Origin of the sequence: Neisseria sp. (genome assembly GCF_030527965.1) — a bacterium.
GTDB lineage: Bacteria > Pseudomonadota > Gammaproteobacteria > Burkholderiales > Neisseriaceae > Neisseria.
The window spans coordinates 57672-113304 of record NZ_JAUMZU010000006.1; the positions used below are offsets into that span (position 1 = coordinate 57672).

A 55633-nucleotide genomic window follows, 5' to 3' on the forward strand; every position below is an offset into this window, starting at 1 on the left:
AATACCAAAGCCACCGCGCCTGCCCGTCATGCGGCGGCGCGCGGTTGCGCAAAGAAGCGCGCTATGTGTATATCGGCAAACAGCCGTTGCACCAGATTTCCGCCATTCCGCTCAAACAAGCGCTTGAGTTTTTTGAAAAATTGGAATTAGACGGCAATAAAAAACAAATCGCCGAAAAAATCCTTAAAGAAATTACCGAGCGGCTGGGCTTTCTGATTAATGTCGGCTTGGATTATCTCAACCTCGCCCGCAGCGCCGAAACCTTATCGGGCGGCGAAGCGCAGCGCATCCGCCTCGCCAGCCAAATCGGCTCGGGGCTAACCGGCGTTATGTATGTGCTCGACGAGCCTTCCATCGGCCTTCACCAGCGCGACAACGACCGCTTGCTCGCCACGCTCAAACGCCTGCGCGATTTAGGCAACAGCGTGATTGTGGTCGAGCACGACGAAGATGCCATCCGCGAAGCCGATTTTGTCGTCGATATGGGGCCGGGCGCCGGCGAGCACGGCGGCAACGTGATTATTGCCGGCAGCCCGAAAACAGTGGCCGCCTGCAAAGAATCGGTTACCGGCCAATATCTGAGCGGCAGCAAAGCCATTGCCGTGCCGAAAGAGCGCACGCCCGTCGACCCCGAAAGAATGCTGGTGCTGAGCGGCGCACGCGGCAACAATCTGAAAAACGTTACCCTAAAACTGCCGCTCGGCCTGATTACCTGCATTACCGGCGTTTCAGGCAGCGGCAAATCCACCTTAATCAACGACACGCTGGCCAAAATCACCGCGCGCGAGCTGAACCGTGCCCATGAAGAGCCGGCACCCTACGACGATATTCAAGGCCTCGAACATCTCGACAAAGTCATCAACGTCGACCAATCGCCGATCGGCCGCACGCCGCGTTCCAACCCCGCCACCTATACCGGCCTGTTTACGCCCATCCGCGAACTGTTTGCCGGCGTGCCGCTTTCGCGTGAGCGCGGCTATAACGTCGGCCGTTTCTCGTTTAACGTTAAAGGCGGCCGCTGCGAAGCCTGCCAAGGCGACGGCGTGATTAAAGTGGAAATGCACTTCCTGCCCGATGTATACGTACCCTGCGAAGTCTGCCACGGCAAGCGCTACAACCGCGAAACCTTGGAAGTGCAATACAAAGGCAAAAACATTAGCCAAGTGTTGGATATGACCGTAGAAGAAGCGCGCGAATTCTTCGATGCCGTGCCGACCATCTCGCGCAAACTGCAAACCCTGATGGATGTCGGCCTCGGTTACATTCGCCTCGGCCAATCTGCTACCACCCTTTCCGGCGGCGAAGCCCAACGCGTCAAACTCGCCTTGGAGCTTTCCAAACGCGACACCGGCCGAACCCTCTATATCCTAGACGAACCCACCACCGGCTTGCATTTTGCCGACATTGCTCTGTTATTAGAGGTAATAGGCCGTCTGAAAGGCAAAGGCAACTCGATTGTGATTATCGAACATAATCTGGACGTCATTAAAACCGCCGATTGGATTGTTGATTTAGGGCCGGAAGGCGGCGATGGCGGCGGCAGAATTATTGCTGAAGGTTCGCCGGAGGAAGTGAGCATGGTAAAAGAGAGTCATACTGGAAGATATTTGAAGATTGGTTTATAGTTTTTCACTATATATAAATATACTGTATAAGTAATAGGATGATAATATGAAACAAATAAATTTGAGTGCACGCAATCTTTGGGGTAACGAAGCTGCTGATGATGAAAGACCTGAAATATTAAATTCATATTTTGTGAGGCAACATAAAGATGATTGGGATGATTTTTTTAATTTAGATGATGTTCGCTACTCAATAGCAAGAGCTCGCAAAGGAATGGGAAAATCTGCACTTCTTGCAGAGTGTGCTTACCGTAATAAAGATAATGATAAATATCTTGTAATAAATATAAAAGGTTCTGATTTAATTGCACATAAAAGGTTTCTAAATGATGAGAAAAAGAGTGTTATTGAATATGTTTTTGATTGGAAACAAAGAATTTGTGCTGTAATTAACTCTAATTTAGCCAATATTATTGGAATTGCAAAAAATGATGATGAAATGACTATTGTTGAGAATGCTGAGATGTATGGGTTTAAATCTAAATCACTTCTTAGTGCTTTATTTGATAGATTAAAGCTTAAAATAGCTGGAAATGAAGTTGGAAGAACAAGAACCGAGATTCATAATCATGAGGAAATCCTATCACGTGTAACTCTCCCTAAAAAAATATTATTGTTAATAGATGATATCGATGCAACTTTTAAAAATTCTCCTCAAGAATGCTTAAATTTATCTACATTTTTCTCAGCATGTAGGGAAATTGCAGCAAGCTTTGACGATATCATTATTCGAACTATAGTACGTACTGATGTATGGGCATGCATTCGCGCAACTGATGAATCTTTGGATAAGGTTGAGCAATATATATTTGACTTGAATTGGAGTAAAAATGAATTTAGATCATTCCTTGCAGAAAGAATTTTTTCATATTGCAAACGTGAGAAGTTTTCGATTGATATAAGTAACAAGGAAGACTTATTGCCATTAGTCTTTGCAAAAAAGTTTCCTTGGGGTAAAAGTAAGGCTGAGTCATATCGGGTTATCCACATTTATGCTGGAGGAAGACCTAGATGGGCTGCGCAATTATGTAAATTGGCAGGAAAGGAAACTGAGAAAACAAAAACTTCATCAGTAATAACATTTGGTTCAATTAAACAAGTATTGTTTGAATACGGTCAAGCACGATTAGCTGATATCCCAAGGGAACATGCACACCAATGCCCGAATATCCAAGATATTATAAATGCCTTCTCAAAACAAAGGATAAGATATACTACTCAAGAGCTACTTAATTTTATAGAAAATAAAATATTTTCACACATGCAGATCGATATTGATGGGCATAAAATAGATGAGCCACTGAAACTAGCTCGTTATCTCTTTAGAATAGGGTTTATTATGGGTGTTGACAAAAAACATGAAGAAAACCCAGAATATTATCAATATGAAGATAAGCCTAGCTTATTAACAAACGAAGCTAATTTGGATGATGGGATGACTTGGATGGTTCATTATGCTTATCAAGCTGTATTATCTCTTAAATAATTTTATTTAATGGGGCTAAATTTTATAATTGTTTTTGAAAATAAATGAATGCCTGTCTGAAAATTTGTCAGACAGGCATTGTTTATTTCAACGATACCTCAAACACCCCACGCAAAGCGTTGCTTAACAATATTTTCTCTGCACGCAAAAGGTCTGCTTTGGTCAGGCGGCTTTCAATAATTGGGAAGCCACCGAGATGGAGCTCGGGATGGTGGATAACTTGCCGGCGCATGATGCCGTCTAAGATGTCGAGATCGGTTGTCGGGGTGCGGTAGGCGCCGTCGAGCAGCAGGTAGACATTGCTGCGGCCGCCTTCCAGCAGCCAGCCGCTTTGGTTGAAAAATAGGCAGTCGAAGGCGCCGGCTGCGGCGGCATCCTGCCAGCCTCGGTCGAAAACGGCGCGCTGGCTGGTTTTGAAACGGCGCAGGAAGTCGGTATCAGGCAGGCGGGTTTCGGCGAGGGTAACGTATTGGGGTGCTGATAAATTGGTTAGCGGAGCGGCTTCGTGTTGTAAACTGCCATCGGGGTGCAGGCTGATTTTCAGGCGGTGGGGCTGCTTGGGCAGGGCGGCGATGGCGGCTTGGATGGTCTGCTGTATATGCGTTGCGTTATAGGGGATATTCAAGATGCGCGCGTTTTGGCTTAGGCGGCTGAGGTGATCGGCTAACAGCGGCGCTTGCCCGTTTTCGACGCGCAGGGTTTCGATCAGACCGAATTCGGGCGGTAGGCGGCTGACGAAACGGCTTTTCCATTGGCACTCGTCGTATTCGCTTTGGCTGTCGCTATCCCAAACAATGCCGGAGCCGACGCCGTAAACGGCATGGTAATGTTTTGCGCTTCGGTTTGAAGGGGTCAGTTGCAGCGTGCGGATCACCACATTCAGCGTGCCGTGAAAGCCGAGGCCGCTGGCGCAGGGTGCGAGATGGCCGATGCTGCCGGTATAGAGGCCGCGCGGTTCGGTTTCAAGCTGGTTAATCAGCTGCATGCTCATTCGTTTGGGCGCGCCTGTGATGGAGCCGCAGGGAAAGGTGGCGCGGAAAATATCGGCGGCGCTGGTTTGCGGGCAGGTTTGTGCGTGAACGGCGCTGGTCATTTGCCAGACGGTGCCGAAACGGGAAACCTTGAATGGTTCGGGCACGCGCACGCTGCCGGTGCGGGCGATTTTGCCTAAGTCGTTGCGCAGTAAATCAACAATCATGGTATTTTCTGCGCGGTTTTTGGGGTCGGCCTGCAAGGCGAGGGCGCGTTGTTCGTCTTGGCCGTCGTTTAAGACGGGAGCGGTGCCTTTCATGGGTTCGGTTTGGATTTCGCCGTTTTCAGCGATTTTTAAAAAGCATTCGGGCGAGAAGCAAAGCGTCCATATCGGTTGGCGCTGCGGGTCGGGCAGGCAGGAAAGGGCAGCGTAAGGCACGGGCTGGCGCAGCCTTTGATAGAGTTTGATCGGGTTGCCGTAGGCTTGGGCATGAAGGCGGGTGGTGTAGTTGATTTGGTAGGTGTCGCCGCGCTCGATGGCGGCTTTAATAAGTGAGATGGCTTGGGTGTAGGCTGTTTTGCTGGTATGGTTTTGCAGGTCGGCAAGCCCGGCCGGGGCTTCGTCGCTGTGTTCCGCCAGCCATTTTTGTACATCGGAAAGCGGGTGTTTTTCGGAAAACCAATGCAAGGCCAAGTGGCCGTTGGTGTGGGCCGGTAAATGTTGCAGCGGCAGGCCGAATTCGTAATCCGCAAAGAGAACGACATGCAGATTTTCCGACCAGCCTTTTTTCAGACAGGCATCTAATGAATCAAGTGCTTCGGGGCGAAGAAATTCGCTGCGGATATGGTTTTGAAATAAAACGGCGCGGTTGGCAAGCGCATCGTCAAGCAAGGCGAAATAGGGCATATCTAATCATAATGAAAGATACTCGGGCGGGGCCCGAGTATGATGGCATTTCGATAAAAAAGCGCAAATTGGGGTTTGCGCTTTTTCAGACAGGCATTATTGTTTGCCGTCTTCGCTATCCAAGAAGCTTTTCAGGCGGTCGCTGCGGGTTGGGTGGCGCAGCTTACGCAAGGCTTTGGCTTCGATTTGGCGAATGCGTTCGCGAGTTACGTCGAACTGTTTGCCAACTTCTTCCAGCGTGTGGTCGGTGTTCATGTCGATACCGAAACGCATGCGCAGCACTTTGGCTTCGCGCGGGGTCAGGCTTTCGAGCACGTCTTTGGTCACTTCGCGCAGGCCGGAATACATGGCGGCATCGGCGGGGGCAACATTGTTGATGTCTTCGATGAAATCGCCCAAGTGCGAATCGTCGTCGTCGCCGATGGGGGTTTCCATGGAAATCGGCTCTTTGGCGATTTTCATGATTTTGCGGATTTTGTCTTCCGGCATTTCCATCAATTCGGCCAGTTTGGCGGAATCGGGTTCTTCGCCGTTATCTTGCAGGTATTGGCGCGAAATCCGGTTCATTTTGTTGATGGTTTCGATCATGTGCACCGGAATGCGGATGGTGCGCGCTTGGTCGGCAATCGAGCGGGTAATCGCTTGGCGTATCCACCATGTGGCGTAGGTGGAGAATTTGTAGCCGCGGCGATATTCGAATTTATCCACCGCTTTCATCAGGCCGATATTGCCTTCTTGAATCAAATCGAGGAATTGCAAGCCGCGGTTGGTGTATTTTTTGGCAATCGAAATCACCAAGCGCAGGTTGGCTTGAATCATTTCCTGCTTGGCTGCGGCGGTTTCTTTTTCGCTGACAACCATGTTTTTGTTGATTTCTTTCAATTCGTCAATCGAAATGCGGGCTTGTTTTTCCAGAAAGGCCATTTCGGTTTGTTTTTCCAGAATGGCGTGTTGGAAACGGCCGAGGGCATCGCTCCATACGCGATTTTTGCCGATTTCGGAGGCCACCCATTCTAGATTGGTGGCATTGGGCAAGAAGGCGGAAATGAAATAGTCGCGATCCATGTGTACGCGATCTAGGCAGATGTCGCGGATTTCGCGCTCCAGTTTGCGAATTTTGTCGACGTTATTGCGCAGGTTGCTGCTGAGGTTTTCGATTTGACGGGTGGCGAAGCGCACTTCCAGCAATTTGTTGGCGATGGCGTCGCGGTGCTCCAGATATTTTTCATGCTTGCTGTTGTATTTGTCCAGCGCGGCAATCATTTTTTCGTAGCTCTCGTTGATGCCGCTGAAATGGTCGAGCACTTTCTGCTTGAGCTCTTCCAGATTGGTGTTTTCCAGCGTGCTGTTGTCTTCGTCTTCGTCGCCGTCTTCGTCGTCGCTGTCTTCGTCTTCTTCTTTTTCTTTCTCGTTATCGGTGGGTGCGGCGCTTTCCAAGTGGCCGAGGCCCAATTCGTTGAGCAGCACTTCGTTGGGGTCGATAATGGCTTCGACGGCTTCGTCGACCTTGATTTCGTCGTTGCGCACTTGTTCGATCAGAGCCAGAATTTCGGCAATCGAGCCGGGGCAGGCGGAGATGGCCTGAATCATGTTTTTCAGGGCATTTTCGATTTTTTTGGCGATGATGATTTCATCTTCGCGGGTCAGCAGGTCAACTTGGCCCATTTCGCGCATATACATACGCACGGGATCGGTGGTGCGCCCGAATTCGGAATCGGCGCTGGAAAGGGCGGCTTCGGCCTCTTCGACCGCATCGTCGTCGGTAATGCCGGTGCTGTTGTCGTTCATCAGCAGGGTATCGGCATCGGGGGCTTCTTCGGTTACTTGGATGCCCAAGCCTTGAATCATATTGACGATGTTGTCGATTTGTTCGGCGTCGGACATATCGTCGGGCAGCGCGTCGTTGATTTCCGCGTAGGTAATGTAGCCGCGGTCTTTGCCCATGATAATCAACTGGCGTAGGCGGGCGCGTTGCTCTTCCGGCGTTAGCGGGCGGTTGTTATCCCGCTCTTCATTTTCGGAATCTTGTATGTTGTGGTCTTGGTTGATCATTATCAGTGTCTCGAAATGTTCGGTCGGCATCCGCCGGTGAAGGGTGCGTTCTGCTTGGTTTGGTGGGCTGCAGCTGGGTTTAAGGCGGCGGATTTAATCGCTTAAATTTCTGCCTGCAATAGCTCCGGAGGCTTTCAGGCGATAAGATGCTCGTTTCCGCTTAATAATGGGGATGCGTTTGGCGATTGCAAGTGTTAGGCGGAAAAAATGCGTTATTATATAAAAAACTTGTTTTACCAACAAGATAAATGCTTGTCTGAAAAGCGCGATAATGTGCGGTTTGCCTGAAAATGGTTTTCAGACAGGCATTTTTTATATTTGGTGCCGTTTTTGGGTTAATAAGTTCAGTAAAAGTTTTTTTTCTGCTTCATTCAGGGCGCCTTGGCTGCTTTTGATTTTTAAGGCGTCGATTTGGGCGGAGCGAAATTCGTTTAGCAGCTTGACCATGCCTTCTTTGAATTCTTGCTCGCTTTCGCTGCTTTCCGTGTCGGGCTCGGTGGCTTGCTCGCTGTTGCGGAAAATATCGAATAAAACGGTTTCGTAAGGGTTGCCGCGCATGTGCTCGAGAATATGGGCGCTGTGGGTAATCTGGGGGTGGCGGCTGATGGTTTCGGCGACGTTCGCCAGGCAGGCCAAGTCGCCGCTAAGCGGTAGGTATTCGGGTAGTTCGATGTGTTTTACCCATGCCGGATTAGCAAGCAAGGCGCGGATTTGTTTGCGTGCCAGAGTAACCATCTGGGGTTGGCGGCCGGTTTCAGGCGGTAGTTTGTAGCTTTTCGGGCGGGCATCGCGTTTGGGGGCTTCTTGGCCGAGCAATTGAGCAAGGTTGGTCGGATCGATGCCGACCAAATCGCTCAGTTTTTGTTTTAGCAGATAGCCGAGCGCGGGCGCGGTGATTTGCGCCAACAGCGGGGCGCTGGCTTTGACAAGCTGGGATTTGCCTTCTTGGGTGCGCAAATCGATATTTTCGGTTAATGCGTTCCAGAAGTATTCGGAAAGGGGCTGGCTTTGGTGCAGAAGCGCATCTTCAAAGCGCGCTTTTCCAAAAGCGCGGATGTAGCTGTCGGGGTCGTGCTCTTCGGGCAGGAACAGAAAATGAAGGGCTTTGCCGTCTTTTAGTTGCGGCAATGCGTTCTCTAGCGCCCGCCAAGCGGCTTTACGGCCGGCGGCATCGCCGTCGAAACAGAAATAGATGTTGTCGGTTTGCCGCATCAGAATTTTGACATGTTCGGCGGTGGTGGCGGTGCCGAGAGCGGCCACGCCGTAACCGATGCCGAATTGTGCTAATGCGACTACGTCCATATAGCCTTCAACCACCAGAATGCGCCCGGCTTCTTTGATGGCGGCACGGCCTTCGTATAAGCCGTAGAGGTTTTTGCCTTTGTCAAACAGCGGGGTATCGGGCGAATTGAGGTATTTGGGTTTGGAATCGTCGAGCACACGGCCGCCGAAACCGATAATCTGCCCGCGGGTATCGCGGATGGGAAACATGATGCGTTGGCGGAAGCGGTCGTAATGCTTGCCTTCGTTTTCGATGACCATGCCGCTGTCGACCAGTGCGTTGCTGGGGTAGGGCTGGAAGATTTGCGCCAGCGGCTGCCAGCCTTCGGGCGCGTAGCCCAGCCCGTAATGCTGGATGATTTCGGCGTTGAGGCCGCGTTGTTGCAGATAGTTTTGCGCAGCGGGAGATTGGTTGAGTCGGCTTTGGTAGAAGCTGGCGGCGGCTTGGGTGGTTTCTTCCAGCGTTTGTTGTTTTTTCTTGCGTTCGGCCCGCTGCTCGGGGTTGTCGCTATGGCCTTTGACGCGCGGTACGGTCATGCCGACGCGGTCGGCCAGATATTGCACAGCTTCGGTAAAGCTCAAGCCTTGGTATTCCATGATGAAACCGATGGCCGAACCATGCGCGCCGCAGCCGAAGCAGTGGTAAAACTGTTTGCTCGGGCTTACGGAAAACGACGGTGATTTTTCTTTGTGAAACGGGCAGCAGGCCATGTAGTTTGCGCCGCCTTTTTTGAGCGGAACATGTTCGTCGATGATGTCTACGATGTCGGTTTTGGCCAGCAGCTCGTCGATAAAGTCGGATGGAATCATGGTTGGCATCGGGTTTTCAGGCAGGCATTAGGGCGGTTGCCGCACGCTAATGCCTGTCTGAAAAATAAGGCGGGTTGGTTAGCTTAGTCGTGCTTTGAGGATTTTATTCACGTCGCCCATATCGGCTTTGCCGGCCAACGCGGTTTTCAACACGCCCATGACTTTGCCCATATCGGCCATGCCGGCGGCGCCGGTTTGTTTAATGGCTTCGGCTACGGCATTTTCGATTTCTTCGGCCGACATCATGGCGGGCAGATAACGGTGCAAGATGTCGATTTCGGCATTTTCTTTGTCGGCCAAGTCGTTGCGGCCTGCGTCGGCGTAAATCTTGGCGCTGTCTTTGCGCTGTTTGACCATTTTGGTAATCAGGGCAATCACTTTGGCATCATCGGCTTCGGTGCGTTCGTCGACTTCGAATTGTTTGACGGCGGCGTTAATCAAGCGGATGGTTGACAAAGAAACTTGGTCTTTGGCGCGCATGGCGGTTTTCATATCTTCGGATAGGCGGGCTTTTAGGGTCATTTCGGGCTTTCCATGTTATGTTTCAGACAGGCATTCTAAATGCTAAAAACACCGGAAAACAAGCGTTCCGGTGTTTTTATTTAGGCCGAATCCTGAAGGATTAATACATTTTCGGCGGCAATTGCTGGCTGCGCAGACGTTTTTGCAAGCGTTTGGCCGCAGCGGCTTTTTTGCGTTTGCGCTCGGTGGTTGGTTTTTCATAAGCTTCGCGGGCGCGCAGCTCGGTCAACAAGCCGGTTTTTTCAACAGCGCGTTTGAAACGGCGCATGGCAACTTCGAAAGGTTCATTTTCTTTTACACGAATAGCAGGCATTGGATTTCCTAAAATTTTTGATTGAGTGCCGGTGCCGTTTTTTCGGAACCGGCGGCGTTTAATTTAATATGTATCGCGGTTTCGCAAGCTTGCGGGGGCGGGATACGCGCCGTGATGTAAACATCACCTCCTAACGATAACCTGCCGCTTTTGCCACAGGCTGAAAATCATAAACCTGCATAACAATGCAGGCTGAAAACTTTAAAATTATCTTTGATTGCTTAGGGATTGTCAAGTTTGTCGGCATATATGTTAGGAAGAAAGGGCTGGCGAAAATATCGGGGCGCGGCAAAACATTTTCAGACAGGCATTTATGGTAAAATGCCGCCCAATTTGAATAACCGTATTTTCAGGACGATTTTAGATGATTTCTACCAACGGCATTACCATGCAGTTTGGCGCCAAACCCTTGTTTGAAAACGTATCAGTCAAGTTCGGCGAGGGTAACCGCTACGGTTTGATCGGCGCAAACGGCTCGGGTAAATCTACTTTTATGAAGATTTTGGGCGGCGATTTGGAGCCGACGGCGGGCGAAGTGGCGATTGAAAACGGCGTACGTTTGGGTAAGCTGCGCCAAGACCAGTTTGCCTATGAAGACATGCGGGTGCTGGATGTGGTGATGATGGGGCATGCGGAGATGTGGTCGGCAATGACCGAGCGTGATGCGATTTACGCGAATCTTGAAGCCACGGAAGACGATTACATGCAGGCGGCCGAATTGGAAGCCAAGTTTGCCGAATACGACGGTTATACGGCAGAGGCGCGCGCCGCAGAGCTGCTCAGCGGCGTGGGCATCGAAGAATTTTTGCACAATGTCAAGATGGCGGAAGTTGCCCCGGGTTTCAAATTGCGCGTGTTGCTGGCGCAGGCTTTGTTTTCCAAGCCCGACGTATTGCTGCTCGACGAGCCAACCAACAACTTGGACATCAACACCATCCGCTGGCTCGAAGGGGTGTTGAACCAATATGATTCGACCATGATCATCATCTCGCACGACCGCCATTTTTTAAATGAAGTGTGTACCCATATGGCCGACGTGGATTACAACAGCATTACCATTTATCCCGGCAACTATGACGATTATATGCTGGCTTCGGCTCAGTCGCGCGAGCGTGCGTTGAAAGACAATGCGAAGGCCAAAGAAAAATTGCAGGAATTGCAGGAATTCGTGGCGCGCTTTAGTGCCAACAAATCCAAAGCTCGCCAAGCGACCAGCCGCTTGAAACAGGCGGATAAGATTAAGTCGGAAATGGTTGAGGTGAAGCCGTCTACCCGGCAGAATCCTTATATCCGCTTTGAAACGGATGAGAAAGCCAAGCTGCACCGCCAAGCGGTGGAAGTGGAAGGTTTGGCCAAATCATTCGACAAAACCTTGTTTGAAAAGCTTTCTTATATTCTGGAAGCCGGCCAGCGCTTGGCCGTAATCGGGCCGAACGGCGCGGGTAAATCGACCTTGTTGAAACTATTGGCCGGTGCTTACAATCCTGAATATTCCGATGGTTTGACGCCTGATGCAGGCAGCATCAAATGGGCGGAAAAAGCCAGCGTCGGCTATTACCCGCAAGATCATGAAAACGATTTTGATGTGGAAATGGATTTAACCGAATGGATGCGCCAATGGGGTCAGGAAGGCGATGACGAACAAGTTATCCGCGGCACGCTCGGCCGTTTATTGTTTGGTAGCAATGACGTGGTCAAACAGGTTAAAGTGCTTTCCGGCGGCGAGAAAGGCCGCATGCTTTACGGCAAACTGCTGCTGCTGAAGCCCAATGTGCTGATTATGGACGAACCGACCAACCATATGGATATGGAAAGCATCGAATCGTTGAATATGGCGCTGGAAAAATACAAAGGCACCTTGATTTTCGTATCGCACGACCGCCAGTTTGTTTCTTCGCTGGCAACCCAGATTATCGAGTTGGACGGCAAAGGCGGCTACGAACATTATCTCGGCGATTACGAAAGCTATCTGGAGAAAAAAGGCTTGGCTTGATTTTCTGTGTTGCATCAATAACAAAGCCTGTCTGAATAGTTCAGACAGGCTTTTTGTTGGCAGGCATCATCGCCGAGAGAACTGTACTCGAAGCCCGTGGCTTGGTCTGCCGCTTGCGAAGATGTGTATTTTATTGGGCGGCAACCACCTTTGGTGCTCAGGCGGATACGCATTGTAATGCCTGTCTGAAAACTTTCAGACAGGCATTTTTAAGCTATAATGGCGTGCCCTGCAAAAAGGAAATTTGAATGCGAAAAATCTTGCTTGCCGCAGCGATACTGGCCGTATCGGCCTGTGGTTTTCATCTGAAAGGCACGCAGACTTATGATAAGTTGCCTTACATTGCCTGGCGTGTAGACGGCGGCGCTCTGCAACAGGTGCTGGAAAACGCGCTGCGCCGTGCCGACGGCGTGCCGGTTGATGCGCCGCAGGCTCAGGCAACGATTACGGTTACCGCCGTTGATACGCATAAAGACGTGCTAACCATTACCCGTGCCGCCAATATCAACGAATACATGCTGCTTTTGCATGTGGAGGCGCAGGCCAGCCGCAATGGCGAGCCCTTGGGCGCACCGATGGTGGTGGAAGTGCGGCGTACGATGGATTATGCCGATAGCGAAGTGCTGGGTAAGCAAGAGGAAGAAGCCACTATGTGGCAGGAAATGCGCCGTGATGCGGCCGAGCAGATTGTGCGTCGACTGGCATTTGTGGAAGCCGTCAAACCATGAGCGCTTTGCCGCTTGAGCAGCTGGCAGAACACCTTGCCGGCCGTCTCAGCCCGCTTTATGTGATTCACGGCGAGGAAGACTTGCTGCGGGTGGAGGCGCTGGATGCTTTACGCTCGGCGGCCAAGCAGCAAGGCTATCTGAACCGCGAAGTTTATACCGCCGATACGAATTTCGATTGGAACGAAATGCTGGCTTCGGCCAACAGCATGGGTTTGTTTGCCGATTTGAAATTGATGGAAATTCATATTCCCAACGGCAAGCCGGGCAAGAACGGTGGCGACGCACTGCAGGCACTGGCGGAGCGCCTGCCCGAAGATACGGTGGTGGTGGTAGCCATGCCGAAGCTGGAAAAGGCGCAATTGCAAACCAAATGGTTCGGCGCTTTATCGAAGCACGGCATGGTGCTGGAAGCCCAAGCCGTTGCCGTAAAGGCTTTACCGCAATGGATTAGCGGCCGTCTGCAGCGGCACGGTTTGCAAATCGAAGCCGATGCGCTGGCTTTGTTTGCCGAACGGGTGGAAGGCAATTTGTTGGCCGCCAAACAGGAAATCGACAAGCTGGCGCTGTTGTATCCCGAAGGTCATTTGGTTAACCTGCAAGATGCGCAAAATGCCGTGGCCAATGTGGCGCGTTTTGATGTGTTTCAGCTTTCCGGCGCATGGATGAGCGGCGATGCGGCGCGTGTGGTTAGATTGACGGCCGGTTTGGAAGAAGAAGGCGAGGAGCCGGTTTTGCTGCTGTGGGCGCTGGCCGAAGACATACGTACACTGATTCGACTGACTGCGGCTTTAAAACAGGGGCAGAGCGTTTCTGCCGTGCGCAACAGCTTGCGCCTGTGGGGCGACAAGCAAGTATTGGCGCCGAAAGCGGTAAAACGCATTTCTATCAGCCGCCTGATTGCCGCGCTGCAGGAATGTGCGCGTATCGATCGTATGATTAAAGGGGCGGAAGCGGGCGAGGCCTGGCCTGCTTTTAAGCAACTGGTAACGGATTTGGCTGTGTAGCCTTTCAGACAGGCATTTTTTGCTTGTACAAACCACTTGAAATCAATGAAGCATTGAAAAGAAAGAAAAATATGAATTATAAAATGTTTGTCAAACCTGCCATACGGATTGCGATTTTCGCGGCCGTTGTTGTCGGCCTTTTGATTTTGTTTGGCGTCAGATGGTGGGTGGCGCTGGCTGCCGTGCTGGCGGTGATTGCCGTTGTGGCATTGGTGGCGTTTATTGTTATCCGCCGCCAGCGTAAAAAATTTACCGATACGCTTAAAGCGTTCAATATCGATCCTGAATCGGGTCGGGTGAATCCTGCCGATTTGAAACGGATGTATAACAGTGGCGGGGAAGCGCAAAAACAGGCCGTGATGATTTATAGAATGGCCAACAATAATTGCCCCGAGGCTGATGCGCATAAGTTTTTTAAAAGCATGTCGATTTTCAATCGCGCCGAGCAGATGCAGGAAATGCAGAAAATGCAGGCGGCTCAGCGTAAAGGCAAGGGAAAAGGTAAAGGCAATATGTTCCGCTAAGCTGCAATATATTTGGGTTTAACCATGAAAAAAGCCTGTCTGAAAGTTTTCAGACAGGCTTTTTTGCGTTTGGTTGGTTCGTGAATTATTCCACCCGTTCGCCGTGGATATTCAAATCCAAACCTTCGCGTTCAACGTCGCGCTCTACGCGCAAGCCGCCGCACAGCAAGGAAACCACTTTCAGAATAACGAAGCTGACAACGCCGCTATACACAACGGTAATCACAGAATCTTTCAGCTGGATAAGCACTTGGCTGCCGACGTTGGCACTACCGCCGAACAAGGTGTTGTCGAATACGATACCGGTTAGAATCGCACCGATAAGGCCGCCGAAACCGTGAATACCGAAAGCGTCTAACGAATCGTCGTAACCCAGTTTGCGCTTGATGCTAACGGAAGCGATATAACAGCCGACGGCAGTCAAAATACCGATAACCAAAGCGCCTTGTGGATTAGTAAAGCCGGCTGCGGGCGTGATGCCGACAAGGCCGGAAACGGCACCTGAAGCCAAACCGAGAGCGGAAGGGCGATGACCGGCAATTTTTTCGCATAATAGCCATACCAGCGCACCTGCTGCTGCGGCAATCTGAGTAACGGCCATTGCCATACCGGCAGAGGCATCGGCGGCAACGGCGGAGCCGGCGTTAAAGCCGAACCAGCCAACCCACAGCATGGCCGCGCCTGTGAGGGTGAAGGCCATATTGTGCGGCGGCATCGGCTCTTTGCGGTAGCCTAAACGTTTGCCCAATACTACGGCGGTAACCAAACCGGCCACGCCTGCGTTGATGTGAACAACGGTGCCGCCCGCGTAATCGAAAACGCCGCCTTCGCTCATAAAGCCGCCGCCCCATACCCAATGCGCGGTCGGCACATAAACCAGCATAACCCACAAGCCGGAAAACAGCATCATGGCCGAATATTTCATCCGCTCAGCGAATGCGCCGGTAATAATGGCCGTGGAAATCACGGCAAATGTCATTTGGAAAAACATAAACACCGTTTCGGGAACGCTGGCCGCATTGGGCGCTACGGTAACCATTTCTTTAACTTTATCCAAGCCCACGCCTTGAAGGAAGATGCGGTCGAGGCCGCCGATAAAGGCGTTTCCCGGGGTGAAAGCCAGAGAATAGCCTGCGATAACCCACAATACGCTCACTAATGCGGCGGCGGAGAAACTGTGCATCATGGTGGAGAGCAGGTTTTTTTTGCGTACCATGCCGCCGTAAAACAGAGCCAGACCGGGAATGGTCATGAAAAGCACCAGCACGGCGGAGGTCATGACCCATGCGGTATCGCCGGAATTAAGAGCGGAAAAAGGCTGCCACCAGTTGACGCCGTCTGCGGCGAGTGCCGGCAGGGGCAGCAGGAAAGCCAAAGAGGGCAGGATTTGTGCGCGTTTCATTGGTAAGGTCTCCTGATTGGGAAAGGATTTGAGGTAAGGGGCTCTGCGCAATCGTGGTTTGAGCATGCGCGTTTATGCCTGTATGAAACGCAGTATACAGGCATTTGCTTTAATTTGTAAAATTGTCTACATTTAAAAGCAAAAAAATAAGCCGCATCGTGAAGCCGAACCGCTTATTTCGGGTGCGATATGCAGGCGCCACTTGAGATGATTAATATTGGATTACGGGTATTTATCAGATTCGACAAGCTAAAATCTTTAACTATCTAAAGCTTATCAATCGCAGAGCAGCGCGGTTTTTTAGATTTTGCTTTGTGAAAGTATTTGGAAATCGGCCAGTTGATGAAAATGCCTGTCTGAAAACGTTCAGACAGGCATTTTCTGTGTCGGCTTTATTCTTCCGGTTGGCTGGATGCCTCGTCGAGCTGCTTCAACCATGACAATTTTTCGCCGATTTTGATTTCCAAACCGCGTGCTACGGGTTGGTAAAAATCCGGCTCCTGCAGATTATCCGGCATGTAGGTTTCGCCGGCGGCGTAAGCATTCGGTTCGTCATGCGCATAACGGTATGCTTTGCCGTAGCCCATTTCTTGCATCAGCTTGGTCGGGGCGTTGCGCAAGTGTATCGGCACTTCGTGGCTGGGATTGTGTTTTACAAATTGCCGCATTTGGTTATAGGCCGAGTAACCCGCATTGGATTTCGCAGCCGCCGCCAGATAAAGTACGGCTTGGGCGAGGGCAAGCTCTCCTTCGGGTGAACCGAGGCGCTCGTAAGTTAATGCAGCGTCGTTGGCAATCTGCATGGCGCGCGGGTCGGCTAAGCCGATGTCTTCCCATGCCATGCGGATGATACGGCGAGCCAGATAATGGGGATCGGCTCCGCCATCAAGCATACGGCAAAACCAATACAAAGCGGCATTGGGATGCGAACCGCGTACGGATTTGTGTAAGGCGGAGATTTGGTTGTAAAAACTTTCGCCACCTTTGTCGAAACGGCGGATTTGCGCGCCCAAGCTGTCGGCCAGAAAGGCCGGGGTAAGGGTGGTTAAGCGTTGGGTTTGAGCGGCGCGCAGCAATTGCTCCAGCAGATTGAGCAGGCGGCGGGCATCGCCGTCGGCGGTTTGGATAAGCAGCTGTAGCGCTTCCGGTTCCCAATCGAATGCGGCATATTCGGGCAGCGTCATAACTTTTTCGGCCAGATTGCTTAAATCTTCTTCGCTTAATGATTGCAACACATAAACCTGCGCGCGGCTGAGCAGGGCGGGGTTGACTTCAAACGAAGGATTCTCGGTGGTGGCGCCGATAAAGGTGAGCAAACCGCTTTCCACATGAGGCAGAAAAGCGTCTTGCTGGGCTTTGTTGAAACGATGTACTTCGTCAACGAATAAAATCGTTGATTGCCCTTGCTGCAAGGCGATTTCAGCTTTTTCAATCGCTTCGCGGATGTCTTTCACGCCGGAAAAAACGGCGGATATGGGCAGAAACAAGGCATGGAAACTTTGCGCCAAAATCCGGGCTAGGGTTGTTTTGCCTACGCCGGGCGGCCCCCAGAGCAGCATGGAATGCGGCTTGCCACCTTCTACAGCGATGCGCAGCGGTTTCCCTGCACCGATTAAATGCTGCTGGCCGATGACCTCGTCCAAGCTTTTCGGGCGCAAACGCTCTGCCAACGGCGCTTCGGGCGGGCGGGAAAATAAATCGGACATGGCGGTTTTCCTTTTTCAGACAGGCATGGCGGCAAACGGGTTCAGTGCCGATTATATCGTTACGCGGTTATCCTGAATATGCCGCTATGCGGTACAATATGCCGAAACCGATAGGAAATGCCGATGATGACCGAACGTGAAAAGATGCTGTTGGGCCTACCTTGCAAAGCGGTAGACGAAGCGTTGAGTGCCGAGCAGTCACGAGCAAAAGACCTGCTTTATGAATACAACATCCTTACCCGGCCGAGCGATAAAGCTAAGCGCGATAGTTTGATGAGAGCATTGCTCGGCAAAGCGGGCGAGCGGCTGACCGTTACCCAGCCTTTTTATTGCGATTACGGCACTTATATCGAAGTGGGCGATAATTTTTATGCCAATTTTAATTGCACGCTGTTGGATGCGGGCGGCATTTTTATCGGTAATAACGTATTACTGGCGCCGAATGTCGGGCTTTACACCGTCGGCCATCCTTTGGATGCAGGCCTGCGTAATCAATATTACCAAAATGCCAAACCGATTGTCATCGGCAATAATGTATGGATTGGTGCGCAAAGTATTATTTTAGGCGGCGTAACCATAGGCGATAATACGGTGGTTGCCGCCGGCAGTTTGGTTAACCGAGATCTTCCGGCGGGTAAATTGGCGATGGGCTCTCCATGCCGCCCTGTTAGAGATATTACCGAAGCAGACCGCGAAGCCTATCTGGCTAAGTTGTCATCCTCAATCTGATTTACCATAAGGAATAAAAATGAAAAAAATCTTAGCCGTAACGTCCCTTACATGCTTGTTGGCCGCCTGTGCTGCAGACGGCAGCTTTTTAGGCGGAAGCTCGGATACGGGCGTAGGCGGCGTAAGCAACGCTTTAATCAGCAATCTGATAGACAACCAATGCCGAACCGAATTAAACAATCGCAATGAATGGCGCATCGTGGCGCTGGCCATGACGGCGGAGAAGCAGCGCGAGTGGGAAGATAAAATCTGCGGTTGCGTTACCGAAGAAGCGCCCAATCAATTAAGCGCCGCCGAATTGCTGCAATTGGGCACTCAATCCGGCCGCACGCAAGTGATTGCCAAAGTAACGGCCAAAACCGTAACGGCCTGCACCGAGCGGATGTTTACAAAGAAAAGATAACAGGCGGATTTGATAAACTGCCTCCAACCTTATTAAATAGAGAACCGAATAATGAGATATGTCAGCACACGCGGAGAAGCCGCAAACAAACAGTTTAGTGAAGTTTTACTGATGGGGCTCGCGCCCGACGGCGGCTTGATGCTGCCGGAGCATTATCCGCAAATCAGCCCTGAAACCTTGCAGCAATGGCGCGGCTTGAGTTATCCGGAGCTGGCGTTTGAAATCATGAGCCTGTTTGTAAACGATATTCCGGCACAAGATCTGAAGGGCATTATCAACCGCACCTATACTGCGGAAATTTTCGGCAATCCTGAAATCACACCCGTACGCACACTCAAAGACGGCATTAAAATCCAAGCGCTTTCCAACGGCCCGACACTGGCTTTTAAAGATATGGCGATGCAGTTTCTGGGCAATGCTTTCGAATATGTGCTGGCTAAAGAAGGCCAAACGCTCAATATCGTCGGCGCCACCAGCGGCGATACCGGCTCTGCCGCCGAATATGCTTTGCGTGGCAAACAGGGCGTGCATGTGTTTATGATGTCGCCGAAAGGAAAAATGAGCGCTTTCCAGCGCGCCCAGATGTTTAGCCTGCAAGATGAAAATATTCACAATATTGCCGTGGAAGGCATGTTTGACGATTGCCAGGATATTGTGAAAGCTTTGCAGAATGACGCCGAATTTAAAGCGAAATATCATATCGGCACCGTCAATTCCATCAACTGGGGCCGCGTGTTGGCGCAAATCGTTTATTATTTTGCCGGCTATTTCAAAGCGACCGAATCTAATCAAGAAAAAGTCAGCTTCTGTGTGCCTTCCGGTAATTTTGGCAATATTTGCGCCGGCCATATTGCCCGCCAGATGGGTTTGCCTATTCACCGGCTGATTGTGGCGACCAATGAAAATAATGTGTTGGATCAGTTTTTCCGCACAGGCGAATATCTGCCGCGCAGCGCCGAGCATACTTACGTTACCAGCAGCCCTTCCATGGATATTTCGAAGGCTTCCAATTTCGAGCGTTTTATCTTTGATTTGATGGATCGCGACGGTACGGCGGTGGAAGCCTTATGGGCGGAAGTGGGTAAAGGTAAAGGCTTTGACCTGCACTTTATGTTGGATAAAATCCATCAGCGTTACGGTTTTGTCTCCGGCCGCAGCCTGCATGCCGACCGTTTGGCCACGATTAAAAACGTGTATGAAACCGACGGAGAATTGCTCGATCCGCATACGGCCGACGGCGTGAAAGTTGCGCGCGAAATCCGCGAGCCGGGTGAAACCGTGGTTTGTTTGGAAACCGCGCTGGCGGCCAAGTTTGCGGAAACCATCAGAGAAGCGGTGGGCGGGGACGTGGCCATTCCGAGACCGGCCGCGCTGAATAATTTGGAATCATTGCCGCAGCGCGTAACCGTGGTGCCTAACAATGCCGTTGTGGTGAAAAACATCATCCGCGAAACTTTGGATTAAGCGCAAGAAAATCCGAGTCATCTTTCAAATGCCTGTCTGAATGTTTTCAGACAGGCATTTGTGATTCAAGCGCTCATACTTCTAAAGGATTATCCCGTTCCCTCTTTTCGGTAGCTTTGCCCCATCATTTTGCTGTTGTCGTTTACGCTTTCGGCGCATGTTTTTCTTGTGTGCCATCCACTAAGCTGTTGCCTGTAAAAACTTCAAAATAATTTACCACCACTATTCGAAATAGCTTGTTCAGCAGGATTGATGCCTGTCTGAAAAAGTTGGAACGCAGGGCAGGCCGAGCCGCTTTTCCTGCCCGTAACGAAGGAACACCATCATGAAAATCAGAGCGCAAGTCGGCATGGTGCTGAACTTGGATAAATGTATCGGCTGCCATACCTGCTCCGTTACCTGCAAAAACGTATGGACCAGCCGCGACGGCGTGGAATATGCGTGGTTTAACAATGTGGAAACCAAGCCGGGCATCGGTTTTCCGAAAAATTGGGAAGATCAGGAAAAATGGAACGGCGGCTGGGTGCGCAAGCCCAACGGCAAGTTGGTGCCCAAACAGGGCGGCAAACTGAAAATTTTGTCGAATATTTTCGCCAATCCCAACATGCCGCAGATCGACGACTATTACGAGCCGTTTACCTACGATTACGAGCATCTGCAAAACGCGCCGAAAATGCCCACGCCGCCTACCGCACGGCCTGTTTCCGTGTTGACCGGCAAAAAGATGGATAAGGTGAACTGGGGGCCGAACTGGGAAGACGATCTGGCGGGCGAGTTTGAAAAGCGCGCCAAAGACGTGCTTTTTGAAGGCATTCAGAAAGATATGCACGCCGCGTTCGAGCAAACATTCATGATGTATCTGCCGCGCTTGTGCGAGCACTGCCTGAATCCGACTTGTGTCGCTTCCTGTCCTTCTGGCAGCATCTACAAACGCGAAGATGACGGCATCGTGTTAATCGACCAAGATAAATGCAGGGGTTGGCGGATGTGCGTTTCCGGCTGCCCTTATAAAAAAATCTATTACAACTGGGTTAGCGGAAAAGCCGAGAAATGTATTTTCTGTTATCCGCGTATCGAAGCGGGCGAACCGACCGTTTGTTCCGAAACCTGCGTCGGCCGCATCCGCTATTTGGGCGTGTTGCTTTACGACGCCGATAAAATCGAGCAAGCCGCCAGCGTTGAAAATCCGCAAGATTTATATGATGCGCAGCTGGGCGTATTCCTTAACCCGCATGATCCGGAAGTGCAGCGTGTTGCTTTGGAACAAGGCATCAGCCAAAGCTGGCTGGATGCGGCCAAACAATCGCCTGTTTATAAAATGGCAATGGAATGGAAAGTGGCTTTTCCGTTGCATCCCGAATACCGTACTTTGCCGATGGTTTGGTATATCCCGCCACTCTCGCCCATTCAATCGGCGATTGAAAACGGCTTGGTTGGGGAAAACGGCATTATTCCGAGTGTAGACGAAATGCGTATTCCTCTGCGTTATCTGGCCAATCTGCTCACGGCAGGCAAAGTGGAGCCGATTAAAGCCGCGTTGGAACGCATGATTGCCATGCGCCGTTACAAACGCGGGCAGGTGGTGCACGGTGAAACATTGGCTCAAACGCTCGACGGCACGGGCCTGACGCCGGAAATGGTGGAAGACATGTATCAAATCATGGCGATTGCCAATTATGAAGACCGGTTTGTCATTCCAACTTCGCATAAAGAAATGGTGGAAAACAGCTTTGAAGACAAAGCGAGCTGCGGCTTCTCTTTTGGCAACGGTTGCTCCGGCGGCGGTAGCGAAGAGAGCTTGTTCGGCAAACGCAAAGGCACGCCGATTGTCTTTTTCGACCGTCGCAACGACCTTCAGGAAAACCGCGAAAAAGGGGTTAGGTAATGAATGCAAACCCCGTTTACCAATGGTTTTCAGCGCTTCTGTGTTATCCCGAAGCCGAGCTGATTGAGGCGCTGCCCGAATTTCAGACAGCCTTAAACGAATGGCCGCCGTTGCAAAAGCAAACGCATCGTTTATCGGGTTTTCTGGCTTATCTGCAAACGCATAGTCTGCGCGATTTGCAAGAGCGTTACGTTGCCACATTTGATCGCAACCGCAATCATGCGCTTTACCTTTTCGAGCATGTTTACGGAGAAGACCGCGACCGCGGCAGCGCAATGGTCGATTTATTGGAGGAATACCGCCGCGGCGGCTTTGAATTGGGCGATACCGAGTTGCCCGATTATTTGCCCGCCTTGCTGGAATATCTGGCGCAAGTGCCTTCCGAACATGCGCAGAAACTTTTGGGCGATGCCGTGCATGTTATCGCCCATATAGCGGGAAAGCTGGAAAAAAACGGTTCTCCCTATGCCGTTTTGCTGCAAGGCATTACCGAACTGAGCCCGGTAAAACCGCAACCGCTGGTCGAACCGCCCGTACGCGATATGGATGAAGCGATGGAAACGTTTGGCCCTGATGTTGCCGGCGTCGAGCCTTTGCTGAAGCCCGGTATCGAAACCGTGCAGTTTTATCCTAAAAGCGTGTATAAGGCGCAAGCGCAAAAAGGAGCATAAACAATGAACACACTCAACCAATTTTTCTTTGGCATTTATCCCTATATCTGCCTGTCTGTTTTCTTTTTCGGCAGTTTGGTGCGCTTTGATCGCGAGCAATATTCATGGAAAAGCGATTCCAGCCAGCTTCTTTACCGCGGCCAACTCCGTTTGGGCAGCATGCTGTTTCATACCGGCGTGTTGGCGGTTTTCTTCGGCCATTTGTTCGGTTTGCTGACACCCTTGGCATTTTGGGATTTCATCGGAGTCAGCCACGGAGCGAAGCAGGTTTTCGCCATGACGATGGGCGGTATTTTCGGCACGGTTGCGCTGGTCGGCTTGCTTTTGCTTATTCACCGCCGTTTCAAATGCGACCGCTTGTCGGCTAATAGCACTTGGCGCGATAAACTGGTGCTTATCTGGATATTGCTGACGCTGTGTTTGGGTTTGTCAACGATTTTCGTCAGTATGGGGCATCTGGACGGTCACGAAATGGTCAAACTCATGCAATGGGCTCAGCATATCGTTACCTTCCGCGGCGCGGCGCCGGAATACCTTGCTGATGTGAGCGTGATATTTAAGCTTCATATCTTTATGGGTATGACTTTCTTCTTGATTTTCCCGTTTACCAGAATGGTGCATGCGTGGAGCGGATTCGGCAGCGTTTACTATATTCTGCGTCCGTGGCAGTTGGTGCGCCGTCGTTAAACATGATAGATACACGATAACTAATGCCTGTCTGAAACTTTTCAGACAGGCATTTTGCATCAAAATCATCAGAAATATTTTACCAGCGACAAGCCTATTTCATTTTGCTGGTATCGGTATAGCCAGCGGATATTGCTGTTGACCCGACGGTGCTTGAGTGTCAGGGTTGGTTTTAAGCCAGCGAATTTCCAGCGCTCCGCCCCTAGGCTCAAAGTATAGATTTGCTCGTTATCTCGTCGACGTTGACCCAGCGTGGCATTTTCCGCGTCGTAAGAGCGATGGCGGAACAGCGTGTTTAGAGAAGCATCGAATCCTGTGCCGAATTGTTTGAAGATACCGAGCCTTAGAGAAGGCTGGCGATAGCTTTCGGTTTCGTCTTTGGCAATGCGCCGTTGAAAGTCTAAGCCGCCGAATAGGATTAAATCATCACGCAGCGAGAAAGAGAGTGTGTTGAACACCGACATCAGGCGGCTGTTGTTATGCTTTACCTCTTCATCGAAATAAACCATTTTTTTCCACTCTGTTTCCGTGTTCCAAGACCAGCGGCTACGGTTTTCGTTCCATTCGGTGCGCATACCGTAAGCGCGATATTGAGCGTGCTTGCCGATACTGTTCCATTCCCATAAAGGAGCGGCCGTTACCGTGCGCTTTGCATCGGCAAATTGATAGCCCGGGCTGATATTCAGCGTATGCTCGTTATATTCGCTATCGCGGTAAAATCTGCCATAAGCAAGAACACGGGTATGCAGGCCGTGATGGCCGGAAAGTTGCCAGCGGCGGGCCGCCGCGGCCTCATAGGCAATGCCGGCGGAAGGTCGGGGATTGGGGGCTTGGCCTTGGAAAATATAACATTCGTCTTGCAGCTCCGGCGGGCAATCGATAATGGCCGGTTGTGTGCCGCCGGAACCTTCGTTGACATTACTGTTTCTTACTGCGCCAAGAGAAAACGACCCCTGCCATTTTTGCCGTTGCGACAGGGCATCTTGAAACAGCCGGATGTTGTTTTGCACCGGCTCGGGTAATGTTTCCCGCGGCACTTTGTCAAATTCCGCCGCCGATTCCCGATTGAGTTGGTCTTCGAATAACAGGCGGGCTAAATCCAGTCTGCCACGGGTAAAATCGGGCTGGCGTTGCAGCAAGGTTTCATAGCTTTGCCGCGATTGTTGGACTTCCCCTTCCGAGCGTGCCAAGGAGGCGCGGGCAAACAAAGCGATATCTTGATCGTAACCCGGTTGACGCTCGTATTGTGCCAGTAAGGTGCGCACCGTATCCCAATCTTGATGATTCACTGCTGAGAAAAGCGCTTGGCCGACATCTTGCTGTTCGTTCTCCGTTTTACTGTATGTTTCGTCTGTTTGAAAGGATTCGCTTTCTTCCAAAGCTTTGTTATCTTGATGTTGTACAGCCTGGCGTGTGTTTTGCCAGATTCGTTGGGCGGTATTGTCTTCCGCGAATACGGGCAAGGCAATGATCAGATAAAGATAAACTGTTTTTCTAAACATAGAAGGCCTGTCTGAAAGTGATGGCTGAAAGGGAGGGGGTAATTAATTGTAGTAATAATAATTTATTAAACTATATTTTTGATTGTACAAAGGCTTGCATTTATGCAAGCCTTTGTATTTTTGATTAATCCCGTTTGGAATTAATTTGTCATCGATTTAACGTTTGCCACCAAATGCGGTGTTGTAAGTACGATTGTTGAAAGTAGCGATGCCGGCTACACCGGTTGCACGGTTACCAAAGAAATGACCATGCGTATTTCCTCTCAAACCGGCGGCAGTCGCCGTACCATTAAACGTAGCATTAGCTGGTACGATTCTGGCGTTGATGCCCAGAGTGAAGGAGCTATTTTTCAATGAACCGGTCAGAGTATTTCTACGGAAATCGCCGCGCAGGTTACCTGTTAACAAGTTTCCGCCGTTGTAGCGGTTAATCCCTTTGACCTGATAGTTAACCACTGCGCCGGTTGGCAGGCTGGTAGATTTTTCCCTGCCTGAATAATACACAGTACGGGTGGCATCTGTCGGTCTACCAGTAGCAGACCATTCTCCATAGTAGGCATTGTGTCCGGCTACTTGTTGGAAGTTAAACGCTCCGGTGCCATGATCTGTTCCAGAGTTCGGTATGCGTGTTACACCATATCTGTCATAACTTCCTCCAATACGGTTTTGGGCGAAACTTTGTAAGCCTAAGAAAGAAACACGGGTACCTCCAGAAAAAGAATTTTTACCGATACCGGGATCGCCAAGATTCCCTTTATGAACGCGTATAACTCTGGTAAGGGGACCTACATTAATTTGAGAGCTATCGCTGATACCGGATACGGTTTCCGCTAATGCAGCGGGTGCAAGAGAAGCCAGGGTTAATGCGCTGAGAATGAGTGTAAGTTTCTGATGTTTCATAATTCTATTTCCTTTCGAAAAAGAGATTTTTGAAATACTGATTGAAATTGTTTCATTCAGTATTAATATTATAACTCATGTAAAAAGAAATAATAATGATTATCTTTATTTAAATAATCTTATTTATGATAAATAATTGAAAATAAATTATATTAATTTATTTTCAGGTTTGAAATAATTTATAAAATTTACATAATTAAAAGCAAAAATGCTTTTGCTAAAAAAGCAGAAATCCGTTGTTTTCTATCCGATACCCATCCTAGTAATTGATATATATGAAATTTTCTATTGAAAAAATTAAATTAAATTGTGAAAAATTGTTGTAATAAATAATTTCAGCATTTTTATTTCTATTTTGAATTATTACATGCCATGAATCGTGCCGTTTATTCTTCTATTCACTCCGAATATTTAAAAATCAAATAATAATCAATTTTATTTATGTAGGATGATATTCACATAGTAATAAAAACAGACAGGGGGATGGAGAAATGGAAAGAATCAACAAGCGATACAACAAATTGGCCTTAATGATTGCCGCCTGCCTGTCGGCACCGACAGCACTGGCAGCAAATAAAGAGAATCTTCCAAGCGGAGAAACCGAAGTTGAGTCGGTTACCGTACACGGGCATGCAGACAAGCATCAGGCAGGGCACGACAAGGTTTATGAAGAGGATATGTCGAGCCTTTACCGCGATAAAGACCAGATAGAGCTGTTTCGCGGCACTTCTGCCGCAGATTTGTTTAAAGGTATGGCAGGGGTAGGCATAGGCGATGCGCGCAATAGCGGCGGCATTGATCCGAATATCCGCGGTATTCAGGGTCAGGGGCGGGTACCGGTAACGATAGACGGAGCAGAAAACGGGGTAACGGTATGGCGGGGTTATTACGGAGCGAATAACCGCAGCTATATTGATCCGATGCTGATCAGTAGCATTAGGGTAGAGAAAGGTGCGTCGCTGACGCGGGGATTTCAGAGTTCGGTAGGCGGTGGTATCGCCTTAAAAACGCTGGAGGCGGATGACGTTTTGAAACCGGGCCGGAAGATCGGGGCAGACATTCGTCTGGAAGCGGGCAACAATATGGCTAAAGAGCGTTTGCCGGATATGAGCGTGATTGGTAAAGAGTGGCCATACCTTTCAGATGATGGCCGAGCTGGGCTGCGCGCCAAAACATACGTTCTACCCGGCAAGCAAAAAAACAATAGTTTCGGACATGATCAGGCCGGGCGGATTGCGGTGGCGGGGAAATCGGATTGGGGGGAGTTGGTGGCGGCGTATGCCTATCGCTATCATGGCAATTATTATGCCGGCAAGGGCGGGCGTGATCATTATGCGAAGCTTTATTTTGGCGGCGGTGTACGTGGGCCGGGTTTTTCATCGCCAAATGCAACGACATTAGACAATATGTTTGCCAGCGGAGGAGAAGTTATGAATACCTCACTGGATAACCGTTCGTTTTTGGTTAAAGGAACGTTGAAGCCTACGGAGAATCAAGCGATCAGGCTGGGGTACCGTTATCTGGACAGCCGTTATGGCGAGATTATGCCTTCGCGCAATACGGGATTGCTTAAAGATGGGCAGTTTACTATGCCGCAGTGGCCGTTAAGCCGCATCAGGATGGGGACTTATACCTTGGATTACCATTGGAAGCCGGGGAATCGCTGGATTGATTTGGAAGCGGGCATCTGGAAAAATCAGGCGAGAATGGATTTGCATAATTCGGGAGGCAATGTTTATGATTTTGCATATGTGAAAAATCATAAAGATGTAAGAGATGATAAATCCACCAGGGAAGTAGTGGCGGGTTCTTTTATTAAAAGCCTGGATAACCGCTGGGGCGTTCAGTTTTCCAATAAAATGCGTCTGCTGGATAAATTGAATCTGACGGTAGGTGGCAGTTTTCAGCATGAAAAGCTGGGCAGTCCGGATGAAGACTGGAAGGTGCTTGCGGGTTATGAATTGCCTTTCGCAAGCGTGCCGCGCCAAGGCCGGCGGAACGAATATCAAGGCCATTTTAATTTTGACTGGCAGCCGACAGAGAGGTTGAGTATCAATGCCGGAGCACGTTATAACCATTACGATGTAATCGATGATTTGGTCAATAATGCTCTGTCAAAAGTGACATCATTACAATCGATATTTGAAGATGGTCTGAGAAGAGATGTGGAAAGAAACGGCAGTGGAGAATCCAGAAATATGCTCGAATCACACAATCTTTCGATGAAAAGGAACCTTTCCGATGAAGATTTATCTTTCGCGGAAAATGCTTTAGCGGGAGAAACGGCGTATGGTATACCCTATAATAGACCGGAAAATATCAATCAGGAAGAAAAGGCAGAATATCTCCGCCAAGGCGCGTCTGAAGCTCAGGCCAATGAATGGGCTTATCGTGAAACTAATAGCTCTAATGGTTCACATCCTATTTATTATCTTCCTCGTGATGAATACGGCAAAATATCACGTGCGGATAATCCGTTTTTAAACGGTAAAGCCAAAGAGCTGGGTATTGTGGTTCCGTATCAATTTGTTGCGTCCGGTGCAGATAAAACACAGCATATGGAGCGCATTGATTCGATTACAGACGGAGTGTATCCGCGGTACGCGGAATTAGCTAGATTGGTTTATTCAGACGAATATACTCTAAGGCAAGAATCACTGAGGCCGGGTTCTACGGGTACTGGTACTCAAGAGTTGGCAGCAATGAAGGCTCGGATTATAGAGAATCGCAAGCAAATGGCAGCCTTGGAGCATTCAGGTTGGAAGCAGAAGCGAGTTGAGAAGCGTAAAGGTCATGCTTGGTCACCTATTTTTTCTATTTCCTACCGGCTGACCGACAATATACGGCTGTATGGCCGTTGGGCACAAAATACCCGTATGCCCAGCATATTCGAGAGCACATCCGGCTTCAGCTCTTCTGCTCAGGGTTATAAGAGAAAGCCGGAGGTCGGCACCAATTTGGAATTCGGTTATGTGCATAATCTGCGTGATATTTTGCCGGGCAAAGCGGAAAGCGCCGATATCAAGCTGGCTTATTATAGAAATACGATCCGAAATGCGATAGACCGGGGAGACAATCTTGAATTTATCCAGCGTGACAAGTGGAGCACTTCAGGTCTGGAACTGTCGGGCCGCTATGATAACGGCCGGTTTTTTGCCGAAGCGGGCGCGAATTATGTGTTGAACAATCGTGTTTGCGATTCCAACGAAGCGGCGCTGGTTGATGTGTATTATGGTAAATCGCCTTTATGTGTTGAGGGTGGTTTTCCGGGCGGTTATATGTATAACATGGCGTTGCCGAAATATACCTTTAACGTATTATTGGGCGGGCGGTTTTTTGACCGTAAGCTGGAAATGGGCAGCCGGCTGACATTCCACACCGGCTATAAACGTTCGAAAGAGGCGGAAGATTATGTTAAAAAGTATCTGGATGGTAGCCGTTCAACAGACATTGCCGCATTAAACGGCTCGGTGCCGTGGTATGCGGCGACGATTATCGATGCTTATGTGAAATACAATTTCAAAAATGATTTGAGCATTGAATTTACCGGCAGCAATCTGACAAACCGTTATTACTTTGATCCGTTAGCCCGAGCCAATATGCCTGCCCCGGGCAGGACGCTACGCTTTTCTTTGAGTAAGAAGTTTTAATCGTATTATCTGATAATCAAAAGCCTGTCTGAATGCTTTTCAGACAGGCTTTTTGATTAAACAAGTAAGCGGTTTCAGGCTTCTTTTTTGCTGATGGTCAGGCCGCTGAAACCGAATAATAGGGTTAATACCAAGCAGAGGTAACAGAAAAAAGAATAAGGCAGATAGTCGAGTACGGACACGCCGAGAGTATGGCTGATAAAAACGCCGCATACGCTCCACGGTACCAGTGGGTTGATAACGGTGCCCGCGTCTTCCAGGGTACGGGAAAGGTTGCGTGGGTGCAGGTGCAGTTTGTCGTAAATGGGTTTGAAGGTTTCGCCGGCCAGCATCAGGCTGAGGTATTGTTCGCCGATAAGAATATTAACGCCAAGGCCGGTGGCGGCTACGGAGAAGGTGGCACGGCCTGCTGTGGTCAGCAGATGGCGGATGCCTTGCAGTAAGGCGGGGAGAATGCCGAGCGCATGTAACAGGCCGCCGAGGCTGAGAGCCAAGATGACGATGGTTTGGGTGAAAAACATGCTTTGTACGCCGCCGCGGCTAAGTAGGCTGCCGGTTTGGCCTAAATCAATGCTTGGTTTGTAACCGGTAAAAAACCAAGCGCCCAACTCGCTAGCGCCCGGTTTACTGTGGCTGTAGGTAATCATCAGAGCAACAACAATGGTTGCGATGATGGTATAGATGGCGTTGACTTTTCGTAAGGCAAGGATAACCAATACGGCAAAGGGCAAAAGAGCATAGCCGTGTACCAATCCGCTGGCAATCAGAGCTTGCTTCATGGCGGCGATGTTGTCGAGATTGGCGGCGGAAGTATGACCGGCGAAGATGACGAGAAGGAGGGCGGTTAGGATAAAGGCCGGTACCGTGGTGTACATCATGTTACGGATATGCTCGAACAGGTCGATGCCGACGATAGAGGCAGCGATACCGGTCGTATCGGATAGCGGAGACATTTTGTCGCCGAAGAAGGCGCCGGAAACAATGGCACCCGCGGTGATGGCCGGTTCGGCGTGAAACACATGCCCCATGCCGATAAAGGCGACGCCGACGGTGGCGCAGGAGGTAAGGCTGCTGCCGATGGCAATGCCGACGGTGGAAGTGAGCAGGAAGGCAGAAAGATAGAAATAGTTGGGCGAGATGAGCTCGAAGCCGTAATACATCAGCGTGGGAATCGCGCCGGACATCATCAATGCGGAAACCAGCAAGCCGATGAAGAAAAACAGATAAATCGCTCCGATGCCAGACATGACGCCGGTTGCCATTTGCTTTTGCATGGCGGCAAAACAGATGCCGCGCAGGCGGCCAAACATCATCAGCCCGCATAAAACCAGAATAATGGACAGGTGCGGTACCCATTCGAAGCTGATGATGGTTACGCCCATGATGCCGACGATAATGGCGGCAATCAGCGAGGCTTCTTTGGGATTCATTTCGATTAGTGCTTTTTTCATTTTTTTATTGTGTCGGTTAAAGTGTTTGGGGAGGGCACAGGTTGTTTTGTTTGGCAAACGACTTGGCTGAAGTATGGGCTTTAACTGTCAATGCCTGTCTGAAAAGTTTCAGACAGGCATTTTAAATCGGCGGCTTTAAGAAAGCAGCAATTCCAGATCATCAATGATTTCAGAGGGTTTTATGCTGGGTGCGAACCGCTCCACCACTTCGCCTTGGCGGTTGATGAGGAATTTGGTGAAATTCCATTTGATGTCGCTGCCTTCGCGTTTTTCGCCCAGGGAAGCGAGTTTGAGCAAGAATTCTTTCATGCTGCTGCCGCCTTTGTCTTCCGGTTTTTGAGCTTTCAGATAGGCGTAAAGTGGGCTTTCGTTGGGGCCGTTGACTTCGATTTTATCGAAAATTTTGAATTTGGTACCGAACTTCATCTGGCAGATTTTGGCGATTTCGTCGCCGGATTCGGGAGCTTGCTCGCGGAATTGGTTGCAGGGGAAATCCAAAATTTCCAGCCCCATCGGTTGGAATTTTTCATAGAGCTGTTGCAGCTTTTCATATTGCGGAGTCAAGCCGCAACGGGTGGCGGTGTTTACGATTAACACGACCTTGCCTTTATATTCAGAAAGGCTGATTTCTTTGCCTTGTGCGTCGCGCATGGTGAAATCGTAGATTGAGGTGGCGGAAGTCATGGGAGAATCCTTTCTCAGATAGGTGTTGACGGGGCGTTCATTATAAAACATCGCCGACAGTGGCGGGTTTGCGCTCCAACGCGGCAGGATCGGTTTGGCGAATGAAGTCGCGCTGCTCGAATTGTGCTACGGTGTCGGCAGTGTCGGGGCGTGCATGTTGGCTGAATAGCTCCGGGTAACGCAGTTTTACCGTTAGCAATACAATGCCCAACATGATTTGCGGCCAGTTGGTTGTGGAGGCATCGAATGCCGGCGCCTGCGGCAAAGCGCGTTTCACTGCGTTGAAACAGCGGTCGACCAGAGGGTGGTCGTCGCTATTTTCGGTTTTAAACCGAACGAGTTTGAGCGCTTGGATGGTGTTATCGAGCAGGCTGACGGCATAGCCGGATACGGCCAGATCTTCGGCAGAGGGCGTATCGTTGTGCAAATATTGGCAGATGAGGTGTGTATTGTAAATAACGGGCCCCTCGTCGGTTTGCAGCACCGGAATCTGGCCGAACGGGTTTTGTTCGGCCAATTCGGCAGGGTTTTCCCACGGGTTGACGAAATTAAGGAGGATGTCGTTGCGTTGTCGGAGTAAAGCGCAAATCAGGCAAATGCGGCCAAAGGGTGAGGTGGCGCTGAGATAAAGCTGCATGTAAGGTCTCCTTTCAGACAGGCATGGAACGATAGCTTAACAGATTCGAGCCGGTTACGGGGTGTTGCGTCGGCGGTAATAGTAAGATTTAAAAGCCAGCAATAGCGTAATGGCTATCGCGGGCAGGGTTAGGGCAATCGCAATTTCGCTGAAGTTCCAACCCCAATCGAGCAACCATGCGCCGACAAAAGCGGATAAGAATGCGCCGATGCGTCCGAGCCCGTGCATCCAGCCGTTGCCCGTTGCGCGGGCCGGTAAAGGGAAAAACATGCTGGAAAGAGCATTCATACCGGTGCCGCCGCCGTTGAGTGCTGCGCCGATAATGAAGGCAAGAAGGCACAACAAGGCGTATTGCTGGCCGATATTGCTGATTAACACGAGCATGGCTGCGCCGGTGAGATAAGCAAAGCCGAGTACGCGGTTGGGATTGAAACGATCCATCAGCCAGCCGAGCAGCACGGAGCCGAGCGGGCCGCCCAGTTGAAACATGGCGGAAATAATGCTGGCTTGAGCCGCTGTCATTCCGGATTCTTTTAACATGGTGGGCATCCAGCTTCCCAACAGGTAAACGAGGAAAAGGTGCATGAAATAGGCCGACCAAATCAGGATGCTGCCGATGCGGTAATGGCTGTTTAGCACGGTTTTTATCGGATTGCCCTTGGTTTTAGGCGGTAGAGGCAGGGTAAAGGTGCTGTGCTCGGTGGTTGTGTTGGGCGCGCATTTTTCTACGATTTTGCGAATGTGGGCGGTTTCGCCGCTTTTGTGTACCAGAAAGCCGATGGATTCGGGCAGCAGCGCCCAGAGCACCAAGCTTAGCAATAATGGTGAAATACCGCCGACCCAGAATACGCTGTGCCAGCCTAAATGGGGAATCAATCCGGCTGCCAGAAAGCCGCCGCCGGCTGCGCCGACGGTAAAGCCGGCAAATACGATGGTAACCAACAGCGCTCTACTGCGAGCGGGCGAAAATTCGGTGGCCAGCGTTGCGGCATTGGGCATGATGCCACCCATGGCGCAGCCGGCGATAAAGCGGTATGCCACCATGTGATCCAGTGTGTCGGCAGTGGCGACAAGCAGAGTAAACAAGCCGAAGGTCAGCACGTTGGCAATCAGCACTTTGCGGCGACCGAAACGGTCGGCCAACGGGCCGGCTATCAACGCGCCTATCGAAAGCCCAGCCAAAGCGGCGCTGAGCACGGGTGCCAGCGCATTATTGCTCAGGTGCCATGCTTCTTTCAGGGAAGGTGCGACGAAGCCCATGATGGCAACATCGAAACCATCCATTACCACAATCAGGAAGCAGAGGAAGATAACCAGCTTTTGGTAGCGGCCGACGGGGCGGTTGTCGAGTAGGGTTCGGATATTGATTTCGTGTGTGTGCGTCATAGTCTGGTTTTGATTCGGGTAGATTGTGAATGAAGCGGTTTTAACTAATGCGGGTGTCAGGTAAAGGTATCGGCCGTTGCCGACGGTTTTTTATTCTCTTAAATGCCTGTCTGAAAATTTTTCAGACAGGCATTGGGATTGCTGCGGCAACGAGGCGTTATTTCAAACTGTTTAACCCTACGGCAATGCCTGCCAGAAAACCGATGATTGCTGCTGATGTAAAGATGATGGTGTATCTGTTTTGATAGACTTCTTTTGAAAACATGATATTGCTCCTCTATAAAATTGCCCGAATGATTATTCTGCTGTTGAATGACAGCACCCAATCGCTCGTCAATCAAGCTCGGCAAGCTGCCGCAGGTTTTCCGGCGTGGTGGTGGGGAGACCGAAATATTCCAGATAAGCCGGTATTTGTTCAAACAGCATATCCGTACCAACCTGAACTCGACAGCCACGGGCGGCAGCGGAGCGTAGAAAAGGCGTCATCTCTTCTTTTAAGACCACTTCGCCGACAAATGTTTCCGGCGCGATACGGGAAACGTCGGTTGGCAGCGGGTCGGTTTCATACATGCCCAACGGCGTTGCGTTGACGATTAAATCGAAACCGGCGGCATCATTATTGCTGATTTCCACGGTTAATTCGGGGTAATGGCGAAGCAATCTGCCGGCTAATTTTTCAGCAACATTCAAGCAAGTGTCAAATAGGGCGAGCTTTGCTACGCCTGCGGCAGCCAGAGAGGCGGCAATGGCCGACCCCACCCCGCCGCTGCCGATAATCAAAGCAGCTTTGCCTTGGGGAGCGAAACCCTTGCGGCGAATGCCGCGCACGAATCCTTCCCCGTCAAACATATCGCCTTCGAGTTGTCCATCGGCGCCGAGGCGCACGGCATTGCACGACCCCGCAATTTCTACGGTCGCGGAGTGGCTGTCTAACAATTCGGTAGTGGCAACTTTATGCGGCATGGTAATTAAAGCTCCGGCCGTATTGCGGTTGCCGAAAATGGCTCGCAAAAAAACAGGATAATTATTAGCTTCGCAGGCAAAAGGCACCACTACGGCATTGATGCCGGAATGTTTGAAATAAGGGTTGTAAATCATCGGCGATTTAAACGTTTGGGTCGGGTAGCCGATGTGCGCAATGACGCGGGTCAGGCCGTTAATCATTTGATGGCTTTCAGGTGGCGCGCGCAAAAACGCAGGGCGGCTTCATAGCCATAGGTGCCCAAGCCTACGATGACGCCAACGGCTTGATCGGAAAGGTAGGAATGATGACGGAAGGCTTCGCGGCTGTGTACGTTGGAAATATGCACTTCGACAAAGGGAATGCCGACGCCGGCAAGTGCATCGCGGATGGCAACGCTGGTATGGGTATATGCGCCGGCATTGATAATAATCATATCGGTGTTGCCGCGTGCTGCTTGGATGCGGGTTACGATGTCGCCTTCACTGTTGCTTTGGAAATGGTCTATGCTGGTATCGACTTCGGCGGCAATCTTATTCAAATTGTTGCAAACATCATCCAGCGTCTCTGCGCCGTAGATATGCGGTTCTCGAGTGCCGAGTAAATTAAGGTTGGGGCCGTTGATAACCAGTATATGTGCCATAACGTTGCTTTCGGAATTACAAAAATGCGGTTATTGTAACTGAACGGTATGGTGGTTGAGAGACGAGGGTGGAAAAAACAGGATTGTCAGCCAATCTGAAAGGATTGTGGCCGATTTATGTGATTTAGGTGTTTTATCTGGAATATGATGTTTCTCTTTTGATGGTATTTGGTGATATATGCTATTTGTGGCAGATGAAATGCTGTTTGCTGGGCATGCTGGAATCAAAATGCCTGTCTGAAAAGATTCAGACAGGCATTTTGATTGATTAAGCACATCGTGATTATTTGCGCAGACCCAAGCGGCCGATCAGCTCGCGATAAGTATCGGGTTTGGTGCGGCGCAGATAAGACAACAGACGACGACGCGCGCTTACCATTTTCAACAGGCCGCGACGGCTGTGATGGTCTTTCGGGTTGGCTTTGAAGTGGGGAGTCAGATCGTTGATGCGGAAAGTCAACAATGCAACTTGCACTTCAGAAGAGCCAGTGTCGCCTTCTTTGCGTTGGAAATCTTTAACAATTTGTGCTTTTTGTTCGATGGACAAGGCCATGATAAAACTCCGGAAAATAATAATGAACCTTTCGGTTCGGACAAGTTTGCCAAGCCTGAAACCTGTGCAAACTCCGATCATGCCTGCTTTAACGCAGACAGGGCGGCAATTATGTCATAAGTTACGGAAAGATGCCAGTTCTGATTTACGGTAGGATTTATTCGGCAATAACATATTTAGAACCGGCATCGGTCAGTTTGCCGGTAAGCATCGGGCTTAAAGCCTGATCGGTAAATACGGCGTCAAATTCCGTAATGTCTGCCATCCGCACGAGGGCGCTTTTGCCGAATTTGCTGTGATCGGCGGCGAGATAACGTACGCGGGCGTTTTCCATCATGGCCTGCATCACGCTGACTTCTTTATAATCCGAATCAAACAAGGAGCCGTCTTCTTCGACGGCGGAAGCGCTCAATACGGCATAGTCGACTTTAAACTGCTTGATAAAATCCATCGTCGCAACGCCGGTTACACCGCCGTCAAGCGGGCGAACGACGCCGGAGGTAATCAATACGGAATAATCAATGCGGCTGGAGGCGGTGGCCGCCACATGAATGTTGTTGGTGATGATGCAGAGGTTTTTGCGTTGTTTCACTAAAGCATCCGTAACGGCTTCGATGGTTGTGCCGATGCTGAGAAACAAGGTGGCGCCGTCGGGAATATGAGCGGCCAGCGCATCGCCTATCCGCATTTTCTCCGCTTTCATGGTGTTTTTCTTCGATAAAAAATCCGGATTGCCGGTTTCGTCGCCGATGGCCGCACCGCCGTGGTAGCGCCGCAATACTTTTTCTTCACTCAAGATATTGATGTCGCGCCGTATGGTTTGCGGCGTTACTTCCAGTCTGTGTGCCAGCTCGTCAATCGGCATAAAGCCGTTTTCGCGTACCAGACGGATAATCCGTTCGTGTCTTTTGTTTCTAGGCATATCACATATATCCTGCTTACAAATTGGAAAAAACCAGCATTAAAAAAGGTGCAACCAAATTAATGATAAAGCCGAAGCTAATGGCCAGAGGAACCGCGGCCAAGCCGCCGGCACTCTGAATAACCGGCAGGGTAAAATCCATGCTGGTGGCGCCGCCGATGCCGATGGCGGCGCTTGGATAGCGGCGCATAATGAGCGGAATAAATATCAGTGCAAAAAATTCGCGGATTAAATCATTTAATAGGGCAATGCTGCCCCAAACCGGCCCGTAGGCTTCAGTCATGACGATGCCGGAAAGAGAATACCAGCCGAAACCGGAGGAAAGCGCCAGGGCTTGGCCGAAAGACACATCGGGTGCGAGTATGCAGAATAAAATTCCGCCTAAGAATGAAGACAATATTAACAGCAAACTGATTTGCACGCCGCGCCGGTTGAGCAAAACTTGTCGCAACGTCATGCTGCTGCCTCCAAGCTGGATGCCGACTAGTAATATGAGCAGCATCAGGGCATAGGTGCTGGTTGATTCGGGAGGCAACCAGATGCCGGACATCAATTTGCCGAAGGCTAAGCCGAAAAAGATGCAGGCGAGTTGCTTGATGCTGCCTCCGATACCGATTCGGGCTTTTTTACCGTTGTGATTGATGTGGTTTTGCCAAGGGTATTTTCGGTCAAACCACATCAGAATCAAAAGATTGGCACCTAATACACATATGGCTAAAGCCACGGCCATGAATGCAATAAAGTCAATCTGGCTGCCGAGGTTTCTGACTTGAGAAAGGGAAACGCCGATGAGCGTTAAAATGACGTAGATTAAAACATTCAACAGCCTGTCTGTAAAAACCATGCAAGACTTCGGCAGGCGGATGAAATAGCCTATAAAAAGAGGCGTGAGAATCATCGCAAGGGTAATGAGGTTTTGCATGGTTTTATGGCTTTTTGCGTTTTGAAAAATTTGCTGTCTGTTTTGCCGGAAAGTATAGGTAGAGCTTCCTTAATTTATATGTAAGAAAATTTTGCAAAAACGGCCGTATTATTTAACAGCATTTTATTTCTGAAACGATAAGGTGCAGGCTCAGGTGAAATTATCGTTTCAGAATAATTAATGATTTAAAAATATTTAACTGTCAATCGGTTATTGATCGACAAATGCACGCTCAATCAGGTAATCCCCACGCTGACCCATTTTGGGTGATACGGTCAGGCCGAATTCGTTTAATACCGTGCTTGTGTCTTTTAACATGGCGGGGCTGCCGCAAAGCATGGCGCGGTCGTCTTGCGGGTTAATGGGTGGCAGGCCGATGTCTTCGAAGAGTTTACCCGAACGCATCAAATCGGTCAGATGGCCGCGATGCGGATATTCTTCGCGCGATACCACCGGATAATAAATCAGTTTTTCCCTAACCATCTCGCCCAAATACTCGTGTTGCGGCAATTCTTGGGTAAAGCGGTCGTAATAGGCCAAGTCTTTTTTATACCGCACGCCGTGCACCAGAATAACCTTTTCAAATTGCTCGTATACTTCCGGGTCTTTGGTTACGCTTAAAAAGGGCGCTATACCGGTACCTGTGGATAAGAGGTAGAGGTGCTTGCCCGGATTCAAGTCGCCCAGAATCAGGGTGCCGGTGGGTTTTTTGCTAATCAGCACTTCATCGCCTACTTTTAGATGTTGTAAACGGCTGGTCAGAGGGCCGTCTTGGACTTTAATGCTGAAAAATTCTAAATGTTCTTCCCAGTTGGCGCTGGCAACGCTATAGGCACGCATCAGCGGTTTGCCGTCCACCATCAGGCCAACCATCACGAATTGGCCGTTTTCGAAGCGCAGGCTTTCGTCGCGGGTGCAGGTAAAGGTGAAATAAGCGTCGGTCCAGTGGTGTACGGACAAAACGGTTTGAGTGTTGAATGCTGCCATGATGTATGTATCCTAAATTGAAATGGAAAATGTAATCGGAGCAAGTTTCCGACCAGATGCCTGTCTGAAAATACGGCTCTGCTGGAGCGGGGGATTTTCAGACAGGCATTGAGCTTCGCGGGGAAGCCGGATTATTGGTCGTGAAATTGCAGATTGTGCAAATCGGCGTATCGGCCGCCCAATGCGAGTAGTTCGGTGTGCGTGCCTTGTTCGACGATGCGGCCTTCATGCATGACGACGATGGTATCGGCGTTTTCTATGGTGGAAAGACGGTGAGCGATAACGATGGTCGTGCGGTTTTGCATCAGTTTTTCCAAGGCGGCCTGAACCAGGCGTTCTGATTCGTTATCCAGCGCACTGGTGGCTTCGTCGAGAATCAGAATAGGGGCGTTTTTCAGCAAGGCGCGGGCAATCGCCAGACGTTGGCGCTGTCCGCCGGAGAGTTTCAGGCCGTTTTCGCCGATTTCCGTATGCAGGCCTTGCGGCATGTTTTGGATGAATTCCCATGCGTTGGCTGCTTTGGCGGCATTCACAATATCTGCTTCGCTTGCTTTGCCCAATTCGCCGTAAGCGATGTTGTTGGCTACAGTGTCGTTAAACAGCACCACATCTTGGGTAACAATAGCTATCTGGCTGCGCAGGCTTTCCAGTGTGTAATCGCGGATATCGGTGCCGTCGATTTTCACGCAACCTTCGGTCGGGTTGAAAAAGCGGGGCAAAAGGTTGGCCAGCGTGGTTTTACCGCAGCCGGAAGCACCAACGAGTGCGGTTACCTTGCCTTGCGGTACTTTCAGGCTGAGGCCGTTTAAGCTGTTGCGTTCGGCTCCGTGATAACGGTGCAGGATGTGGTCAAACTCGATGTCTCCTGCCGCTGCCGGTAGGATTTGCGTGCCGCCGTCGGTTTCTTCCGGTTCGTCTAAAAATGTGAACACGCTGTCGGCCGCGGCCAGGCCGCGTTGTAAAGATTGCATCACGCTGGTAATGCGTTTGATGGGATCAAACATCATCATCATGGCCGATAAAAACGACATGAAATCGCCGGCGCTGAACCCTTCTGTCCGGGCTTGTCTGGCGGCGAAGTAAAGAATCAGTGCCAGTGCGGTCGCGATCATCAATTGAGTAACAGCGCTGTTGATCGAGCTGGCCGAGGTTTGCTTGACGTTGTTTCTGCGTACGAGGTTGGTTGCATGGTCAAAACGGGCGGATTCATGCTTTTGCCCGCCGTATACTTTGATGACGCGGGTGCCGCTGACGCTTTCGCTCAAAACTTGGGTCATCACGCCCATTTGCTGCTGGTTCTGATTGGAGAGTCTGCGCAGGCGTTTGCTAACCAGTCGCACACAAAGGGCGACAATGGGTAGGGCGATGAAGGTAATCAGGGTTAGCCGCCAATCCAGATACAGCAGCAGGCACAGTAAACCGACCAAGCTGATGCCGTCTTTGGCAACGACGGTAATCACATTGAAGCCGGCGTCGCTGATTTGGCTGGCATCATTAAGGATGCGCGACATAACCCGCCCGCTGGAGTTTTCTCCGAAATAGCCGGTTGGCAGGCGCATCAGTTTGGCAAACATCTGTTGGCGGATTTGTTGAACTAAATGGCTGGAGAGATAGCTGGTTGTATATTCGTTGATGAAGTTGAATACACCGCGCAGGATAAACAAACCGACGATGGCCAAAGGTAGCCAGGCCATCTTTTCCATGTTTTTTTCAACGAAACCTTCGTTGATGAGCGGTTTGATCAGATAGGCAAACAGAGGCGCGGTGGCAGCTACAACAATCATGGCGACAACGGCTACAGCGAATATTTTCCAATAGCCTTTAAGATAAACGGCCAGCCGTTTGTATAGAGCCCATGAAGCTTGCTCGGACGCGTTGTTCATAAAACGATTCATTCTTCAAAAGAAAGCGGGAATTGTAAGGGAAAATGCGTATAACAACAATAATGCCGCTAGACCGCTTTTTCAGACAGGCATTGGGCGGACGGGTGTGTTAGTCGCTTTTGAGCGAATCGACCTGGGTAATGCTGTGATCCGCCAGATTGACCGCTGTCAGGCAGCCGCCCCATAGCGCACCGGTATCCAGGGCGATAACGTGTTTGGCGTCGAGATAGCCGAGGGCAGACCAATGGCCGAATACAATCGTGTGTTCGGTGTGTTGGCGGTCCGGTGCTTCAAACCAAGGGCGCAAACCTTTGGGCATTTCTGAGGGAGGGGCTTTGAATTCGTAGTCCAGCTCGTTTTTCAGCGTCAGGGCGCGCATGCGGGTAAAAACGTTGGTAATCATGCGCAGGCGCTCCTGGCCTTTCAGTTTGGGCGACCAGGCTTTCGGTGTGTTGCCATACATATTGGCAAAATACGCTTTGGCATGTTTGCCTTGAAGGGTTTCGGATAGTTCTTGAGCCAATTCTTGGGCTAAGTCGGTTGTCCATTGCGGCAACAGGCCTGCGTGTGCCAATACATAGTTTTCGGTTTTCCGCATGAAAGGCTGATGACGCAGCCAATTGCGCATTTTTTTGCTGTCGGGGTGATTGAGAATGTCGGTCAGTGTGTCGCTGCGCTTGAGTTTACCGTAGCCATATAAGAGAGCCAATAAGTGGAGATCATGATTGCCGAGCACAATCTGAACGCTGCTTTCGTGTGCCATACAAAATTCCAGCGCTTCCAAAGATTTGGGGCCTCGGTTGACGATGTCGCCTACTAGCCAGAGTGTATCAATGCCATGATTGAAACCGATTTTGTGGAGCAGAAGCTGCAATTCGTCGTAGCAGCCTTGTATGTCGCCAATTGCGTAGTGGGCCATGGTGTCAGGTGAAGGGTTGGAAAATGTTATAGATGATAAAGCCTGTCTGAAAATAAAAACTAATTTCAGACAGGCTTTATTATAAATAGAACGGGCTTAGTCGTTCAATACTAAAACGGCTTCCGCTTCGACTTGCACGCCTTTGGGGAGGGAGGCAACGCCGACGGCAGCGCGGGCGGGAAAAGGTTGGCTGAAATATTGCGACATGATTTCGTTAAAAGTAGCAAAATTACTCAAATCAGTCAGATAGGCGTTTAATTTCACAATGTCGTCCAGCGTGCCTCCTGCCGCTTCCGCTACAGCTTGTAGGTTTTTAAAAACTTGATGGGCTTCTGATGCGAAATTGCCGCTGCCTACTACGGTCATGCTAGCCGGATCCAACGGAATCTGGCCGCTCATGTAAACCGTATCTCCCACGCGTACGGCTTGGCTGTATGCGCCGATAGCAGCCGGTGCGTTATCGGTGTGAATGATGCTTTTGGTCATGTAAACTCCTTATGCTTATAAGTATTCTAAATATCGTCTGTATTAAGGCTTATATCTTAGCAGAGTCGCCTTTTTTCTGAAACCGTTTGAAAAATAATGCCTAAAAGTATTCGATATGCTATATTGCGCCGCGTAATAAATTTACAAAAAAATGATACATTATGAGTAATAAATTTGATATTAAGCAGAGATAAAGACAGTCATCTTGTCGTATTCTCTCGTCCAACCTAATTTAATAACCCCAAAATGTGCAGAAGGAAATGCAATGCAATTGAAAAATGAAGCCATGTTGATCACCTATGCGGATAGTTTAGGTAATAACTTGAAAGATTTGAAAAATGTATTAGAAAAGTATATGAAAGGCGTGATTGGCGGCGTTCATATCCTACCGTTTTTCCCTTCTTCGGGCGACCGCGGTTTCGCACCGATGGATTACACTAAAGTTGATCCTGCATTCGGCGGCTGGGACGATGTGAACGCACTGGCGAAAGATTATTACTTGATGTTCGATTTCATGGTAAACCATATTTCGGCTCAATCTCCTTATTTCCAAGATTTTCAACAGAAAAAAGATGCTTCCGAATGGCGTGACCTGTTTATCCGCTACAAACAATTCTGGCCTAATGGAGAGCCGACCGAAGAGCAAGTCGATTTGATTTATAAACGCAAACCGCGCGCACCTTATCGCATGGCCGAATTTGCCGACGGTACCAGTGAAAAAGTGTGGTGTACCTTTGATGAACAGCAGGTAGACTTAGACGTTACCCATCCGGTTACCAAAAAATTCATCAAAGACAATCTGGAATTTTTGAGTAAACAAGGCGCTTCGATTATCCGTTTGGATGCGTTTGCCTATGCAAACAAGAAAATCGGCACCAACTGCTTCTTTGTAGAACCGGAAATTTGGGAAACGCTAAAAGAATGCACCGACGTGCTGGATAAATACAACGTAACTGTATTGCCGGAGATTCACGAACATTACACAATCCAGCTCAAAATCGCCGAGCATGACTATTATGTATACGATTTTGCTCTGCCGATGCTGGTGTTGCATACTTTATTCAGCGGCCGAGTTGACCGATTGGTTCACTGGATGGAGATTTGTCCGCGCAAACAATTCACCACTCTGGATACGCACGACGGCATCGGCGTGGTTGACGTAAAAGATTTGATGACCGACGAAGAGTGCGAAGCCACACGCGAGGCTTTGTATGCGCAAGGCGCAAACGTGAAAAAGAAATACAGCAGCGCCGAATATAACAATCTGGATATCTATCAAATCAACTGTACTTATTATTCCGCTTTGGGTAATAACGACCAAGCGTATCTACTGGCGCGCGTATTGCAATGCTTCGCACCGGGTATTCCGCAAATCTATTACGTTGGCTTGCTGGCTGGAGCAAACGACATCGAATTGTTGGAAAACACGAAAGAAGGCCGGAATATCAACCGCCACTATTATTCACTGGCGGAAATTGATGAAACCGTTCAACGCCCCGTGGTTCAGAAATTGTTTAATTTGCTGAAGTTCCGCAATACTTGTAAAGCATTTGATGGCGAATTTTTCGTTAAGGCGCAAGGAGAAAAAGCGTTGGAAATCGTGTGGGAAAACCAAGCGGCGGGCGTCTCTGCCAAATTGGTTGCCAATACCGGCGAGCAAACCTTTACGATTACAGAAACAGTAAACGGTGCCAGCAAAGAAATCGTTCTGTAAGCACTTTGTTTATGTTAATCACGACTGAAAAATGCCTGTCTGAAAATATTCAGACAGGCATTTTATAATCAACAGGTCTGAAATTGGGCTTGAGGCTTGTCTGCGTGGGCTTATTTAAGCTATAATCCGAAAGTTTTCAACCTTGCCTTTTACTTCGCATGGTAATAAGGCTGTTTAAACCGTAAGGAGATAACATGCGTCATTATGAGATCGTGTTTATCGTTCACCCAGATCAAAGCGAGCAAGTGCCCGCCATGGTTGAGCGCTACAAAGCACTGGTTACCGAAAACGGCGGTACGATTCACCGTTTGGAAGATTGGGGACGTCGCCAATTGGCTTACCCGATTAATAAAATTCACAAAGCACATTATGTTTTGATGAATATCGAAACAACACCTGAAGTGGTGGAAGAGCTGGAAACTGCTTTCCGCTTTAACGATGCGGTGTTGCGTCACCTAACCATCAAAACCAAAGCGGCTGTTACCGAAGCTTCTCCGATGATGAAAGATGAGAAGTCTAAAAGCTTGTTGAGCGCCGAAGCGGCTGCCGTATCTCAAGAAGAAGCTACAGAAGCTTAATTTGGATAACGCGTTCCTTCTTACCGCTGAATTAACCCATACCGATACCTTGCGTTATACGCCTGCTGGCGTGCCGGTTTTGGAAGTTATTCTGAAGCATGAATCTTGGCAGATGGAAAACGGGCAGAAATGTCTGGTTAAATTTGAATTACCGGCCAAGATTCTGGGTAAACAGGCCCAACAATGGCAGCATCGTGAAAATGTAAAGGTTACAGTCAGCGGTTTTTTGGCCCAACGAAGCCAACGCATTTTTCGACCGATACTGCGGATTCAAAATATTCAAGAATATAAAGGTTAAACGACAATGGCTCGTCAATCATTTAAACGTAGAAAATTCTGCCGTTTTACGGCTGAAAAAATCCAAGAAGTGGATTACAAACAAGTGGATTTGCTGAAAGATTTTATTTCTGAAAACGGCAAAATCATCCCTGCCCGCATCACAGGTACCAAAGCGCGCTATCAGCGCCAATTGACTACCGCAATCAAGCGCGCGCGTTTCTTGGCTCTGTTGCCTTACACCGATCAACATAAATAATTTGGAGGATTAAACGATGCAAATTATCTTGTTAGAAAAAATCGGCGGCCTGGGCAATCTGGGCGATGTGGTAACCGTTAAAAACGGCTATGCTCGTAACTTTTTGATTCCCCAAGCTAAAGCAAAACGCGCAACTGAAGCGAACTTGAAAGAATTTGAAGCACGTCGTGCTGAATTGGAAGCCAAGCAAGTTGCGATTTTGGCAGATGCTAAAGAGCGTCAAGCTAAATTAGACGGCCAAACCGTAACCATTTCGCAAAAAGCAGGTGTCGACGGCCGTTTGTTCGGTTCGGTTACCAACGCGGATATCGCCGAAGCTATCCGTGCTTTTGGTGTTGAAGCTGCTAAAGCAAATGTACGCTTACCTGAAGGCCCCTTCAAAGCAGTGGGCGAATATGAAGTAGAAGTTGCGCTGCATACCGATGCGGTTGCAACCATTACCGTAGCGGTTGTGGCTGCTGCCGAATAATTCGGGATTTTAATGCAACCCTCTGAAATTGATATTTCAGAGGGTTATTTTTATGGTAGTTTAAGACTTGGAATATTAAGGTCTCAATTCGGTTTTTATGATGCGGTTATGGGCTGAGAACTATTTTGTCATTTAAAGTATGATAATTCGATTGATTTCATTATTTTCGGTAGATGAATTATGGTTGCACAGGATTTGAATTTTGCCAGCGAAGCGGTGCATGGCTTACTTGGAGAAGTGGTGCCGGATATGGCGCCAGATATTGCCCCGTTTGTTGACAGGTTGTTTGCTGCTTTGGCGGAAGGGCATTCTTTTGTTGATTTGAATGCTAAAGAAACAGCAGTTTTGCAAAAGGCTTATTCCGTTGTAGGAGTGGGCGGCGATTCCCCGTTGATATTGGATGGCAATAAGCTTTTTTTAGGGAAAATGTGGCGGCTTGAATATGATTTGGCTCAGGAAATCATGCGGCTTGCACAGGCGAGGCCTGTCGCGGTGGATGAGGCGCGTGTTTCCCATTATCTGGATCAGTGGTTTAGCGATGATGGCAGCCGCGAACAAAAAGTGGCGGCGGCCTTATCTGTCTTGCAGAACTTTATGGTGATCAGCGGCGGGCCGGGTACCGGCAAAACCACGACGGTTGCCAAACTGCTTGCCCTATTGTGTGTCGATTGTGAGGTTTTGCCTCGGATTGCTTTGACGGCACCGACAGGCAAGGCTGCCGCACATATGACAAAGGCTTTGCATCGAGCATTGGGTGGTTTGGATGTAGAACAAAAAGTTTTGGCTCATTTATATGGGTTGGAAGGGCAGACCGTCCATCGCCTGCTCAAACTGAGACCACCTTATATGGAATCGCTTTTCAATGCTGATAATCCGCTACCACTAGATATATTAGTGTTGGATGAAGCTTCTATGTTGGATGCGGAATTGTTGTTGCAGCTTTTAACGGCTATACCAAGCGGCTGTAAAGTTATTTTATTGGGAGATGAGAACCAGCTGCCATCCGTAGGCGCAGGGGCGGTTCTAGCAGAAATAGCACGAAACAGCGTATTGGACGCCAATACGGCAGGGCACCTTACCAATGTATTGTCCGGGTATCATTTTGAGGTTTCAGACAGGCATTCTGCTTTATCAGGCAATATTGCGCGATTGAGCGTTAGTCACCGATTTGATGACCGGAGTGGAATCGGCTGTTTGGCTCGGGCGGTTGTGAAGGGGAAGGTGGCAGAGGCATTAGCGCAGTTCGATCGGTTTCCCGATGCCATTAATATAATAGAAGACATGAGCGACCGGCAGCAGCTTGAGGCATTTTACCATTTGCAACAACCATATTGGGAAGCTGTTGCGGTAAACCATGTGGAGGCCGCATTTCGGCATCAGACGGATATTATGGTGTTGGCGGCATGGCGCCGTGATGCAGAACGATTCAATCAGGCCTATCGGGCGTATTTGCAGCAGATTGGCGTAATCAAAAATGAAGGGCGTTGGTTTCCTGGACAGGTGGTTATGATTAATCGCAATGATTATACGGTTAAGCTATTTAATGGCGATATCGGTTTAATTATGAAAGATATTGAAGCGGGTATCGATGCGTTGGTTGCTTATTTTCCCGATGGCATGACGTTTCGAAAAATTGCTTTAAGCCGCTTGCCTGATTGTGAAATGGCTTTTGCCATGACGGTGCATAAAAGCCAAGGGTCGGAATATCGGGAGGTTTGGCTTTTGCCGCCTTCTGGTGATGAAATGGTTTTAAGTTCGGAAGGAAGCCTGACCAAAGCATTGTTGTATACGGCTTTGACTCGGGCAAGAGAGCGATTTGTTTTTTTAGGCGACCACCAATTATTCACAGCCGCTTGTGCGCGAGAGGAAAAAAGGCGCAGTGCTTTACGCGATAGACTGGAAGCAATTTCAGCATCTGGCGGAACAGGCGGTTTATGATTGAGGTTTTATGCGTATTACTTTCAACGTGGGCGATTGCGATATTTGGTTTGTATCTAATGGCGCGGAGTACGGAATATTTGGCTATGAAGCAACTTTTTCGCGCTGATGTTGCCATGGTGCTGGGTTATCCCGTTAATCGCGGAAGCTGTTTAAATTCGCGCGTGATGGCTGGGGTAACGCTTTATCGCGAAGGGAAGGTGCCATTATTGTTGATGTCGGGTGGAATGGATTGCGACGGAAGCAATCAGGCAGAAGCCATGTGTTCTTGGGCGGGGCTGGCCGGAGTGCCAGAAAAGCATATTTTGCTGGAAAACCAATCTTCCAACACTTATCTGAACCTGAAATTAAGTGCCTCTTTATTGGAAGGTAAACAATCTATTATTTTGGTTAGTTCGGCTTATCATCTGCCGAGAGCACGTTGGATGGCCAAGTGCCAATATCCTGAAAAAACAGTTCAGGTCTATGCCGAGCGGCAAACCGAATCTTTTATATCAATGCTGCCGGAATTGATGAAAGAGACGCTGTCTTGGGTTAAAGCGCTTTGGTTGGAATATGGGCACAAAACTGGCGGGTAAAATAAATATAAGTATAAAAATCCACGGAGTTTGCTATTCTTTTAAATTTTAAATAAAACAATAAAAAGCAGTGAAAAGGTGAAAGTGATAGAGTAGCGACTGTTTTGGGAGAGAACTTAAATAATGGAGAAGCTTATAAATCAAAAAGCCTGTCTGAAACGGTTTCGGCTATTTTACCTAGCGTTTTCAGACAGGCTTTGTATTAAAGAAACTTATTCTTCCGGCTCGTTACCGTCGGTCTCATCTAGTTTTCCTTCGGTAATCTGCACGATTGTACCGGCTTTCTCACGGATTTTACGGTCTATTTCGTTGGCTACTTCGACGTTATCCTGTAACCAGATGCGCACGTTGTCTTTGCCTTGGCCGATTTTGGCGTCATTGTAGGCATACCATGCACCGGATTTTTCGATAATATTGTATTTAACGCCGAGGTCAATCAGCTCGCCTTCCCAGCTGATGCCTTCCCCATACATAATATCAAATTCAGCCTGCCGGAACGGCGGAGCGACCTTGTTTTTAATCACTTTAACTTTGGTTTCGTTGCCTAATATATCATCGCCTTTTTTGATTTGGCCGGTACGGCGGATGTCAAGGCGTACGGAAGCGTAGAATTTCAGCGCATTGCCGCCGGTAGTGGTTTCCGGGCTGCCGAACATCACGCCGATTTTCATACGGATTTGGTTAATGAACACAACCAAAGTATTGGTTTTTTTGATATGACCGGTCAGTTTGCGCAAGGCTTGGCTCATCAGGCGGGCATGTAGGCCGACGTGGCTATCGCCCATTTCGCCTTCGATTTCGGCTTTGGGAACCAACGCTGCAACCGAGTCAATTACCACCATGTCCACCCCGCCGCTACGTACGAGCATGTCACAGATTTCCAAGGCCTGTTCACCAGTATCCGGTTGGGAAACCAGCAAATCTTCCACTTTAACGCCCAGTTTGCGGGCATAAATCGGGTCGAAGGCGTTTTCCGCGTCAATAAAGGCGCAAGTGCCGCCATTTTTTTGGCATTGGGCGATGGTTTCGAGGCAGAGCGTGGTTTTGCCGGATGATTCGGGGCCGTAGATTTCTACGATGCGGCCGCGAGGCAGGCCTCCGACGCCAAGCGCTAAATCGAGGCCGAGCGAACCGGTGGAGATGACTTCGAGGTTTTCGTCTTGATGGCTGCCGTCCATTTTCATAATGGAACCTTTGCCGAAATTCTTTTCGATTTGGGCGAGGGCGGCGGCAAGTGCTTTGCTTTTTTCGTCTGACATAATCGTTCTCGTCTGAATGTTGCTATAGTCAAAAATTTTGAAGATTATCGCATATCTTTGGGAAGAATGCCTGTCTGAACAGATTTTCAGACAGGCATTCTTGACTTTTCATGCTTCAGGCTGAGGCTGTGTTTAAGCGCGTTTGCGGAATTCGCCGGTGCGGGTATCGATTTCCACTTTGTCGCCGTTTTCGATGTATGACATCACTTGAATCTCGGTGCCACCGACCAAGCGGGCCGTTTTCATTACTTTTCCTGAAGTATCACCTTTAACGGCGGGTTCGGTATATTCGACTTCGCGCACGATAATGGTGGGCAACTCTACAGAAATCGGGCTGCCTTCGTAGAAGGTTACTTCGCACACGTCTTCCATACCGTCGACGATGAATTTCAGATTGTCTCCGATGTTTTCAGCTTCTACTTCGTATTGGTTGAATTCTTCATCCATAAATACATACATCGGGTCGGCAAAATAGCTGTATGTGCAGTTTTTGCGAGCCAATACCACAACGTCGAATTTGTCGTCGGCTTTATAAATGGTTTCGGTAGCGGCGCCGGTAAGCAGGTTTTTCAATTTCATGCTTACTTTGGCAGAGGAGCGCCCGCCTTTGATGTATTCGGTTTTTTGTACGACCATCGGGTCGTTGCCTACCATAAATACGTTGCCGGCGCGCAATTCTTGAGCGGTTTTCATCGGATCATTCTCACTTAAAATGTTGGAACAAAATAACGTATTATTTTAACGTATTTACGGGTGGTTTGGCAATTTGCCGTGTTGGTATGCAAAGGCGACCAGTTTTTCTGTGGCGCTGTTTTGGGCAAAAAGGGACGCGCGCCACAGCTCGGCGTGTTTGCACCAAAGCGCCTGCTGCTGCATCAGGCTTTGCCATGCGCTCAGCCGTTCTGCTGCGCTTAAATCAAGCGCACCGTTCAATTCATCGGAAAGGAGTTGGTGTGCTTGTTGTAGTGTTTGCGGCCAAGTGGCGGTGGCTTTTTGCCAAAAGGCGTGCAGTTTTTCGATATGGGCGTCTTCTGATTGAGGGTAAATAAACCAGAAAAAAGGTTTGGCTGCGTATTGTGCGCGAACGAAGCTGTCTTCTCCCCGTATCACTACACCGTCGCATAAGTGAAGCAGGCTGTCGAAGTTGTCTTGAGGCAGAAAGGGAAGGCGTATCAGCTTAATTATGCCTGTCTGAAAAACGTCGCCGTCGTTTTGCAGTGCATATTTGGGAATGGCTCCTGCATGACGCAGGCTTTCGGTAATTTGGTTTCCAGCCAGAAAAAGGGTTAAAGGCTGCCCGTTTTGCTGCCAAGTTTGCAGCCATCTTGCCCATATCGGGCTTTCATAGCCGAACAGAAGCCATTCCGGGGTGCTTTTCTGCGGCAGCATTAAGGTTTTACGCAGATTGGCGGTATCAATGTTATGGCAGTAATTATGTTCCCGTAATAGGCCGCCGCTGCGTTCGGTAAACCCCATAAGCCAAAAATATTTCTGCTGGCTGTCGGTTTGAGGAGAAGGCTTGGCATGCATGGCTTCGGCCCAGTGCTCGGCGCTCAGATATTCCCAGTTGAGCCAAAGCGGCCGATGCTGCCGCATGATGTTTAACACGCTTTCCGGCAAATCACAGGCGAAGGTTTCGATGACCCAATCCGGAATGGGTGCCGAATCAATCCCTTCAGCATCAGTTGATGCTTGCCAGTGCCTTAGGTAAATGCCGCGATATCGGCAAGGCAGGGGAGGGAGATCGGGGCAGAGGATGCGTAATGCTTCTTCGTTATCTAGCCATAGATGCACTTGAATGCCGTGTTCTCTGCTTAAGATTTGTGCCAGACGCCAGCTGATGCCGATGTCGCCGAAATTATCGATAACGGTACAAAAAAGCCAGCATACGGCGGAGGGTTTTTCGGTTTGCATGAGATGGGAAAAATTAAATCTTTACGAGATAAGGTTTTACGCTGTTTTATATGCTTGTCAAGCATAAAATGCATAATTTTTTTTGCTTATCCACATTGACAAACGGCATATTTAACGAGGTAAGAAAAAATTTAATTTTGACCCTTGACAAGTTTTGAGTTGATTTAAGTATATGAAAATAAAATGAAATATTTATTTGATTATTTTTTAATCAGCCTTGGTGCAATACCTGATTTTTCGGGAAAAATGCCAGAATCCCACAAGTAGTCCACAAAATTATCCACAGGTTTTGTGGGTAAGCTGGCAAACGCTTGCCCCTCTGTGTTTCAGTCATTTTTCATATGCGGAGAGTATACGTAAATGCTTGTTCGGAAGGCTTGGGTCGGGAAGATTTTCTCTGTGTTCTATGGTAGAATCCTACAACTTTTTTCCGGATAAATTTGTCAGAATACCCATGACCGACGCCACCACCCGTAACGATCACCACTTCGCCAAAGAAACCATTCCCATCAGCCTAGAAGACGAGATGCGCCGCAGTTATCTTGATTATGCTATGAGCGTAATCGTAGGACGGGCGCTGCCCGATGTGCGTGATGGTTTGAAACCCGTACACCGTCGGGTTTTATACGCTATGCACGAGCTGAAAAACAATTGGAACAGCGCATATAAGAAATCTGCCCGTATCGTTGGCGACGTGATTGGTAAATACCACCCGCATGGCGATTCTGCGGTATATGACACGATTGTGCGTATGGCGCAGGATTTTTCCATGCGCTACGTGTTGATTGACGGGCAGGGCAATTTCGGCTCTGTGGATGGCGATGGCGCTGCTGCCATGCGCTATACCGAAATCCGTATGGCGAAAATCGCCCACGAAATGCTGGCCGACATCGAAGAAGAAACCGTTAATTTCGGCCCCAACTATGACGGCAGCGAGCAAGAGCCGTTGGTATTACCCACCCGCTTTCCTGCGTTGCTGGTTAACGGTTCTTCCGGTATTGCCGTCGGCATGGCAACCAATATTCCGCCGCACAATCTGACCGACACCATTGATGCCTGTCTGAAACTATTATCGGAGCCTGAAACCGATATTGATGAATTGATTAACATCATCAAAGCACCCGATTTTCCCACCGGCGCTACCATCTACGGTTTGGGCGGCGTGCGTGAAGGTTATAAAACCGGCCGCGGTCGTGCGGTTATGCGCGGCAAAACCCACATCGAACAAATCGGCAAGCATGGTGAACGCGAAGCCATTATCATTGATGAAATTCCCTATCAGGTAAACAAAGCCCGGCTGGTGGAAAAAATCGGCGAGTTGGTGCGGGATAAGGTGCTGGAAGGCATATCGGATTTACGCGATGAGTCCGATAAATCGGGCATGCGCGTGGTTATCGAACTTAAGCGAAACGAAAATGCCGAAGTCGTTTTAAACCAGCTTTATAAATTGACCCAGCTGCAAGATAGCTTCGGCATCAATATGGTGGCTCTGGTCGACGGGCAGCCGCGCTTGTTGAACTTGAAGCAAATTCTGTTTGAGTTTTTACGTCATCGTCGCGAAGTGGTTACCCGCCGCACCTTGTTCCGCTTGAAAAAAGCACGGCATGAAGGCCATATCGCCGAAGGTAAGGCTGTGGCATTGTCGAATATCGACGAGATGATACAGCTGATTAAAGAGTCTGCCGACGCGCCGGAAGCAAAAGAAAAATTGCTTGCGCGCCCGTGGCAATCAGGTTTGGTTGGCGAGATGTTGTCGCGTACCGATTTAGACTTAAGCATGGCGCGTCCGGAAGGCCTGTCTGAAAATCTTGGCCTGCAAAGCGGTGGTTATTATTTGAGCGATTTGCAAGCCGACGCCATTCTGCGGATGAGTTTGCGTAACCTGACCGGCTTGGATCAGGATACCATCGTTAATGATTACAAAACCATTATGGCTCAGATTATTGATTTCTTGGATATTCTTGCCAAACCGGAACGGATTACTTCGATCATCCACGAAGAATTGGAAGAAATCAAAACCAACTTCGGAGATGAGCGTCGCAGCGAAATCAATCCGTTTGGCGGCGATATTGCCGATGAAGACCTGATTCCGCCGCGCGAAATGGTGGTTACCCTTACTCATGGCGGCTATATCAAAACCCAGCCGACCACAGATTACCAAGCGCAACGGCGCGGCGGCCGCGGCAAACAAGCCGCCGCCACCAAAGACGAAGATTTTATTGAAACCCTGTTTGTGGCCAATACCCATGATTATCTAATGTGCTTTACCAATTTCGGTAAATGCCATTGGATTAAAGTATACAAATTGCCCGAAGGCGGCCGCAATAGCCGCGGGCGGCCGATTAACAACGTCATCCAGTTGGATGAAGGCGAAAAAGTCAGCGCCATTATGGCGGTGCGCGAATTCCCTGAAGATGAATACGTTTTCTTCGCAACCGCGCAAGGCATGGTGAAAAAAGTGCAGCTTTCCGCCTTTAAAAATGTGCGGAGTCAGGGTATTAAGGCCATAGCACTGAAAGAAGGCGATTTTTTGGTCGGGGTGGCCAAAACTTCGGGTACCAGCGATATCATGCTGTTTTCAAACTTGGGCAAAGCCATTCGCTTCAACGAATATTATGAGCGCAACGGTGATGCGGAAGATGCGGAAACCGAAAACGAAGAAGCAGAAAGCCTGTCTGAAAATGATGGCGAGAGCGAAGAAAACCATGATACGGCCGCTCTGAAAGGTAACGGCGTGCGTCCTTCAGGGCGTGGTAGCGGCGGTTTGCGCGGTATGCGCCTTCCTAAAGATGGTCGCATTGTCAGCCTGCTGGTTTCTGCGCCTGATAATACCGAGCAGCAAGTGCTGACGGCCACGGCCAACGGCTATGGCAAGCGTACTCCGATTGCAGATTACAGCCGCAAAGGCAAAGGTGGTCAAGGTATCATCGCCATCGATACGGGCGAGCGAAACGGCAAATTGGTGGCGGCTACGTTGGTTAACGAAAGCGACGATTTGATGCTGATTACCAGCGGCGGCGTTTTGATCCGCACTAAAGTGGAGCAAATTCGCGAAACCGGCCGTGCTGCCCAAGGGGTAAGGCTGATTAATCTTGATGAAGGCGAAACGCTGGTTAGCTTGGAACGCATTGCCGAGCCGGAGGAAGCAGAAAGTGATGGCCAAGAGGAAAGTTTAAGTTCTCAAGAGAATATCGAGAGCAGTGAAGAGCCTAGAGAAAATGATTAGATAATATTGAACGGCTGAATAGCTGCATCATTAAATAAATTTTTCTTAATTGAGATGTATTTGGGGCTGCACATATTTTTATGTGTAGCCTCAAATGTTAAAGTAATTATATAAAAAATTAATGACTTAAGTGTTTTCATTTTATTTGAAATAATATTGATCTGAGCAAATTTTTGGAGTAGCTGTTAATGGGGATTTAACCATGATTGCAGAGGATTACTTTTATAATTGAACTAACCATTACAAAACTAGACAAATAAAAAATTGAAATTGCCCGTTTCCATTTCTGTTTAATTAATCCAAAAATATCGGCAGGCAAATACATGTTGTTTGTATTTTGTTCAGACTGCATCGGTTTACCGTTATACGCGAAAGAAATCTAAGATGAAATCTTTTCTATTACTTGGTTTATGCGTAGCCTTATCGCTAATCGCCTGCTCGGGCAGGGAAGACGGACAAACGCCACGTAAGCCCGGTTACAACCATATGGGATTGCCTTATGCCGATAAGCCGCCGCAGGTTAAGATTAATCCTAAGCGCAAGCAGCATTATCAGATGGAAGTCAAAATTAAAGATGCGCCGTTGGTATTTCAGAAAGTAAGCGGTAGTGAGCAGTATCAGGCGACGAATTGCAGCTATACAACTTCGCGGATTGCTGGTTCTACTATTAATCCGCACTACAGCGAACGATTGAAATACACCAAAGTTGACAATACGACCTACATTACTGATTTTTATACCGATACGCCACTGGATGAGGATTATTATGAACAGGGTATTTGTAAGTGGCAGTTTTTAGGTGTGGGTACAGCTATGCGAGCGACAGGAAAAGATAAGAGGGAGACAATACTTTCTGCGGATGTGTGGCCGAAGGACTTGGAAAAATTAACAAATGAAGAACATGGAATCAAAATTATAAAGAAATACCTTAAGGTTAATTATCCAATAATGAACTCAATCCCTTTTGGTGCATCTGGTACAGGGTTTTCAGATATAGGTTATAAAGAAAATGAAGTGACAGGGTCTGGCTTAGATCCTGCTTTAAGAGATGTTTTTTTTGTAGAGGTAACGATCAGGAGAGTAGATAAATGAGGGCCTTGAATAACCAAGATTTTGCATTATTATCGAATCATATTTATGGAGATAAAGATGGGAAGTTAGTCTTTGATAATAGCGAAGGCAATATAACTCTTAATGGAATTACCTACAAAGTAGTTGGGCAACCGTATGAAAATAAATCTAATGGTTATTTTGGAGCTGTTTATCAAAGGCAAGATACGAAGGAACTCATTGTTGTTCATCGAGGGTCGCAAGATATTACGGACATTAAAACTGATATGTTGATGGCACGAGATCATACCAACCGGCAGTATAAGGATGCTGAGTTCTTAACCAAAATAGCCGAAGCATTTGGAAAAGTAGATAACGTCCCTATCTACCAAACAGGCTATTCTCTTGGCGGCTCACTGGCCGAACTATGTGGCAATAATTTTAACCAGCAAACCTACACTTTTAATGCGTTTGGCGCCGCTAATTTAAAAGAAGCTAAACCCAACTCTCATGCAGCCCAGCTGATTACCAACCACCGTATGGGTGGCGATTTCGTTGCCGCAGGGGCACCGCATCTGGGCAAGGAAATCGTTTATGCCAAGCCCGAAGAAATTCAGTTGTTAAAAAACGGCGGATACGGCAACAGCAATCCGAAAGACAATAAATTATGGGGCTGTCCTAGATAACTAGGGAAATTCAAATTTAAGTTAGAATTATCCCTA

General features: G+C 49.1%; 48 protein-coding genes (1 of these 48 running past the window's edge). 23 read left to right on the forward strand and 25 right to left on the reverse strand.

All coding sequences use genetic code 11. From position 1 onward, the window contains the following. Positions 1-1625, forward strand: partial view of an excinuclease ABC subunit UvrA gene (gene uvrA / locus Q4A84_RS03965; RefSeq protein WP_303087634.1) — the 3' portion only. It extends 1207 nt beyond the left edge of the window; the window shows 1625 of its 2832 coding nt (coding positions 1208-2832); the start codon falls outside the window, past its left edge; it ends in the stop codon at positions 1623-1625. Positions 1626-1671: 46 nt separating this feature from the next. Next, positions 1672-3111, forward strand: coding sequence for a hypothetical protein (locus tag Q4A84_RS03970; RefSeq protein WP_303087635.1), 1440 nt, complete (start codon positions 1672-1674; stop codon positions 3109-3111). An 82-nt stretch (positions 3112-3193) separates the two neighbouring features. Here Q4A84_RS03970 and Q4A84_RS03975 read toward each other — a convergent pair whose 3' ends face one another. From Q4A84_RS03975 to rpsU, 5 genes are all read right to left on the reverse strand, one after another. Beyond that, positions 3194-4990, reverse strand: a complete 1797-nt coding sequence (locus tag Q4A84_RS03975; protein ID WP_303087636.1) for a bifunctional chorismate-binding protein/class IV aminotransferase — start codon at positions 4988-4990, stop codon at positions 3194-3196. Between the two features lie 96 nt (positions 4991-5086). Continuing rightward, positions 5087-7042 (reverse strand): RNA polymerase sigma factor RpoD, encoded by a 1956-nt coding sequence (gene rpoD / locus Q4A84_RS03980; protein ID WP_303087637.1) that lies wholly within the window; start codon positions 7040-7042, stop codon positions 5087-5089. A gap of 312 nt (positions 7043-7354) precedes the next feature. Continuing rightward, complete coding sequence (gene dnaG, locus Q4A84_RS03985; RefSeq protein WP_303087680.1) at positions 7355-9133, reverse strand: DNA primase; 1779 nt, start codon at positions 9131-9133, stop codon at positions 7355-7357. A 78-nt stretch (positions 9134-9211) separates the two neighbouring features. Continuing rightward, positions 9212-9655, reverse strand: coding sequence for a GatB/YqeY domain-containing protein (locus Q4A84_RS03990; protein WP_303087638.1), 444 nt, complete (start codon positions 9653-9655; stop codon positions 9212-9214). A gap of 100 nt (positions 9656-9755) precedes the next feature. Beyond that, a complete protein-coding gene (gene rpsU / locus Q4A84_RS03995) occupies positions 9756-9968 on the reverse strand; it encodes a 30S ribosomal protein S21 (RefSeq protein ID WP_003680926.1) in 213 nt (70 codons plus the stop codon). 364 nt (positions 9969-10332) lie between these two features. On the opposite strand from rpsU, the gene Q4A84_RS04000 reads away from it, so the two are divergent. The 4 genes from Q4A84_RS04000 (at position 10333) to Q4A84_RS04015 (ending at position 14217) form a co-directional block, all read left to right on the forward strand. Continuing rightward, a complete protein-coding gene (locus Q4A84_RS04000) occupies positions 10333-11961 on the forward strand; it encodes an ABC-F family ATPase (RefSeq protein ID WP_303087639.1) in 1629 nt (542 codons plus the stop codon). 248 nt (positions 11962-12209) lie between these two features. Further along, entirely contained in the window at positions 12210-12689 is a 480-nt protein-coding gene (gene lptE / locus Q4A84_RS04005) for an LPS assembly lipoprotein LptE (protein WP_303087640.1), read from the forward strand. Then, a complete protein-coding gene (gene holA, locus Q4A84_RS04010; RefSeq protein ID WP_303087641.1) occupies positions 12686-13693 on the forward strand; it encodes a DNA polymerase III subunit delta in 1008 nt (335 codons plus the stop codon). Before lptE ends, holA begins: the two co-directional genes overlap by 4 nt. Positions 13694-13764: 71 nt before the next feature. After that, positions 13765-14217 carry a hypothetical protein gene (locus tag Q4A84_RS04015; protein ID WP_303087642.1) on the forward strand — a complete coding sequence of 151 codons (453 nt, stop codon included), beginning with the start codon at positions 13765-13767 and terminating at the stop codon, positions 14215-14217. An 85-nt stretch (positions 14218-14302) separates the two neighbouring features. Here the strand turns inward: Q4A84_RS04015 and Q4A84_RS04020 are convergent, their stop codons facing one another. Beyond that, positions 14303-15619: an ammonium transporter gene (locus Q4A84_RS04020; protein ID WP_303087643.1), complete on the reverse strand. Its 1317-nt coding sequence runs from the start codon at positions 15617-15619 to the stop codon at positions 14303-14305. Between the two features lie 392 nt (positions 15620-16011). Beyond that, positions 16012-17325, reverse strand: a complete 1314-nt coding sequence (locus Q4A84_RS04025) for a replication-associated recombination protein A (protein WP_303087644.1) — start codon at positions 17323-17325, stop codon at positions 16012-16014. 123 nt (positions 17326-17448) lie between these two features. Here Q4A84_RS04025 and Q4A84_RS04030 point away from each other — a divergent pair, with 123 nt between their 5' ends. The 6 genes from Q4A84_RS04030 to narI all read left to right on the forward strand — a co-directional run bounded on the left by Q4A84_RS04030 (position 17449) and on the right by narI (position 23164). Further along, positions 17449-18054 (forward strand): sugar O-acetyltransferase, encoded by a 606-nt coding sequence (locus tag Q4A84_RS04030; RefSeq protein WP_303087645.1) that lies wholly within the window; start codon positions 17449-17451, stop codon positions 18052-18054. Between the two features lie 19 nt (positions 18055-18073). After that, on the forward strand, positions 18074-18457 hold the full coding sequence (locus tag Q4A84_RS04035; protein ID WP_303087646.1) for a hypothetical protein: 384 nt from the start codon (positions 18074-18076) through the stop codon (positions 18455-18457). A 51-nt stretch (positions 18458-18508) separates the two neighbouring features. Next, positions 18509-19921 carry a threonine synthase gene (gene thrC / locus Q4A84_RS04040; protein ID WP_303087647.1) on the forward strand — a complete coding sequence of 471 codons (1413 nt, stop codon included), beginning with the start codon at positions 18509-18511 and terminating at the stop codon, positions 19919-19921. Between the two features lie 325 nt (positions 19922-20246). Continuing rightward, positions 20247-21806, forward strand: a complete 1560-nt coding sequence (gene narH / locus Q4A84_RS04045; protein WP_303087648.1) for a nitrate reductase subunit beta — start codon at positions 20247-20249, stop codon at positions 21804-21806. Further along, on the forward strand, positions 21806-22477 hold the full coding sequence (gene narJ, locus Q4A84_RS04050) for a nitrate reductase molybdenum cofactor assembly chaperone (RefSeq protein ID WP_303087649.1): 672 nt from the start codon (positions 21806-21808) through the stop codon (positions 22475-22477). Before narH ends, narJ begins: the two co-directional genes overlap by 1 nt. A 3-nt stretch (positions 22478-22480) precedes the next feature. Next, positions 22481-23164 carry a respiratory nitrate reductase subunit gamma gene (narI, locus tag Q4A84_RS04055; RefSeq protein ID WP_303087650.1) on the forward strand — a complete coding sequence of 228 codons (684 nt, stop codon included), beginning with the start codon at positions 22481-22483 and terminating at the stop codon, positions 23162-23164. 68 nt (positions 23165-23232) lie between these two features. On the opposite strand, the gene Q4A84_RS04060 is transcribed toward narI, so the two are convergent. After that, on the reverse strand, positions 23233-24666 hold the full coding sequence (locus tag Q4A84_RS04060; RefSeq protein ID WP_303087651.1) for a surface lipoprotein assembly modifier: 1434 nt from the start codon (positions 24664-24666) through the stop codon (positions 23233-23235). 156 nt (positions 24667-24822) lie between these two features. After that, the gene (locus tag Q4A84_RS04065) at positions 24823-25566 is read right to left on the reverse strand and encodes a Slam-dependent surface lipoprotein (RefSeq protein ID WP_303087652.1); all 744 of its coding nucleotides are present in this window, start codon (positions 25564-25566) and stop codon (positions 24823-24825) included. 491 nt (positions 25567-26057) lie between these two features. Between Q4A84_RS04065 and Q4A84_RS04070 the strand changes: the two genes are divergently transcribed. Next, positions 26058-29216: a TonB-dependent receptor gene (locus Q4A84_RS04070; RefSeq protein WP_303087653.1), complete on the forward strand. Its 3159-nt coding sequence runs from the start codon at positions 26058-26060 to the stop codon at positions 29214-29216. A gap of 74 nt (positions 29217-29290) precedes the next feature. On the opposite strand, the gene nhaC is transcribed toward Q4A84_RS04070, so the two are convergent. The 13 genes from nhaC to Q4A84_RS04135 all read right to left on the reverse strand — a co-directional run bounded on the left by nhaC (position 29291) and on the right by Q4A84_RS04135 (position 41650). Beyond that, positions 29291-30667: a Na+/H+ antiporter NhaC gene (nhaC, locus tag Q4A84_RS04075; RefSeq protein WP_303087654.1), complete on the reverse strand. Its 1377-nt coding sequence runs from the start codon at positions 30665-30667 to the stop codon at positions 29291-29293. A 135-nt stretch (positions 30668-30802) separates the two neighbouring features. Next, positions 30803-31351: a glutathione peroxidase gene (locus Q4A84_RS04080; RefSeq protein ID WP_303087655.1), complete on the reverse strand. Its 549-nt coding sequence runs from the start codon at positions 31349-31351 to the stop codon at positions 30803-30805. Between the two features lie 40 nt (positions 31352-31391). Then, on the reverse strand, positions 31392-31988 hold the full coding sequence (locus tag Q4A84_RS04085; protein WP_303087656.1) for a glutathione S-transferase N-terminal domain-containing protein: 597 nt from the start codon (positions 31986-31988) through the stop codon (positions 31392-31394). A gap of 54 nt (positions 31989-32042) precedes the next feature. Beyond that, positions 32043-33374, reverse strand: coding sequence for an aromatic acid/H+ symport family MFS transporter (locus Q4A84_RS04090; RefSeq protein WP_303087657.1), 1332 nt, complete (start codon positions 33372-33374; stop codon positions 32043-32045). 333 nt (positions 33375-33707) lie between these two features. Continuing rightward, positions 33708-34565, reverse strand: coding sequence for a shikimate dehydrogenase (locus tag Q4A84_RS04095; protein ID WP_303087658.1), 858 nt, complete (start codon positions 34563-34565; stop codon positions 33708-33710). Continuing rightward, entirely contained in the window at positions 34535-34978 is a 444-nt protein-coding gene (gene aroQ, locus Q4A84_RS04100) for a type II 3-dehydroquinate dehydratase (RefSeq protein WP_303087659.1), read from the reverse strand. The genes Q4A84_RS04095 and aroQ overlap by 31 nt, the downstream gene beginning before the upstream one ends. Before the next feature lie 283 nt (positions 34979-35261). Then, positions 35262-35531 (reverse strand): 30S ribosomal protein S15, encoded by a 270-nt coding sequence (gene rpsO, locus Q4A84_RS04105; protein WP_040666955.1) that lies wholly within the window; start codon positions 35529-35531, stop codon positions 35262-35264. Between the two features lie 157 nt (positions 35532-35688). Next, a complete protein-coding gene (locus tag Q4A84_RS04110; protein ID WP_303087660.1) occupies positions 35689-36453 on the reverse strand; it encodes a DeoR/GlpR family DNA-binding transcription regulator in 765 nt (254 codons plus the stop codon). Between the two features lie 16 nt (positions 36454-36469). Continuing rightward, positions 36470-37375: a lysine exporter LysO family protein gene (locus tag Q4A84_RS04115; RefSeq protein ID WP_303087661.1), complete on the reverse strand. Its 906-nt coding sequence runs from the start codon at positions 37373-37375 to the stop codon at positions 36470-36472. A gap of 210 nt (positions 37376-37585) precedes the next feature. Further along, entirely contained in the window at positions 37586-38362 is a 777-nt protein-coding gene (locus Q4A84_RS04120; protein ID WP_303087662.1) for a ferredoxin--NADP reductase, read from the reverse strand. Positions 38363-38493: 131 nt separating this feature from the next. Beyond that, a complete protein-coding gene (gene msbA / locus Q4A84_RS04125; protein ID WP_303087663.1) occupies positions 38494-40245 on the reverse strand; it encodes a lipid A export permease/ATP-binding protein MsbA in 1752 nt (583 codons plus the stop codon). A gap of 109 nt (positions 40246-40354) precedes the next feature. Beyond that, positions 40355-41164, reverse strand: a complete 810-nt coding sequence (locus Q4A84_RS04130) for a symmetrical bis(5'-nucleosyl)-tetraphosphatase (RefSeq protein WP_303087664.1) — start codon at positions 41162-41164, stop codon at positions 40355-40357. Positions 41165-41260: 96 nt separating this feature from the next. Continuing rightward, complete coding sequence (locus Q4A84_RS04135; RefSeq protein ID WP_303087665.1) at positions 41261-41650, reverse strand: RidA family protein; 390 nt, start codon at positions 41648-41650, stop codon at positions 41261-41263. 265 nt (positions 41651-41915) lie between these two features. On the opposite strand from Q4A84_RS04135, the gene gtfA reads away from it, so the two are divergent. The 7 genes from gtfA to Q4A84_RS04170 all read left to right on the forward strand — a co-directional run bounded on the left by gtfA (position 41916) and on the right by Q4A84_RS04170 (position 47462). Then, on the forward strand, positions 41916-43364 hold the full coding sequence (gene gtfA, locus Q4A84_RS04140) for a sucrose phosphorylase (RefSeq protein ID WP_303087666.1): 1449 nt from the start codon (positions 41916-41918) through the stop codon (positions 43362-43364). 194 nt (positions 43365-43558) lie between these two features. Next, the gene (gene rpsF / locus Q4A84_RS04145) at positions 43559-43942 is read left to right on the forward strand and encodes a 30S ribosomal protein S6 (RefSeq protein ID WP_303087667.1); all 384 of its coding nucleotides are present in this window, start codon (positions 43559-43561) and stop codon (positions 43940-43942) included. A gap of 1 nt (position 43943) precedes the next feature. Next, positions 43944-44240, forward strand: a complete 297-nt coding sequence (gene priB / locus Q4A84_RS04150) for a primosomal replication protein N (protein ID WP_303087668.1) — start codon at positions 43944-43946, stop codon at positions 44238-44240. A 6-nt stretch (positions 44241-44246) separates the two neighbouring features. Next, the gene (gene rpsR / locus Q4A84_RS04155; RefSeq protein ID WP_009116841.1) at positions 44247-44477 is read left to right on the forward strand and encodes a 30S ribosomal protein S18; all 231 of its coding nucleotides are present in this window, start codon (positions 44247-44249) and stop codon (positions 44475-44477) included. Positions 44478-44493: 16 nt separating this feature from the next. Then, positions 44494-44946, forward strand: coding sequence for a 50S ribosomal protein L9 (rplI, locus tag Q4A84_RS04160; RefSeq protein ID WP_303087669.1), 453 nt, complete (start codon positions 44494-44496; stop codon positions 44944-44946). Positions 44947-45126: 180 nt separating this feature from the next. Next, positions 45127-46884 carry an exodeoxyribonuclease V subunit alpha gene (recD, locus tag Q4A84_RS04165; protein ID WP_303087670.1) on the forward strand — a complete coding sequence of 586 codons (1758 nt, stop codon included), beginning with the start codon at positions 45127-45129 and terminating at the stop codon, positions 46882-46884. 86 nt (positions 46885-46970) lie between these two features. Then, positions 46971-47462, forward strand: a complete 492-nt coding sequence (locus Q4A84_RS04170; RefSeq protein WP_303087671.1) for a YdcF family protein — start codon at positions 46971-46973, stop codon at positions 47460-47462. A gap of 212 nt (positions 47463-47674) precedes the next feature. Here the strand turns inward: Q4A84_RS04170 and recA are convergent, their stop codons facing one another. From recA to earP, 3 genes are all read right to left on the reverse strand, one after another. Next, positions 47675-48721: a recombinase RecA gene (gene recA / locus Q4A84_RS04175; protein WP_303087672.1), complete on the reverse strand. Its 1047-nt coding sequence runs from the start codon at positions 48719-48721 to the stop codon at positions 47675-47677. Between the two features lie 132 nt (positions 48722-48853). Next, on the reverse strand, positions 48854-49414 hold the full coding sequence (efp, locus tag Q4A84_RS04180) for an elongation factor P (RefSeq protein ID WP_303087673.1): 561 nt from the start codon (positions 49412-49414) through the stop codon (positions 48854-48856). A 54-nt stretch (positions 49415-49468) separates the two neighbouring features. Further along, the gene (gene earP, locus Q4A84_RS04185; protein ID WP_303087674.1) at positions 49469-50635 is read right to left on the reverse strand and encodes an elongation factor P maturation arginine rhamnosyltransferase EarP; all 1167 of its coding nucleotides are present in this window, start codon (positions 50633-50635) and stop codon (positions 49469-49471) included. Positions 50636-51089: 454 nt separating this feature from the next. On the opposite strand from earP, the gene gyrA reads away from it, so the two are divergent. The 3 genes from gyrA to Q4A84_RS04200 all read left to right on the forward strand — a co-directional run bounded on the left by gyrA (position 51090) and on the right by Q4A84_RS04200 (position 55597). Next, entirely contained in the window at positions 51090-53861 is a 2772-nt protein-coding gene (gene gyrA / locus Q4A84_RS04190) for a DNA gyrase subunit A (protein ID WP_303087675.1), read from the forward strand. Between the two features lie 384 nt (positions 53862-54245). Further along, positions 54246-54953, forward strand: a complete 708-nt coding sequence (locus Q4A84_RS04195) for a hypothetical protein (protein ID WP_303087676.1) — start codon at positions 54246-54248, stop codon at positions 54951-54953. Beyond that, a complete protein-coding gene (locus Q4A84_RS04200; RefSeq protein WP_303087677.1) occupies positions 54950-55597 on the forward strand; it encodes an Mbeg1-like protein in 648 nt (215 codons plus the stop codon). Before Q4A84_RS04195 ends, Q4A84_RS04200 begins: the two co-directional genes overlap by 4 nt. The last annotated feature ends 36 nt before the right edge of the window (positions 55598-55633 follow it).

Coding starts and splice junctions, on each gene's coding strand:
- Q4A84_RS04035 (WP_303087646.1), top strand. CDS start 18,074: ATGAAAAAAATCTTAGCCGTAACGTCCCTTACATGCTTGTTGGCCGCC.
- dnaG (WP_303087680.1), bottom strand. CDS start 9,133: ATGATTCCATCCGACTTTATCGACGAGCTGCTGGCCAAAACCGACATC.
- rpsO (WP_040666955.1), bottom strand. CDS start 35,531: ATGGCCTTGTCCATCGAACAAAAAGCACAAATTGTTAAAGATTTCCAA.
- Q4A84_RS04020 (WP_303087643.1), bottom strand. CDS start 15,619: ATGAAACGCGCACAAATCCTGCCCTCTTTGGCTTTCCTGCTGCCCCTG.
- Q4A84_RS04115 (WP_303087661.1), bottom strand. CDS start 37,375: ATGCAAAACCTCATTACCCTTGCGATGATTCTCACGCCTCTTTTTATA.
- Q4A84_RS04060 (WP_303087651.1), bottom strand. CDS start 24,666: ATGTTTAGAAAAACAGTTTATCTTTATCTGATCATTGCCTTGCCCGTA.
- rpsR (WP_009116841.1), top strand. CDS start 44,247: ATGGCTCGTCAATCATTTAAACGTAGAAAATTCTGCCGTTTTACGGCT.
- Q4A84_RS04170 (WP_303087671.1), top strand. CDS start 46,971: ATGAAGCAACTTTTTCGCGCTGATGTTGCCATGGTGCTGGGTTATCCC.
- rpsF (WP_303087667.1), top strand. CDS start 43,559: ATGCGTCATTATGAGATCGTGTTTATCGTTCACCCAGATCAAAGCGAG.
- thrC (WP_303087647.1), top strand. CDS start 18,509: ATGAGATATGTCAGCACACGCGGAGAAGCCGCAAACAAACAGTTTAGT.
- rplI (WP_303087669.1), top strand. CDS start 44,494: ATGCAAATTATCTTGTTAGAAAAAATCGGCGGCCTGGGCAATCTGGGC.
- msbA (WP_303087663.1), bottom strand. CDS start 40,245: ATGAACAACGCGTCCGAGCAAGCTTCATGGGCTCTATACAAACGGCTG.
- recA (WP_303087672.1), bottom strand. CDS start 48,721: ATGTCAGACGAAAAAAGCAAAGCACTTGCCGCCGCCCTCGCCCAAATC.
- Q4A84_RS04065 (WP_303087652.1), bottom strand. CDS start 25,566: ATGAAACATCAGAAACTTACACTCATTCTCAGCGCATTAACCCTGGCT.
- earP (WP_303087674.1), bottom strand. CDS start 50,635: ATGCAAACCGAAAAACCCTCCGCCGTATGCTGGCTTTTTTGTACCGTT.
- lptE (WP_303087640.1), top strand. CDS start 12,210: ATGCGAAAAATCTTGCTTGCCGCAGCGATACTGGCCGTATCGGCCTGT.
- rpsU (WP_003680926.1), bottom strand. CDS start 9,968: ATGCCTGCTATTCGTGTAAAAGAAAATGAACCTTTCGAAGTTGCCATG.
- narJ (WP_303087649.1), top strand. CDS start 21,806: ATGAATGCAAACCCCGTTTACCAATGGTTTTCAGCGCTTCTGTGTTAT.
- gtfA (WP_303087666.1), top strand. CDS start 41,916: ATGCAATTGAAAAATGAAGCCATGTTGATCACCTATGCGGATAGTTTA.
- Q4A84_RS04000 (WP_303087639.1), top strand. CDS start 10,333: ATGATTTCTACCAACGGCATTACCATGCAGTTTGGCGCCAAACCCTTG.
- Q4A84_RS04015 (WP_303087642.1), top strand. CDS start 13,765: ATGAATTATAAAATGTTTGTCAAACCTGCCATACGGATTGCGATTTTC.
- Q4A84_RS04130 (WP_303087664.1), bottom strand. CDS start 41,164: ATGGCCCACTACGCAATTGGCGACATACAAGGCTGCTACGACGAATTG.
- Q4A84_RS04090 (WP_303087657.1), bottom strand. CDS start 33,374: ATGACGCACACACACGAAATCAATATCCGAACCCTACTCGACAACCGC.
- narI (WP_303087650.1), top strand. CDS start 22,481: ATGAACACACTCAACCAATTTTTCTTTGGCATTTATCCCTATATCTGC.
- nhaC (WP_303087654.1), bottom strand. CDS start 30,667: ATGAAAAAAGCACTAATCGAAATGAATCCCAAAGAAGCCTCGCTGATT.
- holA (WP_303087641.1), top strand. CDS start 12,686: ATGAGCGCTTTGCCGCTTGAGCAGCTGGCAGAACACCTTGCCGGCCGT.
- Q4A84_RS04200 (WP_303087677.1), top strand. CDS start 54,950: ATGAGGGCCTTGAATAACCAAGATTTTGCATTATTATCGAATCATATT.
- Q4A84_RS04025 (WP_303087644.1), bottom strand. CDS start 17,325: ATGTCCGATTTATTTTCCCGCCCGCCCGAAGCGCCGTTGGCAGAGCGT.
- rpoD (WP_303087637.1), bottom strand. CDS start 7,042: ATGATCAACCAAGACCACAACATACAAGATTCCGAAAATGAAGAGCGG.
- narH (WP_303087648.1), top strand. CDS start 20,247: ATGAAAATCAGAGCGCAAGTCGGCATGGTGCTGAACTTGGATAAATGT.
- Q4A84_RS04195 (WP_303087676.1), top strand. CDS start 54,246: ATGAAATCTTTTCTATTACTTGGTTTATGCGTAGCCTTATCGCTAATC.
- Q4A84_RS03970 (WP_303087635.1), top strand. CDS start 1,672: ATGAAACAAATAAATTTGAGTGCACGCAATCTTTGGGGTAACGAAGCT.
- Q4A84_RS04070 (WP_303087653.1), top strand. CDS start 26,058: ATGGAAAGAATCAACAAGCGATACAACAAATTGGCCTTAATGATTGCC.
- Q4A84_RS04085 (WP_303087656.1), bottom strand. CDS start 31,988: ATGCAGCTTTATCTCAGCGCCACCTCACCCTTTGGCCGCATTTGCCTG.
- Q4A84_RS03990 (WP_303087638.1), bottom strand. CDS start 9,655: ATGACCCTAAAAGCCCGCCTATCCGAAGATATGAAAACCGCCATGCGC.
- gyrA (WP_303087675.1), top strand. CDS start 51,090: ATGACCGACGCCACCACCCGTAACGATCACCACTTCGCCAAAGAAACC.
- aroQ (WP_303087659.1), bottom strand. CDS start 34,978: ATGGCACATATACTGGTTATCAACGGCCCCAACCTTAATTTACTCGGC.
- Q4A84_RS04080 (WP_303087655.1), bottom strand. CDS start 31,351: ATGACTTCCGCCACCTCAATCTACGATTTCACCATGCGCGACGCACAA.
- Q4A84_RS04120 (WP_303087662.1), bottom strand. CDS start 38,362: ATGGCAGCATTCAACACTCAAACCGTTTTGTCCGTACACCACTGGACC.
- efp (WP_303087673.1), bottom strand. CDS start 49,414: ATGAAAACCGCTCAAGAATTGCGCGCCGGCAACGTATTTATGGTAGGC.
- Q4A84_RS04135 (WP_303087665.1), bottom strand. CDS start 41,650: ATGACCAAAAGCATCATTCACACCGATAACGCACCGGCTGCTATCGGC.
- Q4A84_RS04110 (WP_303087660.1), bottom strand. CDS start 36,453: ATGCCTAGAAACAAAAGACACGAACGGATTATCCGTCTGGTACGCGAA.
- recD (WP_303087670.1), top strand. CDS start 45,127: ATGGTTGCACAGGATTTGAATTTTGCCAGCGAAGCGGTGCATGGCTTA.
- Q4A84_RS04030 (WP_303087645.1), top strand. CDS start 17,449: ATGATGACCGAACGTGAAAAGATGCTGTTGGGCCTACCTTGCAAAGCG.
- Q4A84_RS03975 (WP_303087636.1), bottom strand. CDS start 4,990: ATGCCCTATTTCGCCTTGCTTGACGATGCGCTTGCCAACCGCGCCGTT.